Below are 52,955 nucleotides of genomic sequence, written 5' to 3' on the forward strand. Positions count from 1 at the left end.
CGCTGGCGCTCGTTCTACCCATGACCTCACCGAGCTTTGCACAGGGGCCGGGCGGCGGTGGCCGTGGCGGCGGTGGTGGCGGCCACGTCGGCGGTGGTGGTGGTGGTGCTCACATCGGCGGTGGCGGTGGCGGCGGCGCTCACTTCGGTGGTGGCGGCGGCGCGCGCATGGGCGGCGGCGGCTTCGGTGGCGGAGCACGAATTGGCGGCGGCCCCGCGTTGCAGGGAGGTGGCGGCAACTTCGCGGCCGGCCCAGCGGTACGTCCGAGCGGCGGCACGTCCTTCACCGGTGGCGTCAGCCGCAACTTTGCAGCCGCCAACGGCGGCACCTGGCAAGGCCGCGGCGGCAACTGGAGCGGCGGAGGCTGGCATCATCATCATCGTCGCGGCGGCTTCTGGCCGGGCTTCGCGGCCGGTGCGGCGATCGGTGGCCTCGGCTCGTATGCCTATTACGGCGGCGGCTATTACGATGACCCCTACTACTATGGCGACAGCTACTATGATGAGCCGTCCGTGGCGGTGGTCCCGGATAGCGGCGGCGACCCGGCCTATTGCGCGCAGCGCTACAAATCATACGACCCGGCTTCGGGCACCTATCTCGGTTATGACGGCCAGCGGCATCCCTGCCCGTAAGACGGCCTGAACAATCGATACAACAAACCCATGGGCGGCACCGGTGATGGCCGGCGCCGCCCTTGTCTGTTCTGCGAGCCGGTGCAGTTTCGCCAGTCACTCCCGGGACGCCCTGCCGAGGGATGAAGCGGCCATGGCCCGTCGCGGGCGCGCCGTTGTCTTGACCGGTGTCCGATTGTTGTCTTGCCGATCGCGTTCGGCCTCGCGATCCCCTCGACTTTGCTTCAACCTTTCATCGAAGCTGCTCGCACTTCGCGCGCCGCGTGCGCCTTCGCGCGAACCATGACGCGTAGATGACGCGGGCCCGAAATAAGAGAGGGAACACGCGCCGCAACCCTATGCACCGCACCGTGCATATCTACCCCAATCCAATCCAAAATTGACCCGAGGCACGATTCGCGGATATCACCAATCACAGTGGGGACTTCGATTACTGGGAAGTGTCATGCCGCGTATTCTCGTGGTTGATGACGATCCGATGGTCGGCGCGACCATCGAGGTCCTCCTCCAACGTCAGGGCTTCGACGTCACGCTGGCCGACGGCGGCGAAACAGGACTGGCTGCGCTGGAAGCGCAGGCCTTTGAGGTGATGCTCGTTGATATCTTCATGCCGCATATGCGCGGCTTCGAGTCCATCCGCATCTTTCACGAGCGCGCGCCAGCTACTCCGCTGATCGCGATGTCCGGCTATGCCTTCGCCTCATCCGCCTCGCCCTCTCCCGATTTCCTCCGCATGGCGCTGGAGCTCGGCGCAACGCGCTGCCTGCGCAAGCCGTTCACGCCGGACGCGCTGCTGACCACGATCCGGGAATGTCTCGCCGGTCCGGGCGAGAGCGCACAGCCGAAGGACAAGAAAGAAGCCCCTTGATTCCAACGCAGCGCGTCATTCTCGGTGCTGGACTTGCCATCCTCCTGATCATCACCGCGGCCTCGATCGCCCTCGACGTCAAGTCGCGGTCCGACGCGACGTGGGTCAATCACACCGTCCAGGTGCAGAAGAAGATCTCCGATCTGCGCGTGCTGCTGCGCCGCGCCGAGAGTGCCGCCCGCGGCTATGAACTCTATCGCAGCCAGACGCTCGCCGACGAGTTTCAGAGCGTGCGGGTCCAGATCGCACCGGCGCTGGCCGAGCTGAAGCGCGGCGTGCGCGACAATCCCGATCAGGTCGCGCTGCTGGAGGGCACCGAGCCGCTGGCGCTGCGCCGGGTCGAGATCGCCGCCGAAGCGATGCGCCTGCGCGCGGCGAACGACCAGGCCGGCATTACCGCGCTCAACAGCAAGGCCGAGGGCCGCGGTCTGATGGACACGGTGATGGGCAATCTCGACCATCTGAGCGCGGATGAAGAACGCCTGCTCACCGCGCGCTCCCAGGATTCACGCCGTACCGGCATCGTGCTGCTCGGCATCGACGTCGCCGGCGCCGTGCTGATCCTGCTGCTGGTGGCGCTGGTGATGCGCGAGAGCCAGCGCGCCACGGTGCAGCTGCAGAGCACGCTGACCGAGACCACGGCCGCCAAGGATGCGCTCGCGGCGGCGGTCGCCGAGCGCACCGAGCATCTGGTGACCGCGCATGACGAGCTGCGCCTGTCGATCAACGTGCTGCAAAGCACGTTTCACAGCATGGCGGAGGCGGTGCTGGTCATCGACGGCGAAGGCAACGTCCTGCTGTCCAATCCGGCCGCGGAGCGCATGCTGCTGCATCGCGCCGGCATGAACCTGCGCAATCTGCGCGCGATGTCGGATGTGTTTCACGGCGATGGCGTCACGCCGATGAAGGCCAGCGAGCTGCCCTCGGTGCGCGTGCTGCGCGGCGAGCAGTTCGAGGATCTGGAGATGATCGTCCGCCCGCACAGCGGCAATCCTCCCCGCCATCTCATGATCAGCGGCCGGCCGATGCTGGACGGCCAAGGCGACATCTCCGGCGCGGTGCTGGTCTATCACGACGCGACCATGTCGCGCGAGACCGAGCGGCAGCTGTACCAGTCGCAGAAGCTGGACGCGATCGGCAAGTTGACCGGAGGCGTCGCTCACGACTTCAACAACATGCTGACCGTGATCTCCGGCAACACCGAGACGCTGGTGGCGAGCCTGAAACAGCAGCCCGAGCTTCAGCGCGCGGCGCAGCTGATCGACGATGCCGCCGAGCGCTGCGCCGAGCTGATCCAGCATCTGCTCGCGTTCGCGCGCAGGCAGCCGCTGCAGCCGCGCAACGTCGAGATCAACGCCGCGATCGCCGACATCGCGAAACTCCTGCGTCCCACCCTCGGCGAGCAGATCCAGATCGAGACCGTGCTGGAACAGGGGCCGATGACCGCGCATATCGATCCGTCCCGGCTCACCAACGCCGTGCTCAACATGGCGATCAACGCGCGCGACGCCATGCCGAACGGCGGCAAGCTGCTGCTGGAGACCCACCGCGTCGTGCTGGATGAGGCCTATGCGCAGGCCCATGCGGACGTGGCGGCCGGCCCCTACGTCATGCTCGCCGTCAGCGACACCGGCACCGGCATGTCGCCCGATATCCAGCTGAAGGCGTTCGAGCCCTTCTTCACCACCAAGGAGGTCGGCAAGGGATCGGGCCTCGGCCTCTCCATGGTCTACGGTTTCGTCAAGCAGTCCGGCGGACACATCAAGATCTACAGCGAGGAAAACCACGGCACCACGATCAAGCTTTATCTGCCGCCGGGCGAAGGCACGGCGGAGGTGGCCGCGGCCGTCGCGCCGCAGGTCGAGGGCGGCGCCGAGACCATCTTCGTCGTCGAGGACGACAACCTCGTGCGCAACTTCGTCACCGCGCAGCTCGAGAGCCTCGGCTACAAGACGATTGCCGCGCCCGACGGCAAATCCGCGCTGGAATTGATCGAGGCCGGCCAGCCGTTCGATCTCCTCTTCACCGACGTCGTCATCCCCGGCGGCATGAGCGGGCGCGACCTCGCCGACGAGGTGGCCAAGCTGCGGCCGGGTGTGAAGGTGCTCTACACCTCGGGCTACACCGACAACGCCATCGTCCATCACGGCAAGCTCGATGACGGCGTGATGCTGCTGACAAAGCCCTATCGCCGCAACCAGCTCGCCGAGATGATCAGGAAGGCGCTGAATGGCGGGACGATGACGGCGAGCTAACGCGTGAACTACCGAAGGCGCGTTGCCAGTCACACCATATAACGGGGCGAGGGCACTGGATCAGGATGTGAGTTCCGGTTGTCCTCTTGAGACGCCGTGGCTTGCCCGGATCCGCGCCCGAGGTGTTTAGACACCGCGCCATGAACGAGTAAGGCTGATTTGATCTCGATCGGGCCGGTCTCAAGCAAAAATCAAGCGCATCTCAAGGACAAATCGTCTCACCAGCCCAATCTCTGAGCATGCTCTCGGCGACAAATGTTGGAGCCGGTGTCGCGACAGTCCGCTCGCGGAGCGCGATACCGAGCGCAGTCACCGGATGCACAGCTAGGATCTTGGTCTGCGGCCGGAATTGACGGCGCAGCTTCGACAGGTGCTCGCATGAAAAGACGAGAGTTCATCTTGTTGATTGGTGGAGGACTGGCCTGGCCTGCGATCGCACGGGCGCAGGGCGGAGCCAAGCTGCATCGTATCTTCTGGGTCTCGACTCAGTCCGAACCGGATCCCTTCCTGGACGGCTTTCGCGAGGGAATGCGCGCGCTGGGATACGTCGAGGGCAAGACCGTAACCTTCGAGACGCATTATGCCCCCGGAGATCCGCAGGCACTGCGCAAGATCGTCTCCGAGTTGCAGCGAGGGGATATCGACCTTGTGGTCTCGGGCGGTCCGGCGACACGCGTCATGACTGCGGTCACCGACATCCCCGTACTGTTTGCACTGAGCGGTGACCCCGTCGCTTTGGGTGTGGTGAAGAGCCTTGCTCACCCCGGCACCAATTTCACCGGCAGCACATTCCTGTCGCTCGAGCTGGCAGGAAAGCGCGTTGAGCTGCTCAAGGACATTTATCCAAAGCTGCGAAAACTGGCGGTCTTCTCGAACACGGATCATCCGGGAGAGCCATTGGAATGGCGTGCGACTTTGGAGTCGTGCCGGAAACTCGGCATCGAGGCAGCCTACGTTCCGTTCTGTGGCGCTCGCGAAATCGAGAATGGGTTGATGGCTGCCGGCAAGGTGGACGCGGATGCTCTCCTCGTGTTTCCCGATGCTGTGACGCTGGTGCATCGTGCGAAGATCGCGGAGTTTGCAATCGCGCACCGGCTGCCTTCGATGTTTGGCTGGTCAGAATATTGTGACGCTGGAGGTCTCTTGAGTTACGGCGCAAACCAGCGCACGACCTATTTTCGGCTTGCCACTTATGCCGATCGCATCCTGCGCGGTGAAAATCCGTCAGATCTTCCGGTGATGCGCCCCGAGAAGTTTGAACTGGCAGTCAATCTGAAGACAGCAAGGCATCTGGGTACGGACCTGGATGTGTCGTCGATCCTGTTTCGCGCCAGCAAGGTGATCTCCTGAGAGTAGTTATGTCGGACGGTGCTGCGCAGCCCTCTTCGTGTACGATGCCCCCGCGTCGCTCGCTGTTCTGCAAGTACTTCGCGACGTTGTTTGTCGCTGCGGTCGTGCCTCTGATACTCGGCGCGGCCGTCGAGGCTTCTTTCGGTTACCGAGACCAGCGCCGCCAGATCAGCGCGGTGCTGCAGGCCGATGCTCGCGCGGCGTCCGACAGGATCGAGGCGTTCACCGATGGCATCCGAGATCAGCTGGGTTGGATGGTGCAGCTTCCCTGGTCTGCCGGAGACGATGCGCAACATAAGATCGATGCCTTGCGCCTCCTCCAGCAGGTGCCCGCAATCGTTTCGGTTTCGCTTCTGGATGAGACCGGTACCGAACGGATCTTTGTTTCCAGGCTGCATCTGAACAGGACCGGGCGCGGCATTGATATGTCTACGGATCCCGCTGTTCTCGGCGCACGCGCCAACAAGGTTTGGTACGGACCGGTTCAGTACCAGCGAGATTCAGAGCCCTACATGAGGATCGCGGTTGCTGGGAGCCTGCCGGCCGCGGGGGTTGCGATCGCCGAGGTCAATCTGAAGCTGATCTGGGATGTCATCGCAGCCATTAGAATTGGCGAGACCGGCTACGCCATTGTTGTCGATGATTCCGGTCATCTGATCGCACATCCCGATATCAGTCTGGTCCTGCGCGGCCGCGCCAGCTCGGGCAGTTTCGGCCGGATCAAGCATCTCGCCGGCGCGGCGAGCGAAGCGGCGGTGATAACCGGGGACCAAGGCAACCCGGTGCTGGCGCTATCCGTTCAGGCCGCCGATGTGGGATGGACGGTGATCGCGATGCAGCCGGCCTCGGAAGCCTTTGCATCAATTCGCGCGGCGTTGTGGCGCTCGTCAATTCTCATTGCCTTTGGTGTTCTCATCGCGCTGGCGCTCGCCTATTGGCGCGCGCACAGAATGTCCGGCCCGATCAAGCAACTGGAAGAGGGCGTGGAGCGGATCAGAACCGGACAATTCGAGCATCGCATCAAAATCTTCAGCGGTGACGAGTTGCAGCAACTGGCGTTGCGCTTCAATGAAATGGCTTCTGAACTGGCGATCTCGCAGCAAAAATCTGTGCGGATCGAACGGCTGAAGCAGTTCCTGCCATCACAGGTCGCCGAATTGGTCGAGCATTCTCATGAACTGCTCGAAGGGCAGCGACGCGAAGTAGCTGTCATTTTTGGCGACTTACGCGGCTTCACGGCGTTCTCCACGCGCAATGAACCCGATGTCATCATGGCCGTCATGCGAGAGTACTACGAGGCCGTCGGCGCCGTGACGACTCGTCACGAGGCAACGCTCATCGGCTTTGATGGCGACGGAGTCATGCTCCTGGTCAATGCCCCGGTCGCATGCGAACAGCCGGCAACTCAAGCGGTCCGACTCGCGATTGACCTGCAAATGACGGTGCAGTCCCTTGCCGGCAAATGGTGCGACGCCGGCCACGCGATCGGCTTTGGTGTGGGCGTTGCCATGGGACCGGCAACGGTAGGAACGGTTGGTTACAACGGTCGGCTGGACTACACGGCGATGGGAGCCGTGGTGAATTTGGCGTCGCGGCTCTGCAATCTCGCGAAGGACGCGCAGATCCTGGCTGATCCCACTATCGCTGGAAGGGTAAGGGATAGCGTTCCGTTGGCATCGCTCGGACAGCGGACCATCAAAGGCTACGACCAGGCCCTCGAAGTCTTTGCTGTCGCACCTGCTGACCTGCGGTTGAAACCGCCGGGCTCGGGACAACGCCGGCGAGAGAAAGAGCCTCAGGACCACTGATACCCCGGCGTCCGGACGGCTAGCGCGTCGCCAGCACCACGGCCGCCAGCGTGAAGACCAGCGCCGCGATCTGCCCTGCCCCCAGCGGCTCGCCAAGCGCGAGCGCGGAGGCGACGACGCCGATGACAGGCACCGCCATGGTGCCGATCGCGGCCACCGAGGCCGGCAGGCGGGCGAGTGCTGCGAACCAGCTGACATAAGCGATGCAGAACTGCACCACGGTCGAATAGACCAGCAGCCACCAGCCGACCGGCGTCACCTGGGAGAGATGCGTGGTCTCGACCAGGAGGCCGATGATCGAGATCGGCAGGCATCCGATGCCGATCTGCCAGGCCGCGGCCGTGATCGGCGGCAGATGGATCGGGTACTTCTTCGAGAACACCGTGCCGACGGCAAAGCCCAGCGCGCCGGCGAGCGCCATGATGATGCCCGGCAGCTTCTCGACGCTCGCGGCAATGCCGTTGCCGCCCATGATCGAGGCAAGCCCGACAAAGGCCATCACCAGCCCCAGCGTGCGCAGCACGGTCGGCCGCTCCCCCAGCACCGGCCAGGCGATGATCGAGGCCCAGACCGGCATCGTGTAGGCGATCAGCGCCGCCTCGCTCGCGGGCAGCCAGAGCAGCGCCAGGCCCATCAGCACCATCCAGCCGGTGACGTTGAGCACGGCGGCGGTCAGGAGGCGCGGCCAGATCGCAGGGTCCACCTTGAGGCTCTGCCGGCGGATGATCGCCAGCGCCGCCAGCAGCACCGCCCCGAGCACGCCGGTCACCCCGCGCAGCGTCAACGGCGGCAGCTCGGAGAGCAGGAATTTGGTCACCGGCCAATTGAAGCCCCAGCCGATCGAGGTGATGGCAAGGAACATCAGGCCGGCCGGGGCGATGCGCGGCCGCGCATCCCGGCGAGTCGAATCAAGCATGTGGGTGGTCCGGCAAAATCGACCCTCAGCTTGGCCCGGATTCGCCCCTCTCGCCACCGCCTCGGCGGGCATGCCTGCCCTCACCTTCCGTAGGGCTACGTGAGTCCCGCTGACGCAATCCCATTGCTCAAAAATATACCTGCCCTGTGAACAGCGGGATGAAGCATCCGCAGCACCACGGGATGCAAATTTTTTCGGTTGGGAATCTCTGAGGACTCACTGATACTTGCCTCCACAACAGGCGCGGGCTTGCCCCCTGTTATCCCCCGCAATCCACCATATTTAGTATTTGATTCAGGAACTCGTACTAGTTCTTGACGGGCGCAACGGAGAGTCCTAGCTTTCGGTCCGTTCGGCGCGAGTGAGTTTGCGTCCCGCCGGCACTCCCCCAAAGGGTCTCGCAAATCTCAACTCCGCCAAGCCAGCCAAAGGCAGCGGATGAGGGCTTGTCTGCCCGCGAAAGCGGACTTTTCGGGCGCCAGAACGGGCCGGCAACAGGCTCGGATGGCATCGATAGAAGTTGTGATGGTGTGGGGCGTTGAACGCATGTCGCGCGCATCCCGTTGGGGCGGATGGGCGTGGACATGCCGGCGGATGATCGATGCAGGCATCGAAGAGTCGCGTCGGGAGAACAAGGGCCGGGTCCACCGGCTGAACTGCGATGCCCCAGGGCCGAACGGCCGCAAGGCATCGCGAAACGAAATGTCGACCCGGCACGCCCTCAACGAGGGGCGGATCCGGTCAAAGAATAGGACGGGGCAAGACGATGCGGATTGAGCGGCGCCACACCACCCAGGGACAGTCACCTTACGCGGGAATCGATTTCCGCCAGACCACGTCGGAGATCAGGAATCCCGATGGCTCGGTCGTGTTTAAACTAGATGGCGTCGAGGTCCCGACCGAGTGGTCGCAGGTCGCCTCCGACGTGCTCGCCCAGAAGTATTTCCGCAAGGCCGGCGTTGCCGCGCGCCTGAAGAAGGTCGAGGAGGAATCCGTCCCCTCCTTCTTGTGGCGCTCCGTGCCCGATACTGACGCGCTCGCTGCGCTGCCTGAGAAAGAGCGCTATGTCAGCGAGCTCAGCGCAAAGCAGGTGTTCGACCGCCTCGCCGGCTGCTGGACCTATTGGGGCTGGAAGGGCAAGTATTTCTCGACCGACGAGGACGCGCAGGCCTTCTACGACGAGCTCCGCTACATGCTCGCCATGCAGATGGTGGCGCCGAACTCGCCGCAATGGTTCAACACCGGTCTGCACTGGGCCTATGGCATCGACGGCCCCGGCCAGGGCCACTATTACGTCGACCCCTTCACCGGCAAGCTGACCCGCTCGAAATCGTCCTACGAGCATCCGCAGCCGCACGCCTGCTTCATCCAGGGCGTGGGTGACGACCTCGTCAACGAAGGCGGCATCATGGACCTCTGGGTCCGCGAAGCGCGCCTGTTCAAATACGGCTCCGGCACCGGCTCGAATTTCTCGCGCCTGCGCGGTGAAGGCGAAAAGCTCTCCGGCGGCGGCCGGTCATCCGGCCTGATGAGCTTCCTCAAGATCGGCGACCGCGCCGCGGGCGCGATCAAGTCGGGCGGCACCACGCGCCGCGCCGCCAAGATGGTCGTCGTCGACGTCGATCACCCCGACATCGAGACCTATATCGACTGGAAGGTGAAGGAGGAGCAGAAGGTTGCAGCTCTCGTCACGGGCTCCAAGATCAACCAGAAGCACCTCAAGCTGGTGCTGAAGGCCTGCGTCAACTGCGAAGGCTCGGGCGACGACTGCTTCGATCCCGAGAAGAACCCTGCCCTCCGCCGCGAGATCAAGCTGGCGCGCCGCAGCCTCGTGCCTGACAATTACATCAAGCGCGTCATCCAGTTTGCCAAGCAGGGCTACAAGGACATCCAGTTCGACACCTACGACACCGACTGGGACAGCGAAGCCTATCTCACGGTCTCCGGCCAGAACTCCAACAACTCGGTCTCGCTGAAGGACGATTTCCTCCGCGCCGTGGAAACGGATGGCGACTGGAACCTGAACGCCCGCACCTCCAAGAAGGTGACGAAGACGCTGAAGGCGCGCGACCTCTGGGAAAAGATCGGCTACGCCGCTTGGGCGTCGGCCGACCCGGGCCTGCACTTCAACACCACCATGAACGACTGGCACACCTGCAAGGCGTCCGGCGACATCCGCGCGTCCAATCCGTGCTCGGAATACATGTTCCTGGACGACACCGCGTGCAACCTGGCGTCCGCGAACCTGCTGACCTTCTACAACACCGAGACCAAGCGCTTCGACGTCGAGGGCTATGAGCACCTCTGCCAGCTCTGGACCATCGTGCTCGAAATCTCGGTGATGATGGCGCAGTTCCCGTCCAAGGCGATCGCCGAGCTCTCCTACGAGTTCCGCACGCTCGGCCTCGGCTACGCCAATATCGGCGGTCTCCTGATGACCATGGGTCTCTCGTATGACAGCAAGGAAGGCCGCGCGCTCTGCGCAGCCCTCACCGCGGTCATGACCGGCATCACCTACAAGACCTCGGCGGAGATGGCCGCTGAACTGGGCACCTTCCCCGGCTACAAGAAGAACGCCGCGCACATGCTGCGCGTGATCCGCAACCACCGCCGCGCCGCGCACGGTGAGTCCTCCGGCTACGAGGCGCTCAGCGTCAATCCCGTGCCGATGGACCTCGTGTCCTGCCCGCAGGCTGACCTCGTCAGCCACGCGCAGGCGGCCTGGGATGCGGCGCTCGCGCTCGGCGAGCAGCACGGCTATCGCAACGCCCAGACCACGGTGATCGCGCCGACCGGCACGATCGGCCTCGTGATGGATTGCGACACCACCGGCATCGAGCCCGACTTCGCGCTGGTGAAGTTCAAGAAGCTCGCCGGCGGCGGCTACTTCAAGATCATCAACCGCGCGGTCCCCGCGGCGCTGCGCGCGCTCGGCTATCGCGAAGCTGATATCGCGGAGATCGAAGCCTACGCCGTCGGCCACGGTTCGCTCTCCAACGCCCCCGGCATCAACGCCTCGACCCTCAAGGCCAAGGGCTTCACCGATGAAGCCATCGCCAAGGTCGAAAAGGCCCTGCCGACCGCCTTCGACATCAAGTTCGCCTTCAACAAGTGGACCTTTGGCGAGGATTTTATTCGCGACCAACTGGGAATCGGCGCGGAAGCCATTGCGGCTCCGGGCTTCGACCTGCTCCAGGCCGTGGGCTTCACCAAGCGCGAGATCGAGGCCGCCAACGTCCACATCTGCGGCGCGATGACTGTCGAAGGGGCCCCGCATCTGAAGGCGGAACATTACTCCGTGTTCGATTGCGCCAACCCCTGCGGCAAAATTGGAAAACGCTATCTGTCGGTCGAGAGCCACATCCGCATGATGGCGGCAGCCCAGCCCTTCATCTCGGGTGCGATCTCAAAGACCATCAACATGCCGAACGACGCCACGGTGGAGGACTGCAAGTCCGCCTACATGCTGTCGTGGAAGCTCGCGCTGAAGGCCAACGCGCTCTATCGCGACGGCTCCAAGCTCAGCCAGCCGCTCAACTCGCAGCTCATCAGCGACGATGAGGACGAGGATGATGCGGTCGAGAGCCTCTACGAGAAGCCGATGGCGGCGCGTGCCGCCCAGGTCTCGGAGAAGATCGTCGAGAAGCTGGTCGAGCGCATCATCGTGATGCGCGAGCGCGAGAAGATGCCGGACCGCCGCAAGGGCTACACCCAGAAGGCGGTCGTCGGCGGCCACAAGGTCTACCTGCGCACCGGCGAATACGATGACGGCCGTCTCGGCGAGATCTTCATCGACATGCACAAGGAAGGCGCGGCGCTGCGCTCCTTCATCAACAACTTCGCCATCGCGGTGTCGCTGGGCCTGCAATACGGCGTGCCGCTGGACGAATATGTCGACGCCTTCACCTTCACCCGCTTCGAGCCGGCGGGCCCCGTGCAGGGCAACGACAGCATCAAGTACGCGACCTCGATCCTCGACTACGTCTTCCGCGAGCTCGCGGTGAGCTACATGTCGCGCTTCGACCTCGCCCATGTCGATCCCAACGAGACCGGCTTCGACGCGCTCGGCAAGGGCGTCGAGGAAGGCAAGGAGCCGGACGAGAACGGCGGTCATCACGCGACCCGGCTGGTCTCGCGCGGCCTCACCCGCTCGCGCACCGACAACCTCGTGGTGATGCGCGGCGGCTCGGCGGCCGTCTCGCAAGGCAACGACGGCGCCCCCACCGGCGGCAGCAAGGTCACGGCCCTGGCCGCGCACGGCACAAGCGCCCGCGTCGGCGACGCCCTCGAAGGCGCCGTCGCCCTGAAGCAGGAAGCTCAGCACGACCTCTCTCCGACGGAAAAGCTCGAAGCCCTGCAGTGGAGCAAGGCCGGCAGCACCGCCCAGACCCTCGTCCCCACCAAGGCCGAGCGCCGCGCGGAAGCCAAGGCCAAGGGCTACGAAGGCGAGATGTGCTCGGAGTGCGGCAACTTCACGCTGGTGCGGAATGGGACGTGCATGAAGTGCGATACTTGCGGATCGACGACGGGGTGTTCGTGAGGCGACAGGCCCTCAGAACCGGACTGCCAGGTTCTGGGGGCCTATACCTTGGTCTCTCATGAAGAAGCCACATCCAGCAGAATGTGTGTGCGCCACTTGCGCCAGCGAGAAAGATTTCGATTTTCCCGAGCATCTTCTCGACAAAATCACGAGTGGCGATGTTGTCGTCTTCGCAGGAGCAGGCATCAGCACCGAAAACAGAGCGCACTGCAAATCTACTCTATACGAGCAGATAAAATCGGAGCTAAGCGCAGCATCGCAAAACAATGGCCTCTCTTTTCGAATATTTCGTGAAGGATTTTTCCCGCGACCTCTCCATTGAGAAAAAGTGGAAACTTCACAACACCCTTACCGGTTCTGAAATCGAGGTGAATGCCCGCGTCTATCTCAACTTTGACGCGAACGCAAAATACGTGGCGTTCTACGTGCCTGAGCTTAGCGGCGCAACTTTTCCCGAAGCCATCTTAATGAACAACATTGAAGAGATTCTTGCCCTCCCAAATACAGATGTCGGGGTAAGCTCGGGCTTCGGCGTTCTGCCAAACGACTGGATAGAAGGAAAGGATCTCAATTTCACCGGGCGCGTCTTCTTCTATTGCGAACGCGACCCTCCAGATGACGCCAAGACGCAGCTCATCAGTGAGGCTGCTACAGGCGGCGTCCGCGTGATATTTCGCAGCAACGCCTATCTGAAAAGGCGCAATGAAATGGAAAAACCTAAAGCTTTCATCTCCCACGACTCTCGGGACAAGTCTTCGATTGCTGGGCCTCTCGCAATACAGATGCAAAGATTCATGTGCCCGGTCTGGTATGATGAGTTCTCGCTCAAAGTCGGCGATAGCCTGCGCGAGGGGATAGAGACCGGCCTAAAGGAATGCTCAAAGTGCATTCTCATTCTCACACCTAACTTTTTGACCAACAATGGTTGGAGCAAGCGGGAGTACGACTCAATCTTCACGCGCGAGTTAGTCGAAAGGCAGCAAGTTATTCTACCAGTTTGGTCTGACGTGGATGCGGCCGGTGTTTACGAGTACTCGCCGATCTTAGCTGACCGCGTCGCCGTTAATTGGTCCCTCGGTGTCGAAGAGGTTGCTCGACGTCTGGTGAGAGCCCTCGATACGTAGGCATAGCTCGAATTAAGGTGACAGCGCAGGAAATTCGTTCGCTATTACCGAATCGGCCACTTCGGCTAATTTTCGCCATGCGACTCTGATAAGTGCACGCCGCATTCCTCCGAATTGCCTTTGCGGTCGACCCCTTCACCCCTAAACTCCCAACCTCACCGGCATGGGTTCCGACGAGCCCGGTAGACGCGGAGTAGAAGTCATGCCCACACCGGAAAGCTTCCCGATCGAGAAGATCTTCGTTCCCACGAAGCAGAAGAAGGCCATCAAGCCCGAGACCGTCGCGGAGGTCGCGGAAAGTATTATGGAGATCGGACAACAGGAGCCCATTTCCATCAGGCTCGACGGAGACCGCCTCGTTCTGGTCGAGGGACTGCATCGGTTAGAGGCCTGCAAGGCGCTCGGCGAGACGACCATTCTCGGTGTCCTGGTCCCGGCCGAGCTTGCCCAGCACAAGCCGCAGCTAGCCGAGCGCCCCGAAGTCGAGGCAGAGCGCATCAAGATGGCGCGATTGAAGCAGTTGCGCCTCGAGAAGGAAGCCGCAGAGGCATCGACTGCTGCCTTGAAGGGCGCGGGCGCAACGCAAGCGCCGCGCGCCCGTCCGACGAAAGGCGCCCGCGACAATCCGAAGGCATCACCGGGCCGGACTGCGAAATCGAAACCGAGAACATTGTCGGACTGGATCACGCAGCAAAAGGGCAGCGGCGGCCGCTATTGATTGCCGGCTCCAGAATTTCTGGAATTGCGGTGACAGTGCACGCACTCAACTCTCGTCTCATCCTTGGAGACTGAATTCCAAATTCACGCCTCCCCCAACCCGAGAATGAAGCTCTCAAAATCCTGCGCGAGTTCGTTCGTATTCGGGAACTCAGCGAACACTTCCCCACCATCCGGCGGCTCACGCTCGTGCTCCCAGTAGAACACCTGGCCATAGCTGTCCTGCTCCAGACTGAGCAGGAACAGGTCGCCGCCGGGATCTGGCGCGAAGGGGCAGCTCAGGCGGGGGATTCGATACATGCTCCGATACATGTCGTAATTGTCGATGACGCCGTAGCTGTCGGTCGGATGGGTCGTGAACAGAACGTCCAGGACGGTGCGGTCGTTGCGCCAGGGCAGCTCGACGCCGCAGGGCTCGAAGCCGCCGCCGTCGGATTGCGCCAGCAGCGCCTTGTAGGGCGCGGGCAGCGGCGCGCCGATATGTTGCTCCAGCGCACGGATGGCGTCGGCGGACGCCGGTGGGCGTCGGTTGTCCATGAGATCGAGATAGTTCATGGGGCTAGCGTCCTGTCCCGTGTCATGAAGTCGCCGCTCCTGTGGGCGAGCTCTCTGTCTATGCTACGTGGTACCAGCTGCATGGTCTTCATGTCTTGATGGTGGCGCCATGTATCATTGTCTCCGCGATTTACGCCCACAGCGCCCATGCCAAGGAAAAGCAAGCTCCTCCTCCGCCTTCGCAGAGTCCGGCGGAGCGTCCAGTGGGCGCGAAAGAAATTCGCGCGCGCGCCGCGGACGGTCCGGATCACGGGCGGCGTCTTGATCCTGCTGGCAACGCTCGCGCTCCTCAACATCGCCTATCAAATCATCCGCAAGCCGACCGAACTCTTCGCCGTCGTCGGCCACGCCCTCGACAAGGAGCTGGTCGAGACCTGGGCGAGCTACGGCCCCCTCTTCCGCACCTATTCCACCGCTGCGATCACGCCCGAATTGCTGGCCGCGCTGGCGCAGGTGGAGAGTTCGGGCAATCCGGTGGCGCGCACCTATTGGCGCTGGCGATGGAGCTTCAATCCGCTAGCGATCTACAAGCCCGCCTCCAGCGCGGTCGGGCTCTTCCAGATGACCGATCCGGCCTACACGGAAGCCGCGCGGTTCTGTGTTCGCGGCAACACGGTCACGCAGACCGGCTGCGGGTTGACCTACCTCTACATCCGCGCGATCCCGAGCCATGCCATCGAGCTGGCCTCGGTGTATCTCGACCGCCAGGTGGCGCTGGTTCTCACGCTCGCCGGCGATCCGAAGCCGAGCGCACAGCAGAAGCAGGATCTGGCCGCCTTCATCCATCTCTGCGGCGCAGGTCCCGCGGCGGCCTATGCGCGGCGCAAGTTTGTGATGATCGCCGGGACACGCTGCGGCGATCACCTCGTCGCGGGCTATGTTTCCAGAGTCAACGCGATGAAGCGGCAGTTTGTGCGGCTGGCGGCGGACCACGAGAATTGAAGAGCACAGCCCCGCTCCCGTCCCGCCATAATTTTACCTCTGCGCATGCGTTGTGTTGGACAGCGGCGAGACCTATCCTTCCCTTTGATCGGACTGCCTCCCATTGACGCCCGACCGGATGGAGAGCGCATCGGTGCCTGAAACGAACGACCCCAAACCTGATACCGGCAAGCCTGATACCGCCAAACCTGACTCCGGCAAGCCGGACGAGGCGCGCGCCGACGGTGGGCTGGCGCGGGCCCTTGACCGGATCAGGAGCACACAGGCAGACCTTGCAAGGCTGGACCAGCTGGTTTCCGGAATGGAACACGATGGCGAAGGCAAGCCAGCCTCGCGCGCAAGCGCCGGTGCGGCGGCAGCCGCCACTCCCGGAAACAAGGCGCCGACGCCGGATGCCAAGCCCTCGAGTGCAAAGCCTCTGAACACCAAGCTTCGCGATCAAGGCTTGAAAGGAGATCGGACCATGATGCGCGCTTTGGTTGGCCTCGTGCTGGCGATCGGCCTTCTCGGCGCCGCCTTCGCTTCGCAATATCGCGATGAGGCCAGCTCAATCAGCAAGTCGATCATGGCACGATGGGCTCCGTCGGCCGCGAGCAGCCCCCCGCAAGCATCCGCGGTGGAAGGCCTCGTGCAGCCGCCGGCCGTGCTACTGGCGGCTGCGGGTGATCCGAGCCCGGGGCCCGCGCCGCCGCTATCCAAGGAAACGGAAAGCGCCCCAAAGCCTGACGCTCCAAGGACTGACGCTCCAAGGACTGACGCTCCAAGGCCTGCTGCCACAGCGCCCGACCCGTCATCGTCCGATCTCGCGCAATCGCTCAAGTCGATCACGACCGAGCTTGCGAGCATCAACGGCAAGCTCGAGCAACTGAAAAGCCGCAACGAGCAGACCCTGCGCGAGCAGGCCGGCACCATTCAACAGCTCAAGACAGCGCAAGAGAAGGATGCGGCGGACAATGCGCGCCTCGCTGCGCAGGTCCAGGCGCTGCAAACGCAACTGACCGCGTCACCCGCGCCTGCAGCTGCGAAGCCCGTCGTGCGCAGTGTGAACAACGATGCGTCGACGCGTGCCCGGCCGCACATCCCGGCGGCCGAACCCCGGCGGCCCCGACCGCCGCCGCGCGGCCCCTGGATGCCGCCGTATATGGACCCTTATTACGGCGATCCGGATTGGTGAGCGAGCTGCCGTAGGGTGGGCAAAGCGACTTGTCCGCCGTAGCTCGAAGAGCGAAGGCGGAAGCGTGCCCACGTCTTGGCTGATCGAGGAGAAGACGTGGGCACGGCGCAAGTGCGCCTTTGCCCACCCTACGAAGCTATTACGCTCTACGTTCGCCTCACCGTATCTCGTTCATCGTCACCTGGGCCGCGATCCCCGTCAGTTCGGAATCTTGCGCCGCAAGCTCCTCATCGGAAGACGGGCCAATCGAGACTTCAGTCATTCTGCGTTTGACCTGTTCGCAGGTCTTGCGCACGTCTTCGGTGAACAGCGCGCATTCTTCGATGCGCTTGAAGATCTTCCGTCCCTCTTCACGATACCCCGCTGCCGTTTCTCGCATGAAGGCGATCGCATCATGAACCTGGGCCGTCAGCGCCTCGCATTTTTGCGCCGCGTCGATCAACTCGGTGCCCATGGCCTCGATCTCTTTTGCAGCGGACTCATAGTCGCGAACGACCGCCTCTGCACTGAGCGCACCGACGCGCGACACGCCCGCGGTGTGCTCGACGTAATCAGGCAGATTAATTGAAGTAATGGAGCTTCCCGAGCGGATCGACGTGATGTCGGCTTCGAGTTGGACCAAGTTCACTCCGTCCCGCCTGTGCAATTGTTCGACACTTGCCATGACCAATCCTCCCAATACGCGCGCCCAGCACCCCAAACAGTATGGGGTTTATTACGGGGATAAGTGTCGTTCTACCTCGATGTACTCTTGACAGTCTCCACTTTGCCATTTTCTCCCAATCGTCACCTCTGCACGCAGAGATGACGAACCATCAAACTTCAACTTGCCGGCGTACCAGATGGAGGAGATGTCGTTTTCTCAAGCACCCGCCCTGTCAAAGACAAATGAACCCCGTCCGAATTGCTGAACGAGCCTGGGCCCCGATCGAGCGTGGCGGAATCGAGGGCTGCCGCACGCGCACAACCTGTCATCGGCGGCGTCTCACGCCAACAGCGAGTATTCAGCTCTGCGTCCGCGCTGCCCGATCACATGCTCAGAATGTGATCGGGCCTCACCACCAATACGGCCAGCGCCATCCTTCATAGCGAACATAGGAAGGCACCAGCGGCGGGCCGTAGGGATCGACGCGGTCGTCCTCGGGGCGATAGCGATAGCGCGGAACGACATTGTAATCCCACGGCGTTGGCCTGAGCACCGGCGCCGTGACGATGAGCCGCTCTTGCGGTGCGCGAACGACGACGGCTTTCCGCGTTCGGGCCTCAGCACCTGAAGTTGCAAGGCTGCTCAGCACCAGGGCGGTCCCGAGCGCGCAGGCGGCGGTCATTTTTGTCATGCGGTGGTCTCCTTCGCGGCAAGAGTGCAAAAGGACTCGGGGCAAGGCAAGCAAATTTCGCGCGACTTTTTCTGCGGCCATCCTTCGAGACGCCCGCTTTGAGCGGGCTCCTCAGGATGAGGGTGGAGTACGCGGCGACAGCTTCAGCAGGCCACGATCCCCCTTAGCCTCACCCTGAGGAAACCGCCACCGGGTCCGCGCAAAGCGCGGCCCGATGACAGGCTCCGTGATCGTCTCGAAAGACGAGGCGCGCGCTCGGGCGTTTCAGCGGGCTACGAAGCCCTACACCGCGTCGACCTCCTCAGGCACCGGTCCGGCCACGAGCCCGTCGAGACTGACCATCAGCAAATCGGCGATGTGCATCAGCTGGTACAGCGGAATGTCCGCTTCGCCCTGCTCGGCCAGTTGCACGAAAGCCGGCGTGACGCTGAGGCGCTCGGCGAGCTGGCCTTGCGTGTAGCCGCGCATCTCGCGCGCGGCCTTGACGCGCGCGCCGATGCCGAGCCGGTGCCGGGCCTGCTCGTCCACGGTCATCATCGCGGCCTGCTCGTCCGCGCTCGCATAACCGTCCGCGAACGCACCCCCGATCAGCCTCTCCTTGCGCCAGGCGAGCCGGCAGCCCTTGCGCAGACCGCTCGAGAAAACCAGCGAAAACTGCTCCGGCACCCATGCCGAACTGTTGAGAGCCACGCGCGCGCCGGTGAAGGAGACATCGCGGATCGTGCAGGGCACGCTGACGATGCTGCCGGTGCCGTTGTCGAACTCGACCATGCCGGTGCGCAACGTGTGATGCCTGACTGCGGCACGATGATCGCTCATGACAGCTCCCGAAAACTTGCGGCGGCGTTTCCAGCGCGGCCGAAATCGGGGCGAAGATAGCGCAGAACTTTCCTGCAACTCCTAACCGGCAGCCGCCTCAGCCGGGACTGGATGGCATGGTAAAGGAATTGCTCTCGCGATCTCTTGGATCGTAGCAAGGCCCTACTCTCGCGCGCGGCGCAGGGCCTGTTCAAGCTTCGCCCGCTGCTTGTCCCAGCGCGCCTCCTCCGCCGCGGCGCGCTCATCCAGCGCGGCCCGGTCGGCGTCGATCTCCTGCGCCTTCGCATCATGCTCCCGTCTCGCTTTGTCCAGCGCCGCCTCGGCGAGGGCGACCGCCTTGTCGCGACGCGCGCGCTCTTTGGCGCGGACGGCCTCCTCCTTGCGGCGCTCGGCCTCGCGCCGCCGCTCCTCCTTCTCGAATGCCGCGGCGGCCTTGCGGGCGGCCTGATCGTCGATCTTGCCGGATGATTTGTTGGCGGCCTTGGAGGGAGGCTTCGTCGATCGCGTCTTGCCCTTGGCCTTGCGCCTGGGCCTGGCGTCGTCATCGACGAGATCGGTGGGCAGCTCGGCGCTTTCGGTGAACCGCCCGTCCGATCCCACGGGGCGCCTGAGCACGACGCCTGGCTTTGCCATGGTCGCCGCGACGATATCGGGATCGTCGGTCTCCTTCGCCGCGCCCTGATGGAACAGGTTGGAGCTCGCGCCCCAGGCCTCCAGCGCCGCCTTCATCGAAGGTGCCGCGATGGCCTGATCGTAGAAGCCGAGCGAGGTCTGGTAAGTCTTCAGCTTTCGTTTCGGTCTTGCCGGCATGTCGTCCCGATTGTGGTTTCGCTAATCCGGGCTACGAACTTCCAACCAACGCATCATACCCCTTCTCGCTGAACGTCAGCAGACAGAACCCGTGCCCGAACGGATCGGCCAGCATTGCGATCCGCCCATAGGGCGCATCGCACGCCGGCGCTTCCAGGATCGCGCCGGCACCGAGCGCACGCGCGACGGCAGCGTCGACATCATCGACGACGACGTCGATATGCACGGGCGTCCAGTGCCGCTCGTAGCGGCGGCGGTCTGCGCCGGCACCTAACGTGCCGGCCTGCTTGGTCAGGAGATAGACTGGCGCCGGCCAGCCAAGCAGCTCGACGAAGTCGGTGCCGAAGCGGCGGCCGACGGTGAGGCCGAAGGCGGCGGTGTAAAAGCTCGTGGCCTGCACGATGTCGGGGACGTCGATGTTGAGGAGAAAGGTCATGCCGGACTCGTTGCGCGGTTGCGCCGCGAGCGTAGCCCGAATGGAGCGCCAGCGTCATCCGGGATGTTGCCGCTCGCTCGGCCCCGGATTCGCGGAGCCTGTCATCGGGCCGCGCCTCGCGCCGACCCGTTGGCTCCGTCCGGGCTACGCCCTCCGCACAAAGCTCCTCGCGGACGGCACCATGGCATGATGCCACTGTTTTGCCCGACGCGGCAAAAGAGAATTCGTAATAACCGAAAACACAAGCCTTATCAAGGCCGTATCTACTGTGCATGGGGTTGTTTTCGCAAAATCGCTTCCGGCGGCCTCACTTGCCTCTCAGGCTGAGGATATAGGCCGAAAGCGCATCCGCCTGCTCCGGCGCGATCACGAGGTTCGGCATGTTCTGGTGGCTGGTCCGCCAAAACACCTTGAGCGACAGCGCGGTGGTGCCGCTCCTGTCGGCGATGGCCTGGAAGCTCGGGGCCTCGTCGAAGAAGCCGGCCATGTGCGGCTCGACGGCGTGACAGCTCTGGCACCACGCCTCTGCCAGACGATGCCCTTCGTCGACCGCGCGCGGGCCGGACCTCGGCGCCCCCGCAGCGGTGTGGACGACGCTGAACAGAAACAGCACCGACAACGCGATCAGGACGGCGAGGCCGATGTAGATTCGAGCGCTGTGCGACATGACTATCCCTCGCGATGTCCCGCCAGTTGAGCCAGCTTGACGCCTGGCCGGCACACCGGGTTGATCTGCGTCAACGGATTGCGCCTTCGCATCGCAGCCCCGCGCGCAACTTCAGCACGTCACGAGCTCGGTGTGGCCTCGTGGATCAAGCCGGTCGCAGGGATCGCGGCAACCGCGTAGGCTCGCGCCCGTCAACGACTCACGGAGGCACCACCATGAACGGCAATCGCTATTACGGCGTCCGTGTCGAGGGCGCGAAATACGGCGTCGGCTTCGGCTCCGCGCTCGCCATCGCGATCTCCTACACCAACAACCATTCTATACTGTGGGCGATCGTCCACGGCATCCTGGGCTGGTTCTACGTGATCTTCGTCGCGCTGTTTCGGTGATATCGCACCGGCGGGCGATGGCGGTTGCAGGCCGGCGGCAGCTTTCCCTTGCTTTCCTCGACCCTGCCCCTAGGGTCGCGCCGCGAACGAAGCGATCTACGAGAGTTCAACGAGACTTGCCATGACCGACACGATGAAATGCCCCGCCTGCAGCTCCGAGCACGTCTATCAGGACCGCGATCTCTGGGTCTGCCCGGAATGCGGCCATGAGTGGAGCGGTGCGGCGGAGGCGGCGGCGGACACCGCGCAGGACGCCGGCGTGCGCGATGCCAATGGCAATGTGCTCGCTGACGGCGACAGCGTCATCGTGATCAAGGATCTCAAGATCAAGGGCTCCTCCTCGGTGGTCAAGGGCGGCACCAAGGTGCGCAACATCCGCCTGCAGGACGCCAGCGACGGCCACAACATCGCCTGCAAGATCGACGGCATCGGCGCGATGAACCTGAAGTCGGAGTTCGTGAAGAAGGCGTAGCTCGCGCCTACCTTTGCCGCTGCGCCAGATAGAAGCCGCACAGCACCGTCACCAGCCCCGCGGCCTGCAGCATCGTCGGCGGCTCGCCGAGCAGCAGCCAGCCGGTGAGCAGCGTCAGCGCCGGCACGCAGGCCGGAAACACCGCGGCGCGGGCAACGCCGAGGCGCTGGACCGAGACGGCGTAGAGATAGAGCGCGGCGGGGCCGGCGAGCACGCCCTGCGCCAGCGCCTGGATCGCATTCTCGCTCACACCGATCGCCGCAACATGGGCGAGCCCGACGGTTGCGATGTAGACCGGCAGCAGCAGCAGCGACAGCACGTTGATGACCAGCGCTGCCGACACGGCCGAGACGCGCCAGTGGCGCAGAGCTGCGCCGAAGCCTGCGAACATCAATCCGGTGAGCACGAAGATCAAATCGCCTAGCACGCCGTCGGCCCCGATATGACCGATCGATTCCGCGCCGATCACGCCGAGGCCGCCGACGATGACGACGGCGCCGGCAAGGCGCGAGACGGAGATGTACTCCTTCAGCACGACCGCCGCGAGCAGCAGGCCGCCGAGCGTCGCGCAGGAGGGCTGGATCACGCTGCCATGGCCGAGCGGCACGAACAGGAAACCGGTGTAGGAGATCAGCGACATCACGGGGCCGCCGAGCACCATCAGCACAAGGCCCCTGCTCCAGCCGATGCCGCAGAGATCGGAGATGCCGGCGCGGAACACCAGCGGCAGGAACGCGATCCCCGACCAGACATAGCGATGCACCAGGAGATCGACCGGCGTGAAGCCGAGCTTGAGGCCATGCCGCGTGGCGGCAAAGCCCAGCGCCCAGAACAGCGCCGCGGCAAGGCCGCAAGTTACGCCGACCAGTGCCGGCGCCGCATCCTTGTTCTGAGAGAGAGCGTCTGCGCCGCTCGTCCGCTGATCCATGGACCAAGCCTTATGTCAGCGCATATACCGCCTCAACCCACGCGGCTGCAGGGCTGGCACGCGGCGGTGATTGTGGGCTCATGCATCACGCCTCCTGCTCGAAGACCATCCGCCATCCCTTGCGCGTATCCATGTATTCCCGCACCTGCCTGATCCGGTCGCCCGACACCGTGAACACGAAGCAATAGTCGTTCTCGTACGGCTTGCCGCCGCCCAGTGTGGCGCGCATCCGCTCCTCCACGATCACGACATCGCCGTCGGCGTAGACGCCGCGGAACGCGATATCGATGTTCGAGAACATCTTGTGCATCTCCTGCGCGATGAAGCGCGCGATCTGGTGCGGTCCGGCCATGTGGTCGGTGTGATCGAGCGCGACGGCGGTGGCATTGCCCTTCGGCGCGATCCATTCGGCGTCTTCGGTGAACAATGCGGCGATGCGCTCGGCATCGCGCGACGAAAATATCTTCCACGCGTTCAGGACGATATCTTTTGGGCTGGACATGATGCGCTCCCTCGCTTTCGTTGAGGGGCGCCTTCTAGGGCGCGATGCGCCTTGCAGCTCGCCACAATCGGACTCGGTCATCCCGCAGCCCTTCCGCCGCTACCGGCATGCGCTATGATCCGGCCATGCTGAGCTTCGATGTCTGCAACGCCGCGCGCCTGCGCCGCGATCCCCGGTATGACGGCCGCTTCTTCACGGCGGTGAAGACCACGGGGATCTATTGCCGCCCGGTCTGTCCGGCCAAGCAGCCGCTGACGCGCAATGTCGCCTATTATCCGACGGCGGCGGCGGCCGAAGCCGCCGGCTTCCGGCCCTGCCTGCGCTGCCGACCCGAGACTGCGCCATTCTGCCCGGCCTGGAACGGCACGCGCTCCACGGTGGCGCGGGCCATGAAACTCATCGATGGCGGCGCGCTCGACGAAGGCTCTGTGGTCGATCTGGCGATGCGGCTCGGCATCTCCTCGCGTCATCTGGCGCGCCTGTTCGAGCGCCACGTCGGCGCGACGCCTCAGCAGCTCGCCGGGACGCTGCGGGTCCAGCGCGCCAAGCGCCTGCTCGATGCCAGCAACCACACCATGACCGATATCGCATTCCAGGCCGGCTTCGGCAGCCTGCGCAGATTCAACGCCGCCTTCGCCGAACTCTACGGCCGCTCACCGTCAAGCCTGCGCGCGCGGAGAGCTTAGCGCGCCGCTGGAAGTCGCTCAGAAAAATCCGGGGCTGAGATCGAGGCCGTAGGTCAGGCTCAGCACGAACACGAACAAAGCGGCGGCGGCGAACAAGGCTGTCTGCTTGAGAATGAACGCACGCGGCGAAGTGGTGGCGGCAACGACTTTCTGCGCAACGGGCATAATGGCCTCCATTATGACTTCAAAATTGGCCGCAACAATGCGGCGGCCGCATCAAGCAACGCGACGTGCAAAGCAACTGTTAAAAGGATCAAGCCCGTTATGAACTGGCATACATCACCGGCACCTTCACGCGAACTTGTTCGCGGCCGGATTCTCAATCAGCGCATCGGTGTCAATTCATCGTGCCGAGACATTTGCACGATGCGCGAGCAGCGTCGATTTCGATCACGTGATGCAGATGGGTCCCGCCTCTCCGCGGAACCCATCTGCCGTTCACGATGTCAGCTTAGTGGGCCACGCCAACGGTCGCGGTCTTCACCTTGCGAGGGCTGAGCACCTTCGCCTGGTGGACCGAGGCCAGCGTGGTCGACGCAGCGGTCTGCTGCTCGACATGCCCGGCGCCGAGGACGCGAACCTGCAAGGGCGAGACCGGAAATCCATTGGTCTCGTAAGTCGGCAGTTCGGCGGCGAAAGCCGCGGTGCTGCCCGCGATCGTCAGGATGGCGGCGGCGATCGACAGAGTCTTCTTGTTCATTGGTAATGCTCCTGAGTGGAAGAGTCGGAGCATATTTAGGCGCGTTTTGCTGCGTTGCGACATGCTTTGTTGCATTGCAACAGCGCGTGCTGTGCATGGCGATATGTTTAATGCGTACAAGGCGTTGGCCGAATCACCGCCGGCCGCGACATGACGGTTTTATGGACGGTGCTCAGCCACCGAGCACATTGCCCCAGCCATCGAAGAGATAGGCCTTCCAGGCCACGGTTCCGTCCTCGCCCGGGCGGCTGGCCTGGCGATAATCGTCGGCCTGGTCAGCGGTCCAGGTGATGATCGTGTCCGTGAGGCGATCGTGCAGGATGGCGGGCTCGGTGGGATCGAAGGCGTCCATGGGACGAAGCGAGGAATGCGTCATGGCCGACCAAACGCGCCAGCCGCAACAAAGTTGCCGCAACGCATCGGCAAGAGTGTTGCCCACCCCACACTCCAGCATTGATGCAGTTGCGCGAGGCGCCCCTATTTCAACGCCGTCGCCAGCGCCTGCAGCTTTGCGACGAGATTGGTGCCGAGCGCATAGATGATCTCGATGATTGCGAGCGCGATGCCGGCTGCGATCAGGCCGTATTCGATCGCGGTGGCGCCGGATTCATCGGCGACGAATTCAGCCCATTTGCATTTCAACTTCACAATCGTGTCCTTCCCAACTCTGCCGGAACGGCCGGCAGGCGAGAAATGCACGATTACAATCCAAGATTGAATGAATTCGATCGCTTCAAGTTACGACAATGAACGCCGCATTTGCTGGCGATTCCGTTGAAAACCGCAGTGGGAACTCGCGTTGCAGCTTGGCAACACCTCCGCGAAAAGCCCGATTTCGCCGAATTACGCCATTGCGTCGCCACACGGTCCCCCGAACAATCGACGCGCTGCGTGCCTTTCCGTGCAAGACTGTTTTTGCATCATGACTGTTCCGACAAAGCGTGTCCGAACAGAACCGTTTGGAGGCAGGGATCATGAACGATCGGCGGTCTCTTCTGGTGGCGGTCGCGTGCCCCTCGGCCGTTCTCGCCGGCTGGCTGGCACTTTCCCTCTCCGCCTATGCCCCTGCCCTCATCGAGAACAGCGGCGCCAATGCCGCTGCCGTGTCGCGCGCGAAAGATCTCAGCCGGCTCGACCTCGCGGACGTGCCGCACGCTGCGACGATCGAGGACGGCATCGCCTTGACCGCCGACATCGCGGCTGCGGTCGCTGCGGCACCAACCCCGACGATCACTGAAGCGGTGCCCGAGCCTCCCGCCATCAAGCTCGCCTCGGCAGATCCCGCGCTGATCCTTCCGACGGAGACGCCGCCCGCGCCGCAGATATCGCCTGAACCAGAACCCGTTGTCAGCGAGGCTGCCCCAGTTGCAGCGCCGGCGCCCGTCAAGCTCGCATCTGCCGATCCCACCGAGATCGTGACGACCGACGCGCTGTCCCCCGCGGCGATCGCGAGCGGCCCCGTCACGCCGGCGAGCAAGGCATCGCCGCCGGCCGACACCGTCGCCGTGCTCGACGAATGCTTCGTCATGGATGCCTGCATCGACCGCTACCTCTGGGCGCTCTATCAGCGCACCGCAAAAGAGGACTCGATCAAGGTCCAGGAGCGCCGCGCCGTCACCATCAAGCGCAAGGGCAAGACGGTCACGGTGATGCGCAGCTTCACCAAGCTGGTCGACCAGGATTTCACCTGGAAGGATCCGAAGGCCGCCGAGCACGCCGGCATGTCGATGATGGACTACGTCATCGGCGGCATGGACAAGAGCTTCAAGCGGAAGCTGTTCCGCACGCTGCTCGCCGCGGAAGCCGCTGGACTCTCGCCCGGCATCACCAGCGCGTTCCGTGACGATTATCGCCAGTCGATCGCGAGCGGTCTGAAGGCCGCCTCCGACCGCTCCTATCACGGCGGCAGCACGCGCGGCGGCTACGGCCATGGCATGGCGGCGGATATTGTCAGCACCCAGGGCAATAACCGCGCGCAGCGCTGGGTCTCGACGGAAATTCTGTGGAAGTGGGTCGACGCCAACGGCAAGGCCTACGGCATCGGCCGGCCCTATCTCGGCCGCGATCCGCCGCATGTCGGCCCGGTCGACGGCGCTGAATACATCTCAAAGCGTGGCACGAGCGAGCGCAAGGAAGTCGCCAGCGCCAAATCGAAGAAGACGAGGACTGTTGCGAGCGCCAAGCCGTCAAAGGCCCAAAAGGCACAAGCCGCGCGTGAGCAGAAGAGCCCGGCCAAGCCGCAGAAATCGGCGCAATCGACCGGCAAGCGCGCGACCTGAGACCATTACGGCGCGCGCCCCGGCGTCGGCAGCGGCACGAGCCGCATCTCGGCCGTGCCGGCGTCCTGCGTGCGCACCAGCACCGCAAAGATGGTCTCGACCGCCAGCCGCACTGCGACCTCCGTCGCCTCGCCCTTGGCCAGATGCGCGGCGATCAGGCCCGTGAGGAGATCACCGGTGCCGTAGGGGCGGATCGGCAGGCGCAGCGTCGCGAAGCGCGACAATAGCCCGTCGGCGCACAGGATAGTCTCCAGCTGTCCTTCGGGCGTATCGGCGAGCGTGCAGCCGGTGGCGACGATTTCGATGCGGCCGATCCCCGCCAGCGCCGCACACGCGACGCGCAGTCCCTCCGCATCCGCGGTTCTGAGGCCTGTGAGCAGCTCGAGCTCGAACTGGTTCGGCGTGGTGAGGTTTGCTGCCGGCAGCAGCCGGTGCCGGACCACGTCCAGGATGCCGTCGGCGACATAAACGCGGCCATCGTCGCCGATCACGGGATCGCAGAGATAGACGAGCTTCGAATTCCGCGCGAGCGCCCGCTCGACGAAATCGGCGATGACGGCGGCGTTGCCCGGCGAGCCGAGATAGCCCGTCACCAGCACGGCCGCTTCGTCAACAAGCCCGCGCTCCTCGACGCCGGTCAGAAGATCGGCAACGAGCTCGGTCTCCAGCACCCGCCCGTGCAGGCTCGGATAGCGCGGATGGTTGGACAGCAGCGTCGTCGGCACCGCCGCAACGTTCACGCCCTCCGCCTGGATGGCATAGGCGGCGGCGCTGTTGCCGACATGGCCGTGGACCACCTGGCTTTGAATGGAGATGACGAGCATGAAAGAGGTCCGTAGGGACAAACGACGGGCGATGCAAGTGTAGCCCGTCTCCGCCCCGCGAGCACGCGGCGCCCGCACTTCAGCGTCGCGCGAGTTCGCCGAGGTAAGCGCAGAACATGTCGGCCAACCCGTCGGCATGGCGCGCGATCTCGGCCTCGCTGCGCGGCGTCTCCGAAAACCGCTTGCCGACCTCGCTCAGCGTCGTCTTGATGAGCTCGCCGGCAAGCGCGCGGGTCGCCTCGGAGGCTTTGGGCAGCGCCTCCCGCATGAACGCCGCGATGATCCCCTCACCGGCGGCCCGCGCGTCCTGCGCCTCGGGCGCGTCGCGATAGAGCGGTGCAGCGTCGCTGAGCGCGCCGCGGATCGCGGCCTCCTCGCACTCGGACAGAATGAAGGCGTGGACCAGCGCGCGCAGCCGCACCGGCGGTGGCTTCGTCCGGTCCGCGAGGATGCCGCGCAAGAGGTCGCTCGTGCGCCGCCACTCATCGCTCTGGAGACGGAACAGGATCGCGGCCTTGTTCGGAAAATATTGATAGAGCGAACCGACGCTCACCCCGGCCCGCTCCGCCACTCGCGCCGTGGTGAAACGCTGCGCGCCCTCCTTCGTCAGGACCTGAACAGCGGCATCGAGAATGGCCGCGACAAGCACGCTGGAGCGGGCCTGTTGCGGCTGTTTTCGTGAAGAAATTGAACGGCTTCGACGCTCGGCCATGGCTCACTCGGGCAATGCGAATAGGAAATGCGACGAATTAGTCGTATTTCACTCGGCACGCAAGCACGCGTTTCTTCGCCAAACCTGGAGACCTCCAATGACCACCCCGACCATCACAACGCTTGCGCCGCTGCTGGACCGCCTGTTCGACGAGGCCGATGCAGCAAACGGCGCAACGCGCGCCGCCGTCGCGGATTTGTCCGACGCAGAGCGGGCGCGCTTGATGCGCAGCAAGACCGACTATCGCGACCTCTACGGACGCCTGAAGGACGCACCGCTCGCGGTCTCCCGCGAGACAGGCCACCTGCTCTACATGCTGGCACGCAGTTCAAGCGCCAGGGTGATCGTTGAGTTCGGCACGTCGTTCGGCATCTCGACGCTGCACCTTGCCGCAGGCCTGCGCGACAATGGCGGCGGCCGTCTCGTCACCAGCGAGTTCGAGCCGTCCAAGGCGGCGCGGGCGCGGGAGAATCTCGTCGCCGGCGGCTTGATCGACCTCGTCGAAATCCGTGAAGGCGACGCGCTGAAGACGCTCAGTACCGATCTGCCTGCTACGATCGACCTCGTGCTGCTCGACGGCGCCAAGGCGCTCTATCCGGAGATCCTTGATCTGCTGGAAGGCCATCTCGGACCGGGTGCGATCATCGTCGCCGACAATGCCGACGACAGCCCGGACTATCTGGCGCGCATGCGCGCGCCCGGCAGCGGCTACATGTCCACGCCCTTCGCCGAAGACGTCGAACTCTCCGTGCGGATCAGCTGACACCAGTCGAAACGCCACGAAATTTTGGAGCCGCCGCGCTATTCACCAGGCGGCGGCTTCATGCTGCGTTCCCTGGTGTCGCAGCCTCGTCACTCACACGTGATACCTCGTTCTGGCCAAAGCCTGGCCCGGCGTGCTAAACATACCTACCGCGCGGTATCTTTCCGTCCGCCCCGCGCCGGAGTTGATCATGACCTCCGCCTTCAATGTCTACGCAGCGCTCGCCCTCGCCATCGTTCTCGAGGTCACGGCGTCCGCCTTCCTGCAGCAATCCGCCCAGTTCACCCGACCGTGGCCGACGCTGGCGTTGGTGCTGTTCTATGTCGCCTCGTTCTATGCGCTGTCGGTGGCGATCCGCGTCATTCCCTTGAGCATCGCCTATGCGATCTGGGGCGGGGTCGGCATCATCCTGACGGCGACCGTCTCCTTCGTGCTGTTCCGCCAGATGCTGGACGCCGCGGCCTTCGTCGGCATAGCGTTGATCGTATCCGGGGTCCTGGTTATCAACCTGTTCTCGCAGGCCAGTGTGCATTGATGGCGGAAAGCCGCTACACCCGCGCCAAGCAGCCGGAGCAGGTCCGGCGCGCCCTGCTCGACTGTGCCGCGGCAATCGCCATGGACCATGGCGTCGCCGGAGTTACCGTGCAGGCGGTGGCAGTCGCGGCCGGCGTCACCAAGGGCGGACTGTTTCACCACTTTGGCAGCAAGCAGGCGCTGATCGAGGGCCTGTTTGCCGACCTGCTCGCGCGCGTCGATGCCGAGATCGACGCCGCGATTGAAGCCGATCCGAAACCGCGCGGCCGCTTCACGCGGGCCTATGTGAATGCCGTGTTCACCGGCCAGGCCTTCGGCTTCGCGACCCCATGGGCGGCGTTGAGCATGGTCGTCGTCACCGATCCGCCGCTGCGCCGGCTCTGGAACGACTGGATCAAGGCGCGCCTGAAGCGTCATCGCACGACCGACGACGCGCCCGATCTGCAAATCGTACGTCTCGCTGCCGACGGCGCATGGCTCTCCTATGTCACGACGGGACAGACGCGGATGAGCGCCGAGCTACGCGCCGTGCACGCACGGCTGCTCGCGCAGACCTATCGGCGCAGATAGCGGCCCCGCACGTCCTACTGGCTCTGCACCGGCTTTGGCGGACGCGATGCGGATCGCGCGGGCTTCTTGGCGGGCTTGGTAGCAGCGCGCGGCGGCGGAGTATCGACTGACTCAAGATACGCCGCGAGCGCCTTGGCCGAGTCCGAGCTGGTCGCGTAATGATCCCTGAGAAACCAGGACAGCGTCAGGCTGAAGCGACCCTTGGCAAGGCCACGCGGACTGCGATGGCAGGTCGCACAGCCCTCAGCGAAGAGCTTTGCGGGCGGCTTGCCGGCGTCGAGATTTTGCGCGGCGGCGGCCGTCACCGTCAGAACAGCGGCGGCTGCAACGGTCAGCACGGGCACGATCCGGTCGCGCCCCGATCGAAACAGCGATCTCAAATGCCGTCCCCTCGCCCGCCCTTCGGTCACGCCGCCGACAGCTGATCGAACTCCGGCGGTGCGTAGGCCTTGCCGTCCTGGTCGGTGATGACGACCCGCCACCCCTCGCTCGCCCACACCTTCGCCTTCGCCACGATGAGCAGCCGGCTCTCTCGGGCGAAACTGTACTTCTCGTTGTCGCGTTCTGCGATCATCTTGTAGGCCAATTCGCATCCCCTTGCGTCGCCCTGCACCCGCCTCCTCGTGGCAGCGGGCTTTGGCGGCAATTCGCCGGGAGCGTGGCAATTTGGTGCCATCCGCAGGCATGGCGCAGATGATCGGCCGGCGACCGGCGTCGAGCCGTGCCCCGCAAGAATGCGATTCCAACCCGTCGCAGGTCTCCCCCTGCGACGACGGAGCCGTCTACAAGTCGTGCTGGGCCATGTCGTGCCGGATCGGCCGCCGGGGGCGGCCCGTCACGGCAGCAACGGAACCGATCGTCCCATGGCCGAGCCCCCGCTAGTGCACGCGGATGATGTGGGGTCGGCCGAGATCAATCAGCCCTTGCACCGCAGAGAGGCGGTCGTCGAGGGCTGCGATGGTGAGCAGCAGGTTGTTGCGGCGCTCGTCGAGCATGCCCATCTCGGCGCCGGTGAGCTTGGCGCTCGTCCGTTCCTTGTGGATTCCTTCGAGGGATTCGCGCAGTCCGGCAATCAAGCCGGTCAGCTGCTTGGCCTCCTTCGTCATCGAACGCTTCGCGACATTCTGGCGGCGCGTCTCCGCCTGGCTCTGTCTCATGTCATCCTCCCGTGCCCCGCTGCCCCGAGTGGATGCTTACAGCTTTGGGTAGACATGTTACGATCGATGAAATCTGCCCGCGAAGATCTGTCTTAAATTGTAAAGGCCTCGACACAGCGAAGAAAAAGCCCGGCACCAGGGCCGGGCTTTTGCTTGGCAATGCTAGTGCTTCTGATGTCCGCCAGCGGGGCCGCCCGCCGGGGCGCCGCCGCCACGCGGGGCGGCATTGATGTGCGGAGCACCGCCCCCGCCGCCGTGCGGCATTGCGGGCGCGGCCGCGCGCGGCGCCGGCATCTGCGCACGGGCATTCATCGGCGAACCATGGCTCACGCTTGGCTGGGCGACATGCGGCGTCGCGGGACGCGCTGAAGGCGCGGCCACACGCGGCGCTTCGTGCGCGCGGGCCATCGGCTGCGAGCGCACCGTAGCGCGGGTCGCGGCGTGCTCGCGCATCATGCGGGCTTGTGCATCACGCGGATTGCGGGTCTGCACATTGGTCCGCTCATGCGCGATGCGCTCACTTCGTCCAACGCGGGCCCGGTCGGGCGTAACCGCAGCGCCGCGCTTGGCGATCGCAGCGTCGCGCTTGGCGATCGCAGCGTCGCGCTGTGTGGTCGCGGCGTCACGCGTTGAGATCGCGGCGGCCCCCTTGCCGCGCACACCGCTGCGTTCGAGTGCGATCGCGGCGTCGCGCGTTGCCGCGCGGCCGATGCGGGCAGCACGCGGATCGATCGTCATCCGCGTCGCGACGCTCTGATGCGAGGTCCAGTAATTATTCCAATAGGCATGGCGTCGATACCAGGGACGTCCCCCATAGTAACTCGACCAATACGAGGTCAGCACGAAGGGAACGACGGGCACATCGATCTCGTCGACATAGTCGGGGAGATAGACGTAGTGATTGCGATAGAGATATTCGAGATATTGCGACGACACCCAGCCGCGATCATCAGAGAAGCTGACGTCGCACCAGGCATTGCCGCGCAGGCAGCCATGGATGTTGACGCGGGCGCCCCCGGGGACGCGATCGACCAGGGGAAAGCCCGAGCCCGGTCCGGCGCGCAGGCCGGTCGAGACGGTAACGATGCCCGGCGCGGCCAATGCGGCTGTCGGGACCAGCAAAAATGCTGCAACTAAAGCGGTTCTGAACTTCATGGCGCATTCCTCCTTTGAGAGGCGGAACGCGCCAGCGGAACAGGCGTTCCGCGCACGAGGGTCTCATCCGTCGAAAGACTGAAACGCACGCCGCGCGCGGTTCAATATTCATCCGCCGTTCATCGACCTGCGCAGACGCAGCTCGACCGTCACTTGATCCGCAACATGAACCCGTCGAAGTAGGACGCGAGCCCGGCATAGTCATCGAGCGGCAGTACGCTTGCGACATACTGGTCGGGCCGCACCACAACCGTGCAGCCCGCCTTCCGATCGATGCCGCGCATCGCAAAGACGTCGTGGCCGCTCTTGAGGTCCGGACAGAACATTTTCTCGTAATCATACAAGCCATAACGGCCCTTGCTTGGGAGCAACATGGGCGGCATTGCCTCGATCGCGAGCTCTCGATGATCCTGCTGAAACACTGCGCGCAGATCGATCACGCTGTCGATGTCGAGATTTCTGGACGTATATCGCCGGATCGGCGATTCCCGGGACTCGGCGAAAAAATTGCACAAGCGACGAATGGCCGAGTCCGAGGCAGCGGGATTCTCAGCGGGCGAGAACGCGTAGATCCGAAAACGACCGTCGGCCTGCGCGGCATGACCCAAATGCATCGGCTTTGCGTCCGCAAGTCGGATCACGGGCGCCGAGTGGAAGCGCTTGCCGATGATGAATCCCTCTGCGAGATGCTGATGCGAGGCTGCACCGGTGAGAATCGATGGCGTGTAATGTGTCGCCGTGCCCGCGGTGTAGCGGCCATGCCTGACAAAATAGTCCTGTGTCCTGGCGGCGTCGCCGCCACCCGCCTTTGCTGACGAAGCCAAAATTCCCGCCCACTCGCGATCGAAATCGATCAGCTCTTTCGCAACCGCCTGACGCTCCGCCGAATAGGAATGCATCAGGCTCGGGGCGCACTGCTTCCGGAGGACGGCGGCAAGCTTCCAGCCCAGATTGAAGGCGTCCTGCATCGAGACGTTCATGCCCTGCCCCGCCTTCGGGCTATGCGTATGGCAGGCATCGCCGGCGATGAAGACGCGCGGCAGGCGCGTTGCGATCTCGGCTTCCGGCACGTCGTCGAACTTGTCGGTGAGACGCTGGCCGATCTCGTAGACCGACCACCAGGCGATCTCCTTCACGTCGAGCGTATGGGGCTTCAGGATCCGCTGCGCTTTCGCGATCACGTCATCGGCGGTGACGTTGCGGCTGGCGACGCGCTCGCCGGCATCGAGCTTGGCGAGCTCGACATAGATGCGGACCATGTAGCCGCCTTCGCGCGGAATGATCAGCAGGCTGCCGTCCTTCGCCGATTGGATCAGCGACTTGAAGCGGATATCCGGAAAATCGGTCACCGCCAGCACGTCCATCACGCCCCAGGCGTGGTTGGCGGAATCGCCGTGCAGCTCGCGCCCGATCGACTTGCGCACGGTGCTGCGCGCGCCATCGCAGCCGACGACATAGCGCGCCTTGATCTGCTCGACCTTGCCCTCGCTTGCGGCATCGACGCGTTCGAGGCGCACGGTCACGGCATGGTCGGCTGGACCTGCAGCCGGATCGACCTCGAGGTCGAGCAGGCGGCGGCTGTAGTGAGGGGCGAGCTTGGCCGGCGATTTCCGCATCACGTCGAGAAAGCCGTCATGGATGCGCGCCTGGTTGAGGATGACATGCGGGAATTCGGACAGGCCGTCCTCGACGTCCTGCACCCGGCCGCTGCGGACGATGGTCTCGGGCTGGCCCTCGTCCGGCTTCCAGAATGTCGTCTCGTTGACCCAATAGGCCTCCTTCAGCACGCGCTCGCTGAAACCGTAGGCGTGAAACATTTCCATGGTGCGGCAGGCGATGCCGTCGGCCTGCCCGACCAGCAAGCGATCCGGCTTCTGCTCGACGATGCAGGTCTTGATCTCAGGGAATTGCGCAAGCTGGGCGGCGAGCGTGAGGCCGGCAGGTCCACAGCCGACGATGAGGACATCGACCTCGCCAGGCACGGCGCCCGCCGCGCCCGGGGCTTGAGCGCGCTGGGCGGGGTCGGCGATGTCAGGGTCGCCCGGCTGAAATCCATTCAGATGGAATTGCATGAGGCTCTCCCGTCAACCCTCTGTTTTGATATTGATCAGTATGCTGACTATCAGTATGCTTGTCAACGATCGTACGCCGTCCTGCCTCCGAGGAGAATTCGGTGAAAGACAACAACGACATGCCCGGGCATCTGGCGCGCCGGTTCCAGCAGATCGCCGTCGCGGTGTTCCTGGCCGAGGTCGAGGATGCCGGCTTCGATCTCACGCCGGTGCAATACGCCGCGCTTGCGACCATCAAGGCCAATCCGGGGCTCGACCAGGTGACGCTTGCGGGGCTGATCGCCTATGACCGCACCACCATCACCGGCGTGATCGACCGCCTCGTGCAGAAGGGACTGGCCGAGCGCCGCGCTTCCAGCCGCGATCGCCGCGCCCGCGAACTCGAGATCACCGACGAAGGCCGGCGCACGCTGCGCAAGATCACCCCGGCCGTGGAATCGGCCCAGCGCATCCTGCTGCGTGGCCTCAGCGCAAAGGAGGGCGAGGATCTGATGCGGCTGCTGCGCAAGGCGATTGCCGCCGGCAACGATCTGAGCCGCGCCCCGCTCCGCGATCTGCAGGCATGATCCGGTATTTCTGTACGTACTTGTCGCAGGCCTGCGAAACCAGGAACTAACCTTCGGCTGTTACGGTCGGCAACATTCTGCGCTTAACGCGCGATTAACTTTGCCGGTCGGGAGATCAGGATGTTCAGGTTCCTCATTGCGGCAGCGGCCGTCGCGCTCTCGACCGGTCATGCGCTCGCAAACGGCCATGGCGGCGGCGATGCCGCTCCTCCGCCCAAGCCCGAAGCGACGACCGCACCGGCGAAGGTGGTCCTGACCAAGCAGGGTCCCAAGCTCGTCGATCTCAAGGGCATGACGCTCTACTATTACGAGCGCGACACCACCGGAAAGACGTCGAACTGCAACGGCAAATGCACCGAGAGCTGGATGCCGTTGCCCGCAACGGCCGACGCCAAGGCCATTGGCGACTTCACCGTGATCAGCCGCAACGACGGCAGCAGGATGTGGGCGTACCGCTATCGCCCGCTCTACACCTCGGCCGCCGACAAGACGCCGGGCGACGTCAACGGCAATGCGACGACGCTGCAATGGCGCGTCGCCCGGCCCGGCGAATAAGCAAAGCCGCCATCAGCGTGCCCGCATGCGCACGATGATCAACTCGTCGGGATTGGGACGCTGTGCGCTCACCCGCGCCAGCGCGCGCCGGTCTCGGCCTGCGCGTTCTGTCCGGGCGGCAGCACCACGACCATCGAATTGAGCTTCACCCGGTCGTAGAGATCGATCACGTCCTCGTTGCGCATCCGGATGCAGCCGGACGAGATCGCCTGCCCGATATATTCGGGCTGGTTGGTGCCATGAATCCGGTAGAGCGTGTCCTTGTTGCCGGAATAGAGATAGATGCCCCGCGCGCCCAAGGGATTGGCGGGACCGCCGGGAACGCGCGCCGGGTACGGCCCGAGCCGCGCCTGGATATCTGCCGTCGGAACCCAGTCCGGCCATTCCGCCAGGCGACCGACCCGCGCGACGCCGGAGAACGCCATGGCTTCCTCGCCGACCGCAACGCCGTAGCGGATCGCCTTGCCCTCTGGCAGCACGTAATAGAGATAGCGTGCGTCGGTATCGACCAGGATGGTACCCGGTTGCTCCTTGCGCTGGTAGTCGACGACGTGACGGAGATATTGTTCGGGCACATTCGCTTGCGCGTAAGGCGTGTGCGCAAGCAACTGCCGGTCGCGCGGCGTCATGCTCGCGTCGGTCGACGGCGAAAGCGTTGCCTGCATGCAGCCGCCCAGCGGCAACAAGGCAACGACGAACAAGGCGATTAAAGATCTTGGCACCGCCGGCCCCCGATAGCGGATAGCAGCGCCCCCAGCATCCCCAGATGCTGCCAAAATCGTGCTGAAAACAAGGCAACGCGGAACACGTGCGCGTGTTCAACAAAAAGGGTTCCATCACCACAAACGGCGGAAGACCGTCGCATCATCTCCATCCCCTCGCCTTGCTTTGGTCAAACCCGGCTGGACTCGTGCGTCATCGTGCGAGGCTCATCCGGTTGGGATGGACTCACCCCAACAGATCGGCTCGCGCCAATGCGGACGACCAGTATTTCAAGCGCCCGGCCTTCAAACACCGGGCTTCAAAGGAGCTGCGATGCTCGCGACGCTGAACCCCAAGCAAATCGTCGATGAGATCGTGAAGGACACGGTCAAGGACAACGATCCGCACGACGCGATTCAGATTTCGCCCGACATTGTGCTGGCCTCGCGCCCCGTCAGCGTTGCGCCCGCGCTGGCGCCTGACATTGCGACGCGTCCGGAGCCGAAATTCGCGCCGGAGCCCAAAGCCTTGCTCGAGCGCAAGATCTCTATTGAGCCCAAGTTCAGTCCCGTCTCGGAGCCGCAGGCGGCGCCCCCGCCCTCTGTCGACACGGCCGTCCGTGTCGCGGCGAGCGATGGTCTCGGTCCGCGGAAGCGATCCGCCGCGGGCAAGTGGCTGCGCGGCGCTTTCGTCACGTTTCTGTTTGCAGGCGGTAGTGCGGCCGCCACCATCGCCTGGGAGAAACACGGCGACACCGCCAAACAGATGTTCGCCGAATGGACACCGGCATTGACGTCGCTGCTGCCATCGACATCGCAGACCGCGCCGGTCGCTGCCGCGCAGGCCGCACCGCCCGTGGAGCAGGCCGCCCCGCCCGCACCGCAAGCGGCAACCGATCAAACGGCCGATCAATCGGCGACACCGCCCGCAGTCCAGGTCGCGGCCGCTACGCCCGCAGCGACGCAGCCCGATGCAGCGCAGTCGGTGCAAGCGATGACGCGCGACCTCACCGCGATGGCGCAGCAGATCGAAACGCTCAAGGCCAACATCGCCGAGTTGAAGGCCGGACAGGAGCAGATGGCGCGCGAGATGGCAAAACCGCCTGCGCCGAAGCCGGTAGCTGAGGTCAAGCCTGTTGATCCGCGCACACGTGCTGCTGCGGTCCCACCGCGAGCTCCGTCACCGCCGCCGGTTCGCAAACCGAAACCGGTCGTGTCACACACCTACATGCCAGCCTATTCGCCCGCGCCGCTCGCAGCTTCGCCGCCGCCTTCGCAGGCTGCCGCGATGCCGCCGCCGGCCGCCGCACCTGTTACCACGACTCAAGCCGTCGCCGATGACGATGGACCGGTCGTGCGTCCGCCGATGCCGTTGCGCTAGACCGAGACCGCGCAAGCAGCACGGCGCGCTGCGACAACGTCGCGTAGGCTGTCCGAGTCGATGTGATGCGTTGAGTCCGGACAATTACGGAAAGCGATTTTTCTCGCTCAAGAGAAAAGGCCGTCGGGATCTATGCCGGCGGCCTTCTCTTGCAGCTGCCGGTTCCCGGAGCCCGGTTCTGCTGCAATTCCATGTCTTATGATCACGCCAACATATTTAATTAAATGTTAAGGCCGTCAGACGTTGCACATCATTTCTGCGCCATAAGCACAGAGATTGCGCGGTCCGTTCATCGGTAGATGTCGACTCAGTGGTACCATCCGACATGTGTTGAGACTTCCACTGAAGCTCATCTCGTCACACCGGGGAATTCGGATGCCGTACTACTCTTTCGATCTTGTGGTTGGTGGAGAGTTCAGGAACCAGGGCGGAATCATCCTCGAAGACATCGAGGTTGCCTCCGATCGCGCCGACCAGCTCGCCACCGAGCTGTCGCAGGTGAAGCCGGAGCTGCAGCAAAAGGGTTGCGCGGTGCGCGTTACCGATCGCGACGACAACGAGCTTTACCGCACGCCGCTCGATCCCGTGCCGGCCTGGCGCCGCTGACTACTCGTCAAGCGCCGGCGGCTCGAACCAGTTCGTCAGCGACAATCCGCCGTCGACGACGAAGGCTGCGCCGGTGACGTAAGCGGAGAGCTTGTTCGACAGGACGGTAAGCGCCATCGGCGCAAGGTCATTGGCCTCGCCGAGACGCCCGAGCGGAATGTGCCGCGCCAGCGCGGGATCCGCGACGAACCCGCCGGCGGCGATCGCGCCGGGCACCAGCGCATTGACGCGGATGTCGTGGCGGCCGAACGTCTTGGCCAACTCCTTCACCAGCATCGCCATCGCCGCCTTCGCCGTCGAATAATGCGGCAGGTTGCGCGGCGTGCCCGCATGCAGCGAGGTGAGAAACAGGAACGAGCCCGGCCGCTTCGCCGCGATCAGCCGCTTTGCGAGTTCGCGCGCCAAGTGAAAGCCGGCATCGAGATTGACGGCATGCATCTGCTGCCAGATCCTGCGATCGACCGCGAGCGCATGATCGGCCTCTCGCCGCGGCGGCGATGCGCTGTGGACGAAATGCGTGATCCCGCCCAACGCAGCGTCTGCGGTAGCAAGCAGCGCGTCGCACGCATCCAATTCGGCGAGATCGCCGACCCAGGGCACCGCCAGTTCTGGCCTCTTGCTCGCGCCGATCGCGGCGCTCACCCGCTCCGCGCTGATGTCGGCAAACACGGTCCGGACGCCCTCGCCAACCAAGGCCTGCGCGATGGCGCGCCCGATGCCGTTGCCCGCGCCGGTGACGAGCGCTGTGTCGCGGGCAGGATCGAATGGCGTGCTGAACAGGCTCATGTCGCTCTCCGAGGCCGGGATGCGGGCCACGATAGCGCACCGCGCCGGGGCGCGACAAATTCGCTCCGGCACCATTGCGGAGCAGCCCGCCGGACGCTAGCCTCCCAAAAAAATGGAGGAGATACCAAGGATGCGCTACGGTTTCCTGATGGCTGGCCTGTTGCTGATCGCCGCTCCGGCCAAGGCCGAGGACCATCTACGCTCGACCTATGTGACCCTGGTCCTGCAGGCCTTTGCCACCAAGGTCGAATGCCCGGGCACGGACGTCGTCTACCAGGATCTCGTACAGAAGGCGGCGCAGATGAAGCTGCCCGACGGCACCACCGAGAAGGTGCGCAAGGCAATTGCCTGGATGCATACCGGCGGCAAGATGGGCGAGAAGCAGGACGACGATCTGATGGCCGAGGTCGCGGTGGCGACCCAGGCGACCGATCTCAACCAGCGCCGCCTCGGCATGCCCAACTGGTGCGAGGCCCAGAAGACCAACCTCGCCGGCCTGATCCGGGCCAAGGGCGGCTAGCAAGCCGGCTGTCGCGGCGTTAAGCACACCGCGACGGAACCTGCGTTTCGGCCAATAATCGTCACATTCCTCGCCAGCATGCGGGCTCCTTCGCACAGGAGAAGCCCCATGCGGATGACGCATCTCATGGTCGCCGGCGTGCTCGCGATGAGCGCAGCGCTGGCCGCCCCGGCACAGGCAAAGAACTCCGACGCCCAAAAGGGCGAGGACAAATCGACCACCTCATCGTCCTCATGCAGCGCCTATCAGCAGGCGCCGGACGGATCGTGGGAGCAGCTCCCCTGCAAGGAGGCGGGCGAGCGCGGCCAGCCGCAGACGCAGCAACGATCCCCGGCACGGGGGCCGGATCGCGAGGAACGCTGAAGCGTTTCCGGTCCGGCGATCAGCTCTGGTGCGGCCCGCGGATGATCTTCATGGCGTCGGCGATGTGACGCCATTCCTTGGCCTCGTCGGCCTCGCCGCGGCCGTCGCAGGCCTGGGCCTGCTCGGCGGCCTTCGCGATCGCAGCAAATCCATGCCGCTCGAGCATCTGCCGCGCGACGGTGTGGACCTGGACCTCGGACATCATGGGCGCTCTCCCGTCATGAGGATACCGCGGCGCCCGGCTCGGCGCTCCGCGTCTCACATAACGATCTCGCCGTGATCACCGTTCCGGCGTGCCGATCACATCGGCACGCGCTGGAACTGGACCGCCCATAAAGACAAAGGCGGCCCGCTATGCCCAGCGGACCGCCCTCTCACCCACCCCAAAGCTGGGAGTCGCCGGCCGCGTCCCTACGCGACCGCCGCTTTCTTGCGCTCGAAGTCGTTGGGTACCTCGATATCGACCTCCAGGGTCGATACCTCGTCGCCGCGCTCGAGCCGGACGATGACCTTGGTCGGGTCCAGCATGACGTGCTTGGACACGACGGCGAGAATTTCCTCGCGCAGCACGCCGAGCAGATCGGGCTGGCCACGCATTCCGCGCTCATGGGCAAGCAGGATCTGCAGCCGTTCGCGTGCGACGGGTGCCGAGGCCTTCTTGCCGCGGAGAAGTCGAAGCAGACCCATGCTCATGCAGCCCTCCGTCGCAGCAGACGATCCATCAGACCTCTGCGCTCGGCGGGAACATGCATCGTCACGTTCTCGCCGCAGAGGCGCTTGGCCGCGTCCATATAGGCCCGCGCCGGCGCTCCATCCGCATTCGACAGCGTCACCGGCGTGCCGACGTTGGAGGCCTTCAACACGTCCTGGCTCTCGGGGATGATGCCGAGCAGGGGCGTTGCGAGGATCTCGAGGATGTCCTCGATGGTCAGCATCTCGCCGCGCGCGGCGCGCGAGGGGTCATAGCGGGTGATGAGGATGTGCTTCTCGACGCGCTCGCCCTTCTCGGCCCGCACGGTCTTGGAATCGAGCATGCCGATGATGCGATCGGAATCGCGCACCGAGGAGACTTCCGGGTTGGTCACGATCACGGCCTCGTCGGCAAAGCGCATGGCCATGGAGGCGCCGCGCTCGATACCGGCCGGGCTGTCGCAGATGACCCAGTCGAAGCGGGCGCGCAGATCGTCGATGACCTTGCCGACGCCCTCTTCCGTCAGTGCGTCCTTGTCGCGGGTCTGCGAGGCCGGCAGCAGCCAGAGGTTCTCCAGCCGCTTGTCCTTGATCAGTGCCTGCGGCAGTTTGGCGACGCCCTGCACCACGTTGATGAGGTCGAATACAACGCGGCGTTCGGCGCCCATCACGAGGTCGAGGTTACGCAGGCCGACGTCGAAATCGACGACGACGACCTTGTCGCCGCGTTGCGCCAGCGCAGCCCCAAGGGCGGCGGTCGTCGTGGTCTTGCCGACGCCCCCCTTGCCTGATGTCACGACCAGTACCTTTGCCATTTCTGAAATCTCCTTCTGGTCAGTTCAGCGCGGTAATTCGCATGGTGTTGCCCTGCAGCCAGGCCTGGGCCGGCTTGCCGCGCAGGGCCTCGTCGATATCGTCGGCGGTCTGATAAAACCCATCGATTGCAAGCAGTTCGGCTTCGATCTTCTGGCAATAGATGCGCGCGCTCGTGCGACCGTTCACGCCCGCCATGGCGCGGCCGCGCAGCGCGCCATAGACGTGGATGGAACCGCCGGCGACGACTTCGGCACCCGACCCGACCGAGCCGAGGATGGTGACGTCGCCTTCGGGAAAGATCACGGTCTGGCCCGAGCGCACGGGGGTCTCCAGCAGCAGTGACGTCGGCTTGGCGTCGGCCTTCGTCTCGGCCTTCTTCGGCGCGTTCGGCTCGATCACGCAGCTGCGCCCGCCCGAGAGCAGCGGCGGCATCATCGGGGTCAGCCTCGCCTCCTCCACGCCCTCGATGCCGAGCACGCGGATGTTGCGGTCCTGAAGGCTGGTGAGCAGATGGCCGATCCCGGACTGGCTGAGGTCGACCGAGGACAGGTCGATCACCACGGGCCGGCCGGCAAAGAAGCCCGGCGAACGCGCAATGGTGGCATCGATCTCGTGCAGCCAGTCCTGCACCGGAACCGTCGGCGTGAACACGAAGGCCACATAGGAGCGCCCGCGCAGGCGCACCATTTGGCGTTGAGGTTTGACTGCAGCCTCCATATCGGCCGACTCGTTCCCAGTTATTGAATGGTTAACGATGCGGCGGATATGGTTAACGGCCGGTTAATTTCTCCGCGGGGTTACGTGGGGGCAGCCGGTATTGCGCTCTCGTGTCCCGGACGCACTGCGACGCGCAAGCGTTGCTGCGCCGAGCCGGGACCCAAGCCACACGGGTTGCTCCGGCGAAATGGGCCCCGGCTCTGCAGCGCACCGCCGAAGAGGCGCTGCGCTGCGTCCGGGGCACGAGATGAGGAATGCGGCGCACAGCGTTTGCAATGACGGAGGTGCCTCCCCCTACTTCTTCACCTTGCTCGCATCCATCTTGATGCCCGGATCCAGCATCTTGGTCGTGAACGCCGTCGTCACGTCGAACGGCTTCTCCATGCCGAGATAGGTCTGGACCAGTTCATAGTCCTTCTTCATCCGCTCGCCGTCGATCCAACCGAGCGATTTCGTCGTCGTGAACTCGTCCGTCATCAGGAACTTGATGCGCTCCCACTGGCGCTCCTGGTTCGCCTGGTCGAGACCGGAGACCTGGTCGAGCAGTGCCTTCAGGCACGGCGCGACGTCGGCAACGCAGGCCGCAAAGGCCTTCTGCGTGACGCGCACGAACTCTTCGACGACCTTGGGATTCTTCTGCAAGTACGCGCCGTTGACGATCAGCGAATTGCCGTAAGGGTTGAGCCCGATGTCCTTCCAATTGACGTAGCCGAGATCGGCCCCGAACTCGATCACCTTCAGATCGTGCTCGTTGTAGAAGTCGCTGATGATGTCGACGGTGTGGCTCTTCAGCGCCGCGATCTTCGCGGTTGGCCCGACATTGACGAAGCCGACGGAATCCGGCGCGATCCCCGCAGCCTTGGCGAAGGCTGGCCACATCACGCGCGAGGCATCACCGGGCGGATTGCCGACCTTGTGGCCGGCAAAATCCTTCACGCCGTTCACGCCGTAGCTCTTCAGCCAGTAGAAGGTCTGCCCGGTATTGGCATAGACGCTCATCACCGCGACGGTATCGGCGCCCTTGCTCTTGGCCACCAGCATGGTGGCGAGATCGGCGACGCCGAAGGGCGAGCCGCCGGAGCCGACCTTGGCGGCGGAGACGCCCGAGCCCTTGCCGGTCTCGATCGTGAGGTCGATGCCTGCCTTCTCGTACCAGCCTTGCGCCTTGGCATAATAATACGGCGCGTGATCGGCCGTCGGCGTCCAGTTCAGGATCAGATTGACCGCTTCGCCCGCATGCGCGGGCGCCGCAGCTGCACCGAGCATCAGGGTCAAGACCAGGGCCGAGCCCACCGCCTGCAAACGCTTCATCGCATCTCTCCTCGTTGCCGCGACCCGGCTTGTCGCTCTCCCCTTGTGAGGATACCAATGCAACAAGCCTGTCCTCCACTTGTCAACTGTTTGGTTGGAAATGCCCGCAAAACGATCTGGCGACACCGTGCCGCAGCGCCGCGACCCCGTCGCCACCCGCAACAAACTGCTGACCGCGGCGCGGCTGGAATTCGCCCGGCACGGCTTTGCGGGCGCCCGCGTCGACGAGATCGCGATGCGCGCCGGCGTCAACAAGCAGCTCGTCTACCATTATTTCGGCGACAAGGACGCGCTGTACCTCGCCGTGCTCGAATGGGTCTATGAGGATATCCGCGAGCAGGAGCGGAAGCTCAATCTCGAAGGCCTGCCGCCGGAGAAGGCGATCCGCAAGCTGATCGAGGCTTCGTTCGACCATCTGGCCGCACACCCTGATTTCATCGTGCTTTTGAACGACGAGAACCGCGGCGGCGCCCGCCATGTCCGCGGCTCGACACGGCTGGAAGCGATGCACTCCCCGCTGGTGAAGAGCGTCTCCCACATTCTCAACGAGGGGGTGCGCGCGGGCGTGTTCCGCAAGGGCATCGATCCCGTCCAGCTCTATATCTCCATTGCGGGCCTCAGCTATTTCTTCTTCTCCAACACGCCGACGCTGTCGGCGATCTTCGGCAAGGACCTGTCGAGCCGCACCGCACGGCGCGCCCGCCGCCGCCATGTCGCCGATCTGGTGCTGCAGTCGCTCCGGCCATAATCAACCAGCTGGTTGAAACTTCCTCGGAAGGCGGCTAGGCTTGCGACCTGCGGCGTCGCCGCGCCAACAGGGAGCAATCGGTGGCAGGAGACAGCGCACGCGCCTCGCGCAGCTTTGCGATCATCCTGATCGTGCACCTCGCCGTGCTCGTGCTCTGGCAGGTCGCAGTCGATGCCTTCCACGTGCCGAAATTCATCCTGCCCTCGCCGCTGGCGACGGTGCAGACGCTGGGGACCGCGAGCTACGCCTGGGGCGCCAACACGCTGGTGACGGCGATCGAGATCCTCGGCGGCTTCGCGCTCGGCGCCTTCGTCGGCGTCGCGCTGGCCGTGATCTTCAGCTGGGCGCCGCTGCTCAGCCTGGTGCTGCTGCCGCTGTTCGTGACGCTGAACATGATCCCGAAGGTCGCGCTCGGCCCGCTCTTCATCGTCTGGTTCTCCTACGGCATCATTCCGAACATCCTGATCGCCTTCAGCATCTGCTTCTTTCCGATCCTGCTCACCACCGCGCGAGGCCTGCGCGAGGTCGAGCCGGATTTGCTCGATCTCGTCAAATCCCTCCGCGGCTCGCGCTGGACGCTATTCCGCAAGATCCAGCTGCCGGGATCGCTGCCTTACGTGTTCTCCGGCATGAAGGTCGGCGCCATCCTGGCGGTCGCCGGCGCCATCGTCGGCGAGTTCATCGCCTCCGAGCGCGGGCTCGGCTACCTCATGATCCAGGTGCAGTCATCGCTCGACACGCCCGCGATGGTGATGGCCGTCGTGCTGCTGACGCTGCTCGGGGTCGCTCTCTACGGCCTCGTCCTGGTCCTCGAACGCATGTTCGTGGTCGGCGACGCAAGACAGACCTGACAACGGCAGAACCAAGGGACAAATCCATGCTGCTCACCCGCCAGACGCTGCCGAAGACCATTCCCGATATCGCAGCCCTCGACGAGCTGCTGTGCCGTCCGACGCAAGCGCTGATCGACGACCTCGCCAAGGTCGAGGGCGACATCATGATCCTCGGCGTCGGCGGCAAGATGGGCCCGACGCTGGCCGGGCTGGCCAAAGCGGCCGCGCCCGATCGCCGGATCATCGGCGTGGCCCGCTTCAGCGACGCCGGCGTGAAGGACTGGCTGCACGCGCGCGGCGTCGAAACCATCAATTGCGACCTGATGGACGAGAAGGCAATTGCGGCGCTGCCGAAGGCGCCGAACATCATCTTCATGGCCGGCCGCAAATTCGGCGCCGAGGGCGATCTGTCGCTGACCTGGGCGATGAACGCACACGTGCCCGCCCTGGTCGCCCAGGCCTTCCCGTCCTCGCGCATCGTGGCGTTCTCGACCGGCTGCATCTATCCCTTCGTCGCTGTGGACGGCAAAGGCTCGACCGAGGACATGGCGCCGAACCCGCCCGGCGAATACGCCCAGTCCTGCGTCGGCCGCGAGCGCATGTTCGAGTATTTCTCGCACAAATTCGCAACGCCGGGCCGGCTATTCCGTCTCAACTACGCGATCGACATGCGCTATGGCGTGTTGCACGACATCGCGACGAATGTGCTTGGCGGCACGCCGATCGACGTCAGCCTCGGTCATGTCAACTTCATCTGGCAGGGCGATGCCTCCGCGCAGGCGCTGCGCTGCCTTGCGCACTGCACCGCGCCCACATCGCCGATCAATGTCAGCGGCCACGAGATTTTGGCGGTGCGCGATCTTGCCCAGAGATTCGGCGCAAGGTTCGGCCGCGCGCCGGTGCTGACAGGCAAGGAAGAGCCGACGGCATGGCTGACCGACACGTCGAAGGCGGTCGAGCTGTTCGGCCTTCCGGTCGTCGACACCGAACAGTTGATCGCCTGGACCGCCGATTGGGTCTCGCGCGCCATGCCGAGCCTCGGCAAGCCCACCAAATACGAGGTGCGCGATGGCCGTTACTGACGTCCCGCACATCGTCCAGCTCGGTGTTGACGACGCGATCGCGGGGCTGGCGTTGTCGACGGAAGCGCACTGGAACCAGACCGACGAGGACTGGCGCATCTTCCTGCGCGACGGCGTCGTGTTCGGCATTCGCGACGGCATGCGGCTGGTCGCAACCGCAGCACTGCTGCCCTATTCCGGCAACAACGCCTGGATCAGCATGGTGCTGGTATCAGGCACGCATCGCCGCCGTGGCCTTGCCACCCGTCTCGTCGATGCCTGCCTGGAGACGGCGCGTCAGAACGGCCTGACCAGCTGGCTCGACGCCACGCCCGACGGCGCTGCCGTCTACGGACCGCTGGGGTTCACGCCGACCCTGCAATTGCGTCGCCTGAAGCTGTTGAAGCCTGCGCGGGCCGAAGCGCCGCCATCGTCATCCGCGACCATCGAAGCGCTTTGCGTGCGGGACCTGCGGGCCACCGGTTTCGACCGGACTGCGCTCCTCTCCGCCCTCGCACAACGTTCCGGCTCGCGCATCGTCGGCGCCAACGGCGCCATCGCGCTGGTTCGCGACGGCCGGACCGCCCGCCATATCGGCCCGTTGTTGGGCAACAATGCCGCGGCAGCTCTGGCTTTGGTTGACGCGATCGTGCGCTCCGAGACCAGCCCGCTCCTGCTCGACGTCGTCGCGTCGCAAGACGCGTTCCTGGAAGGATTGACCGCCTCCAGCTGGACCATCGAGCGCCCGTTCCAGCGCATGCGGTTCGGTCCCGCCACCGTCACGGGCGAGGAAATGCCATTCGCCGTCGCCGGCCCTGAATTCGGATAGGACATCATGCATCACAGCCAGATCAACAGCGACATCCGCAACCTGATCACTGAGGGCACCGTGATACCGGCGCATCCGCTCGCACTCACTGCTGCGCGCCAGCTCGACAAGACGCACCAGCGTGCGCTGACGCGCTATTACATCGACGCCGGCTCAGGCGGCCTAGCGGTCGGCGTGCACACCACGCAGTTCGCGATCCGAGACGTCGGTCTCTACCGTCCGGTGCTCGAGCTCGCCGCCGAGACCGCGGCGAGCTGGACCAAGCGACCGCTGGCGATGGTCGCAGGCCTCGCGGGTCCGACAAGACAGGCGGTTACCGAAGCCCGCACCGCGCGCGACATCGGCTATCATGCCGGCCTCCTCAGCCTCGCCGCGATGAAGAGCGCCTCCGAGGACGAGATCATCGCGCACTGCACGACGGTCGCCGCCGAGATCCCGCTGGTCGGCTTCTATCTTCAGCCGGCCGTCGGCGGCGTCATCCTCTCCGCCCGGTTCTGGCAGCGCTTCGCCTCGATCGACAACGTCATCGCGATCAAGATCGCGCCGTTCAACCGCTATCGCACCCTCGACGTCCTGCGCGGCGTCGCGGCCGCGGGCGCGCTCGACCGCGTCGCGCTCTACACCGGTAATGACGACCACATCCTGCTCGACCTGATGCTTCCGTTCGATCTGCGCGACAACGGCGTCACCACGCGCACCTACTTCAAGGGCGGTCTGCTCGGCCATTGGTCGGTGTGGACGGCGAGCGCGATCAAGCAGTTCGAACGCTGCAAGGCGGCGCGGCACAAGGATAGCGTGCCGGCCGACCTGCTGGCGCTCGATGCCCGCGTCACCGACTGCAACAGCGCCTTCTTCGACGTCGCCAACAATTTCCACGGCTGCATCGCCGGCTGCCATGAAGTGCTGCGGCGCCAGGGCCTGATGCAAGGCCTGTGGTGCCTCGATCCGGACGAGGGCCTCAGCCCGGGTCAGAAAGAGGAGATCGACCGCGTCTATCGCGCGCACGCCGACCTCAGCGACGATGCCTTCGTCGCCGCGAATCGGGACAAGTGGCTGGCATGAGCCCAGCCCCCTTCATCAGCCTGCAGGGCGTCCGCAAGGTCTATCGCAGCGGCGGCGCCGAGTTTCTGGCCGTGTCGGACGTCACCATGGACGTGCAGGAAGGCGAGCTGGTCTCGCTGGTCGGCCCGTCGGGCTGCGGCAAGACCACGGTGATGAAGATCCTGGCTGGCCTGCACGGCGCCGACGGCGGCACGGTGAAGATCGGGAACGCCAAGAGCCCGTTCGATCCGAGCCGCGACATCGGCATGGTGTTCCAGCAGGCCTTGCTGCTGAAATGGCGGACGATCCTGGACAACGTGCTGTTGCCGGCCGAGATCGTCGGCCTGCCGATGAAGGCTGCGCGCGAGCGGGCGCGCGGCCTGCTCAACCTGGTCGGGCTCACCGGCTTTGAGCAGAAATATCCGCAGCAGCTGTCCGGGGGCATGCAGCAGCGCACCGCGATCGCGCGCGCCTTCATTCACGACCCAAAGCTGATCCTGATGGACGAGCCGTTCGGCGCGCTGGACGCGCTGACGCGCGAGCAGATGAATCTGGAGATGCTGCGGATCTGGCGGGAGAGCGGCAAGACCATCGTCTTCGTCACGCATTCGATCCAGGAGGCGGTGTTCCTGTCGTCGCATTGCGCGGTGCTGACGGCGGGACCGGCGAAGATGGCCGACTATTTCCCGATCGACCTGCCCTTCCCGCGCGACCTTCCGCTCAAGACGACCGATGCGTTCGGCGCCTATGCAAGGCGCATCTATGCGAAGCTGGGTCTGGGCGCGGTGTGAGGCGCCACACGACAGGTGCCGTAGGGTGGGCAAAGCGGAGCGTGCCCACCAATTCTATGAAACGCGGGGCAGTCGTGGGCACGGCGCAAGCGCGCCTTTGCCCACCCTACGAGAGCCGGGCGCGGCGTTGTCACCGCGCCCTCCTCACAATCAGCTCTTGTTGCGCATCTTGCTGAGCAGATAGTTGTCGTAGAAGTTCTCCGCGATCTGCGTATAGAACAGCAGCTCCTTCATATACGCGTCGTGGCTCTCCTTGGTCCGCTTGAACAGGTCGCTCTTGGCAGCGAGCTCGTTCAGATGGTCCTGGGTCGCGTTGTAGCAGGCCTCCAGCACCGGTTGCGGGAACGCCTTCAGCTCCGCGCCGTTGGCGATCAGCCGCTTCAGCGCCGCCGGATTCACGCTGTCGTATTTCTCGAGCATCCAGGCGCCGGCCGCCGAGGCGGCCTGGTTGACGATGGCCTGATACTGCTTCGGCAGCGATGCCCATTTCTCATCATTGACGATCATGTGCAGCATCGCGCCGCCCTCCCACCAGCCGGGGAAGTAGTAGTACTTGGCGACCTTCTGAAAGCCGAGCTTCTCGTCGTCATAGGGGCCGACGAATTCGGCGGCGTCGATCGAGCCCTTCTCCAGTGCCGAATAGACGTCGCCGCCCGCGAGCTGCTGCGGCACGATGCCGAGCCGTGCCAGCACATGGCCGCCCATCCCGGCGATGCGGAATTTGAGGCCCTTGAGATCGTCGACGGTCTTGATCTCCTTGCGGAACCAGCCGCCCATCTGGGTGCCGGAATTGCCGCAGAGGATGGCGTGCGCCTTGAACGGTTTCAACGCCTCGTTGGTGAGGTCGGCGCCGCCACCGAAGTGCCACCACGATTCCTGATGGCGATGGTTCATGCCGAACGGCGCGCCGGTGGCATAGGCCAGCGCCGGCTCCTTGCCGATGTAGAAATAGAGCGGCGTCTGCGCCATCTCGACGGACGCGACGCTGACGGCATCGAGCGCCTGCAGACCGGGAACGAGCTCGCCTGCCGCGAAGGTCTGGATCTGAAATTTGTTGTCGGTGGCCTCGGCGACGTATTTCGCGAAGGTCTGCGCCGTGCCGTAGATGGTGTCGAGCGACTTCGGGAAGCTCGACGTCAGGCGCCATTTGATCTCCGGCGCGCCCTGCGCGATCGCAGGTGCGCCAACCAGCGTCGTCGCGCCGGCAACCGCGCCGCCCTGGAGGAATGTACGGCGTTTCATGATGGGTCTCTCCCTGAACTAAATTTCAAACATATGGGCTTGCGGCGACGATCTTCGCGGACCGTTTGCCCGTTCCCAAAGCAGAGTTCAAGATGCGCGAGGACAAGATGCGCGAGGACATGGGTCCCGGATGACGCTGCGCTCCCGCCGGGCAACGAGACTGTGAGCTGAAAGGCTTCAGAGCAGCTTGGCGCTGACGAACAGCGCGCGCACGGCGTTGGTCGCCTGCACCGCCAGCATCGCGTTACCGGCTGCGCCTTCCAGAGCCTCGACGGCGTCCTCGTGCAGGGAGCGGAATTCCATCCATTCGACCGACTTGAAGTTGGTGAGGAATTGATAGGCCTGACCGACGGTCGCGATCGCCAACGTGTCGCCGTTCAGCTTGATCTTGAACGTCGTACGCAGCGGGGTCTCGGAACTTGATGGATCACTCATGGGCTGCTTCTGGACGATGACGGCTTAACGAAGGGGAAACGGCAGCCCCGCCGCAGCAGGCGAATATCAGGAGTCGGTGCTGGCGCGCTGCGAGGCAGTCGCAGATCCGCTCAGGCTCGGCACCACGACCAGGCGGTTGAACTCGCCATTGTCGTAAGCCTTGAGGAAGCGATCATAGTCCTTGATCGAGACGCAGCCGTTGGAATCGCCGCGCGGCCCGAGCATGTAATTGTGGGTGAGAAGGCCGACGCGGCCGAGCGCGCTTGTGCCATCGGTGGGCGTCAGGCGCAGCGCGCGGACACCGTGGAACAGCTTTTCGCGCGGCTTCAGGTCGTAGGTTGCGGGTGGAGTCGCGCCGACCATGCGCTGGTCGACATGATTGGGGTCGTCCATCAGCGCGCCCATGCCGGAATGGGCTTCCAGCGCGACGCCGCTCGGCAGGTAAAGCGCCTTGGCCTTGATGTCATAGACCGCCGTCCGCGAATCGTAGCCGAGGGCGGCCAGATCCGGCGCCTTGCCGAACAGGCCGTCGCCGGGCGTCAGCGAGGCCAGCCTGATCTTGTCGGTGAATTTTTCGAAGAAGTTGCGATTGTCGACCCTTGGGTTGGTCTCGGCATAGGCTTGGCTGGACGCGATCTGGGCGGAGAAGTCCGCCTGCGTCGGGCGCGAGCGCGGCATCGGGATGGCGTCGGCACGCTGCGACGGCCGCGTCTCGTCAACCACGTGCCGGTCATCATCGGTCAGGGTCGAGCGCCAATCGTCGCCCTGGAGCTTCTGGGCGAGCATCGCCTTGGCATCGCGGAGCTTGAGCTGGACCGCACTCAGGGCGGAACGCTCCATCGTCCGCAGGCCAAGCTCGCGGGCGGGCGGATTGCCGGACGCCGACGCGAAACGGTCCTCGAAAGACGGGCTATTGGCCGGCGGCAGTGCAGCGGTGACCAGCGGGGTCGTGTCGCCGGTATCGACAACCCAGGCAGCAGCCCCCAGCGCCAGCGCGACGGCGGCCAGAGACAGCAGAACTCTTTCGGCTCGCCCGACACGGCGGCGCGACAACAGCCTCTCGGCATGTGCTGCGTCGGAAACCATCAGATCCCCAAATCGACCCCCGGGGGGCCCAACCCCCGCCCGGAGACTCTATACCAGCTACCACATTGGGAGCCAAAAGTTAGGCATAATCGCGGCCGGCAAGGCCCTCCAAGGTATCCAATGACCGATCCTTTCGATCTAGAGCGCTTCGTAACGGCCCAGAACACGGTTTTTCGCGACGTCCAGGGGGAGCTGGCCCGGGGCCGGAAGCAGACTCACTGGATGTGGTTCGTCTTCCCACAAATCGCGGGCCTCGGCTTCAGCGCCATGTCGCAGCGCTACGCCATCGGCTCGCGGGCGGAGGCGAAGGCCTATCTCGCGCACCCCGTCCTCGGTCCGCGCCTGGTCGAATGCACCCGCCTCGTGCTCGCCGTCGACGGGCGAACCATCAACGCCATCCTCGGTGCGCCTGACGATGCCAAATTCCGCTCGTCGATGACGCTGTTCGGCGCGGTCTCCGATGAGCCGGTTTTCGGCGAGGCACTCGCCCGCTATTTCGCCGGCGAGCGCGACGCCGCAACGCTGGAGATCCTGTCGAAGCTGGATCGGCAAGCTCCGCGTTGATCAACGTCCCTGGAAGATGGCGGCACGACGCTCGATGAAGGACTGAATGCCTTCCTTCGCGTCCGCGCTGCCGAGCACGCGGGCACGGATCTCCGGAATGTAGGCGATCGCCGCCGCCTCGCCGCCTTCGACGTACTTGGCCGCCGCTTCCTTGGTGACCTGGATGCCGAGCGGCGCATTGCGCGCGATGATGGCGGCAAGCGCCATCGCACGCTCGACCTGCTCGCCTGCCGGCACGACCTCCTGGACGAGACCGATCGCGTGGGCCCGCTCGGCCGAAAATTCGTCGCACAGGAACAGATGGTACATCGCGTCGCCCCAGCCGGCGCGCGACAGGAAGCGGAAATGCGCTCCGCCAAGCGGCGCGATGCCGCGCTTGGATTCCATCTGGCAGAAGCGCGCATCCGCGGCGGTCACCACGATGTCGCCGGCGAGCATCAGCTCGATGCCGATGGTGAACACGATGCCCTGCACGGCGGTGATAACAGGCTTGCGGCAGCGCTTGGCAAGGCCAAACGGATCGACATTGCCTTCCCGGATGTTGCGCTTCTCCGCGGTGGGCCCGAAGAATTTCGGCATGTCGAGACCTGCGGTGAAGTCCCTGCCCTCGGCGCAGATCA

General features: G+C 64.5%; 63 protein-coding genes (2 of these 63 only partly in view). 30 read left to right on the forward strand and 33 right to left on the reverse strand.

Annotation, left to right across the window (positions count from 1 at the left end; translation table 11 throughout):
* From GDN70_RS21900 to GDN70_RS21920, 5 genes are all read left to right on the forward strand, one after another.
* Positions 1–632, forward strand: the 3' portion of a protein-coding gene (locus GDN70_RS21900) for a BA14K family protein (RefSeq protein ID WP_152103026.1). 34 nt of this gene lie to the left of the window's left edge; only the last 632 of its 666 coding nucleotides appear in the window; its start codon lies beyond the left edge, outside the window; the stop codon is at positions 630–632.
* A gap of 445 nt (positions 633–1,077) precedes the next feature.
* Positions 1,078–1,500: a response regulator gene (locus tag GDN70_RS21905; protein WP_028144865.1), complete on the forward strand. Its 423-nt coding sequence runs from the start codon at positions 1,078–1,080 to the stop codon at positions 1,498–1,500.
* Positions 1,497–3,755 (forward strand): CHASE3 domain-containing protein, encoded by a 2,259-nt coding sequence (locus GDN70_RS21910; protein ID WP_152103027.1) that lies wholly within the window; start codon positions 1,497–1,499, stop codon positions 3,753–3,755. Before GDN70_RS21905 ends, GDN70_RS21910 begins: the two co-directional genes overlap by 4 nt.
* Before the next feature lie 378 nt (positions 3,756–4,133).
* A complete protein-coding gene (locus GDN70_RS21915) occupies positions 4,134–5,105 on the forward strand; it encodes an ABC transporter substrate-binding protein (RefSeq protein WP_152103028.1) in 972 nt (323 codons plus the stop codon).
* An 8-nt stretch (positions 5,106–5,113) separates the two neighbouring features.
* Positions 5,114–6,913: a cache domain-containing protein gene (locus GDN70_RS21920; protein WP_152103029.1), complete on the forward strand. Its 1,800-nt coding sequence runs from the start codon at positions 5,114–5,116 to the stop codon at positions 6,911–6,913.
* 19 nt (positions 6,914–6,932) lie between these two features.
* On the opposite strand, the gene GDN70_RS21925 is transcribed toward GDN70_RS21920, so the two are convergent.
* On the reverse strand, positions 6,933–7,829 hold the full coding sequence (locus tag GDN70_RS21925; RefSeq protein WP_038946631.1) for a DMT family transporter: 897 nt from the start codon (positions 7,827–7,829) through the stop codon (positions 6,933–6,935).
* 766 nt (positions 7,830–8,595) lie between these two features.
* On the opposite strand from GDN70_RS21925, the gene GDN70_RS21935 reads away from it, so the two are divergent.
* The 3 genes from GDN70_RS21935 (at position 8,596) to GDN70_RS21945 (ending at position 14,211) form a co-directional block, all read left to right on the forward strand.
* The gene (locus GDN70_RS21935) at positions 8,596–12,369 is read left to right on the forward strand and encodes a vitamin B12-dependent ribonucleotide reductase (RefSeq protein ID WP_152103030.1); all 3,774 of its coding nucleotides are present in this window, start codon (positions 8,596–8,598) and stop codon (positions 12,367–12,369) included.
* Positions 12,370–12,659: 290 nt separating this feature from the next.
* Positions 12,660–13,493, forward strand: a complete 834-nt coding sequence (locus tag GDN70_RS21940) for a toll/interleukin-1 receptor domain-containing protein (protein WP_173015850.1) — start codon at positions 12,660–12,662, stop codon at positions 13,491–13,493.
* 202 nt (positions 13,494–13,695) lie between these two features.
* The gene (locus tag GDN70_RS21945) at positions 13,696–14,211 is read left to right on the forward strand and encodes a ParB N-terminal domain-containing protein (RefSeq protein ID WP_152103032.1); all 516 of its coding nucleotides are present in this window, start codon (positions 13,696–13,698) and stop codon (positions 14,209–14,211) included.
* An 83-nt stretch (positions 14,212–14,294) separates the two neighbouring features.
* On the opposite strand, the gene GDN70_RS21950 is transcribed toward GDN70_RS21945, so the two are convergent.
* Both GDN70_RS21950 and GDN70_RS35805 read right to left on the reverse strand, forming a co-directional pair.
* The gene (locus GDN70_RS21950; protein ID WP_095424255.1) at positions 14,295–14,765 is read right to left on the reverse strand and encodes an SMI1/KNR4 family protein; all 471 of its coding nucleotides are present in this window, start codon (positions 14,763–14,765) and stop codon (positions 14,295–14,297) included.
* Positions 14,762–14,914: an HNH endonuclease gene (locus GDN70_RS35805; protein ID WP_095424256.1), complete on the reverse strand. Its 153-nt coding sequence runs from the start codon at positions 14,912–14,914 to the stop codon at positions 14,762–14,764. Before GDN70_RS35805 ends, GDN70_RS21950 begins: the two co-directional genes overlap by 4 nt.
* On the opposite strand from GDN70_RS35805, the gene GDN70_RS21960 reads away from it, so the two are divergent.
* Entirely contained in the window at positions 14,913–15,707 is a 795-nt protein-coding gene (locus GDN70_RS21960) for a transglycosylase SLT domain-containing protein (protein WP_152103033.1), read from the forward strand. The genes GDN70_RS35805 and GDN70_RS21960 overlap by 2 nt on opposite strands.
* Positions 15,708–15,825: 118 nt before the next feature.
* Positions 15,826–16,881: a hypothetical protein gene (locus GDN70_RS21965; protein ID WP_152103724.1), complete on the forward strand. Its 1,056-nt coding sequence runs from the start codon at positions 15,826–15,828 to the stop codon at positions 16,879–16,881.
* Positions 16,882–17,038: 157 nt separating this feature from the next.
* On the opposite strand, the gene GDN70_RS21970 is transcribed toward GDN70_RS21965, so the two are convergent.
* From GDN70_RS21970 to GDN70_RS21995, 6 genes are all read right to left on the reverse strand, one after another.
* The gene (locus GDN70_RS21970) at positions 17,039–17,545 is read right to left on the reverse strand and encodes a hypothetical protein (RefSeq protein WP_152103034.1); all 507 of its coding nucleotides are present in this window, start codon (positions 17,543–17,545) and stop codon (positions 17,039–17,041) included.
* A 391-nt stretch (positions 17,546–17,936) separates the two neighbouring features.
* Complete coding sequence (locus GDN70_RS21975) at positions 17,937–18,218, reverse strand: hypothetical protein (RefSeq protein WP_028144876.1); 282 nt, start codon at positions 18,216–18,218, stop codon at positions 17,937–17,939.
* Between the two features lie 282 nt (positions 18,219–18,500).
* A complete protein-coding gene (locus tag GDN70_RS21980; RefSeq protein WP_028144877.1) occupies positions 18,501–19,037 on the reverse strand; it encodes a helix-turn-helix domain-containing protein in 537 nt (178 codons plus the stop codon).
* Positions 19,038–19,199: 162 nt separating this feature from the next.
* Positions 19,200–19,847: a cell envelope biogenesis protein TolA gene (locus GDN70_RS21985; protein WP_152103035.1), complete on the reverse strand. Its 648-nt coding sequence runs from the start codon at positions 19,845–19,847 to the stop codon at positions 19,200–19,202.
* 31 nt (positions 19,848–19,878) lie between these two features.
* The gene (locus GDN70_RS21990; protein WP_152103036.1) at positions 19,879–20,283 is read right to left on the reverse strand and encodes a VOC family protein; all 405 of its coding nucleotides are present in this window, start codon (positions 20,281–20,283) and stop codon (positions 19,879–19,881) included.
* A gap of 307 nt (positions 20,284–20,590) precedes the next feature.
* A complete protein-coding gene (locus GDN70_RS21995) occupies positions 20,591–20,950 on the reverse strand; it encodes a c-type cytochrome (RefSeq protein WP_173015851.1) in 360 nt (119 codons plus the stop codon).
* A 215-nt stretch (positions 20,951–21,165) separates the two neighbouring features.
* On the opposite strand from GDN70_RS21995, the gene GDN70_RS35105 reads away from it, so the two are divergent.
* Both GDN70_RS35105 and GDN70_RS22000 read left to right on the forward strand, forming a co-directional pair.
* On the forward strand, positions 21,166–21,339 hold the full coding sequence (locus GDN70_RS35105; RefSeq protein ID WP_162832229.1) for a hypothetical protein: 174 nt from the start codon (positions 21,166–21,168) through the stop codon (positions 21,337–21,339).
* 121 nt (positions 21,340–21,460) lie between these two features.
* A complete protein-coding gene (locus GDN70_RS22000; RefSeq protein ID WP_028144881.1) occupies positions 21,461–21,811 on the forward strand; it encodes a zinc ribbon domain-containing protein YjdM in 351 nt (116 codons plus the stop codon).
* Positions 21,812–21,818: 7 nt separating this feature from the next.
* Here the strand turns inward: GDN70_RS22000 and GDN70_RS22005 are convergent, their stop codons facing one another.
* The gene (locus GDN70_RS22005; RefSeq protein WP_152103038.1) at positions 21,819–22,739 is read right to left on the reverse strand and encodes a DMT family transporter; all 921 of its coding nucleotides are present in this window, start codon (positions 22,737–22,739) and stop codon (positions 21,819–21,821) included.
* A gap of 85 nt (positions 22,740–22,824) precedes the next feature.
* Positions 22,825–23,241 (reverse strand): nuclear transport factor 2 family protein, encoded by a 417-nt coding sequence (locus GDN70_RS22010; protein ID WP_152103039.1) that lies wholly within the window; start codon positions 23,239–23,241, stop codon positions 22,825–22,827.
* A 125-nt stretch (positions 23,242–23,366) separates the two neighbouring features.
* On the opposite strand from GDN70_RS22010, the gene GDN70_RS22015 reads away from it, so the two are divergent.
* The gene (locus tag GDN70_RS22015) at positions 23,367–23,927 is read left to right on the forward strand and encodes a bifunctional transcriptional activator/DNA repair enzyme AdaA (protein ID WP_152103040.1); all 561 of its coding nucleotides are present in this window, start codon (positions 23,367–23,369) and stop codon (positions 23,925–23,927) included.
* 18 nt (positions 23,928–23,945) lie between these two features.
* On the opposite strand, the gene GDN70_RS35110 is transcribed toward GDN70_RS22015, so the two are convergent.
* From GDN70_RS35110 to GDN70_RS22030, 4 genes are all read right to left on the reverse strand, one after another.
* Positions 23,946–24,092: a hypothetical protein gene (locus GDN70_RS35110; protein WP_162832230.1), complete on the reverse strand. Its 147-nt coding sequence runs from the start codon at positions 24,090–24,092 to the stop codon at positions 23,946–23,948.
* 286 nt (positions 24,093–24,378) lie between these two features.
* Complete coding sequence (locus tag GDN70_RS22020) at positions 24,379–24,627, reverse strand: hypothetical protein (RefSeq protein WP_028144885.1); 249 nt, start codon at positions 24,625–24,627, stop codon at positions 24,379–24,381.
* A gap of 172 nt (positions 24,628–24,799) precedes the next feature.
* Complete coding sequence (locus tag GDN70_RS22025) at positions 24,800–25,066, reverse strand: hypothetical protein (protein ID WP_240536257.1); 267 nt, start codon at positions 25,064–25,066, stop codon at positions 24,800–24,802.
* A gap of 38 nt (positions 25,067–25,104) precedes the next feature.
* A complete protein-coding gene (locus tag GDN70_RS22030) occupies positions 25,105–25,269 on the reverse strand; it encodes a Flp family type IVb pilin (RefSeq protein ID WP_028144887.1) in 165 nt (54 codons plus the stop codon).
* Positions 25,270–25,601: 332 nt separating this feature from the next.
* On the opposite strand from GDN70_RS22030, the gene GDN70_RS22035 reads away from it, so the two are divergent.
* The gene (locus GDN70_RS22035) at positions 25,602–26,906 is read left to right on the forward strand and encodes a hypothetical protein (RefSeq protein WP_152103041.1); all 1,305 of its coding nucleotides are present in this window, start codon (positions 25,602–25,604) and stop codon (positions 26,904–26,906) included.
* Positions 26,907–26,911: 5 nt separating this feature from the next.
* Here GDN70_RS22035 and pdxY read toward each other — a convergent pair whose 3' ends face one another.
* On the reverse strand, positions 26,912–27,730 hold the full coding sequence (pdxY, locus tag GDN70_RS22040) for a pyridoxal kinase (protein ID WP_038970165.1): 819 nt from the start codon (positions 27,728–27,730) through the stop codon (positions 26,912–26,914).
* Positions 27,731–27,809: 79 nt separating this feature from the next.
* Positions 27,810–28,442: a TetR family transcriptional regulator gene (locus GDN70_RS22045; protein ID WP_038970164.1), complete on the reverse strand. Its 633-nt coding sequence runs from the start codon at positions 28,440–28,442 to the stop codon at positions 27,810–27,812.
* Between the two features lie 97 nt (positions 28,443–28,539).
* On the opposite strand from GDN70_RS22045, the gene GDN70_RS22050 reads away from it, so the two are divergent.
* The 3 genes from GDN70_RS22050 to GDN70_RS22060 all read left to right on the forward strand — a co-directional run bounded on the left by GDN70_RS22050 (position 28,540) and on the right by GDN70_RS22060 (position 30,309).
* Complete coding sequence (locus GDN70_RS22050; RefSeq protein WP_038970163.1) at positions 28,540–29,205, forward strand: O-methyltransferase; 666 nt, start codon at positions 28,540–28,542, stop codon at positions 29,203–29,205.
* 190 nt (positions 29,206–29,395) lie between these two features.
* A complete protein-coding gene (locus tag GDN70_RS22055; RefSeq protein WP_152103042.1) occupies positions 29,396–29,740 on the forward strand; it encodes a multidrug efflux SMR transporter in 345 nt (114 codons plus the stop codon).
* Entirely contained in the window at positions 29,740–30,309 is a 570-nt protein-coding gene (locus tag GDN70_RS22060; protein ID WP_038970161.1) for a TetR family transcriptional regulator, read from the forward strand. The genes GDN70_RS22055 and GDN70_RS22060 overlap by 1 nt, the downstream gene beginning before the upstream one ends.
* 14 nt (positions 30,310–30,323) lie before the next feature.
* Here the strand turns inward: GDN70_RS22060 and GDN70_RS22065 are convergent, their stop codons facing one another.
* The 5 genes from GDN70_RS22065 to GDN70_RS22085 all read right to left on the reverse strand — a co-directional run bounded on the left by GDN70_RS22065 (position 30,324) and on the right by GDN70_RS22085 (position 34,693).
* Positions 30,324–30,689 (reverse strand): hypothetical protein, encoded by a 366-nt coding sequence (locus tag GDN70_RS22065; RefSeq protein WP_244625808.1) that lies wholly within the window; start codon positions 30,687–30,689, stop codon positions 30,324–30,326.
* A 26-nt stretch (positions 30,690–30,715) separates the two neighbouring features.
* On the reverse strand, positions 30,716–30,922 hold the full coding sequence (locus tag GDN70_RS22070; RefSeq protein ID WP_028144895.1) for a hypothetical protein: 207 nt from the start codon (positions 30,920–30,922) through the stop codon (positions 30,716–30,718).
* A 265-nt stretch (positions 30,923–31,187) separates the two neighbouring features.
* On the reverse strand, positions 31,188–31,466 hold the full coding sequence (locus GDN70_RS22075; RefSeq protein ID WP_038946607.1) for a hypothetical protein: 279 nt from the start codon (positions 31,464–31,466) through the stop codon (positions 31,188–31,190).
* 162 nt (positions 31,467–31,628) lie between these two features.
* Complete coding sequence (locus tag GDN70_RS22080; RefSeq protein WP_038970160.1) at positions 31,629–32,621, reverse strand: SH3 domain-containing protein; 993 nt, start codon at positions 32,619–32,621, stop codon at positions 31,629–31,631.
* 149 nt (positions 32,622–32,770) lie between these two features.
* Positions 32,771–34,693 (reverse strand): FAD-binding monooxygenase, encoded by a 1,923-nt coding sequence (locus GDN70_RS22085; protein ID WP_152103043.1) that lies wholly within the window; start codon positions 34,691–34,693, stop codon positions 32,771–32,773.
* A gap of 101 nt (positions 34,694–34,794) precedes the next feature.
* Here GDN70_RS22085 and GDN70_RS22090 point away from each other — a divergent pair, with 101 nt between their 5' ends.
* Together GDN70_RS22090 and GDN70_RS22095 are read left to right on the forward strand one after the other, a co-directional pair.
* On the forward strand, positions 34,795–35,259 hold the full coding sequence (locus GDN70_RS22090) for a MarR family winged helix-turn-helix transcriptional regulator (protein WP_028144898.1): 465 nt from the start codon (positions 34,795–34,797) through the stop codon (positions 35,257–35,259).
* A gap of 120 nt (positions 35,260–35,379) precedes the next feature.
* Positions 35,380–35,814 carry a hypothetical protein gene (locus GDN70_RS22095; protein ID WP_028144899.1) on the forward strand — a complete coding sequence of 145 codons (435 nt, stop codon included), beginning with the start codon at positions 35,380–35,382 and terminating at the stop codon, positions 35,812–35,814.
* Positions 35,815–35,882: 68 nt separating this feature from the next.
* On the opposite strand, the gene GDN70_RS22100 is transcribed toward GDN70_RS22095, so the two are convergent.
* Positions 35,883–36,479: a L,D-transpeptidase gene (locus GDN70_RS22100; protein ID WP_162832231.1), complete on the reverse strand. Its 597-nt coding sequence runs from the start codon at positions 36,477–36,479 to the stop codon at positions 35,883–35,885.
* Between the two features lie 370 nt (positions 36,480–36,849).
* Here GDN70_RS22100 and GDN70_RS22105 point away from each other — a divergent pair, with 370 nt between their 5' ends.
* Together GDN70_RS22105 and GDN70_RS22110 are read left to right on the forward strand one after the other, a co-directional pair.
* Positions 36,850–37,896, forward strand: a complete 1,047-nt coding sequence (locus tag GDN70_RS22105) for a hypothetical protein (protein WP_152103725.1) — start codon at positions 36,850–36,852, stop codon at positions 37,894–37,896.
* Between the two features lie 375 nt (positions 37,897–38,271).
* Positions 38,272–38,502: a hypothetical protein gene (locus tag GDN70_RS22110; RefSeq protein ID WP_018322949.1), complete on the forward strand. Its 231-nt coding sequence runs from the start codon at positions 38,272–38,274 to the stop codon at positions 38,500–38,502.
* Here GDN70_RS22110 and GDN70_RS22115 read toward each other — a convergent pair whose 3' ends face one another.
* Positions 38,503–39,288, reverse strand: a complete 786-nt coding sequence (locus GDN70_RS22115) for an SDR family NAD(P)-dependent oxidoreductase (RefSeq protein ID WP_028144902.1) — start codon at positions 39,286–39,288, stop codon at positions 38,503–38,505.
* 130 nt (positions 39,289–39,418) lie between these two features.
* Here GDN70_RS22115 and GDN70_RS22120 point away from each other — a divergent pair, with 130 nt between their 5' ends.
* Both GDN70_RS22120 and GDN70_RS22125 read left to right on the forward strand, forming a co-directional pair.
* Positions 39,419–39,808, forward strand: coding sequence for a hypothetical protein (locus GDN70_RS22120; RefSeq protein WP_028144903.1), 390 nt, complete (start codon positions 39,419–39,421; stop codon positions 39,806–39,808).
* A gap of 108 nt (positions 39,809–39,916) precedes the next feature.
* Positions 39,917–40,171, forward strand: coding sequence for a hypothetical protein (locus tag GDN70_RS22125; RefSeq protein WP_028144904.1), 255 nt, complete (start codon positions 39,917–39,919; stop codon positions 40,169–40,171).
* A 19-nt stretch (positions 40,172–40,190) separates the two neighbouring features.
* On the opposite strand, the gene GDN70_RS22130 is transcribed toward GDN70_RS22125, so the two are convergent.
* The 5 genes from GDN70_RS22130 to GDN70_RS22155 form a co-directional block, all read right to left on the reverse strand.
* Positions 40,191–40,376, reverse strand: a complete 186-nt coding sequence (locus tag GDN70_RS22130) for a hypothetical protein (RefSeq protein ID WP_028144905.1) — start codon at positions 40,374–40,376, stop codon at positions 40,191–40,193.
* A 206-nt stretch (positions 40,377–40,582) separates the two neighbouring features.
* Positions 40,583–40,864, reverse strand: a complete 282-nt coding sequence (gene minE, locus GDN70_RS22135; RefSeq protein WP_028144906.1) for a cell division topological specificity factor MinE — start codon at positions 40,862–40,864, stop codon at positions 40,583–40,585.
* Positions 40,861–41,676, reverse strand: a complete 816-nt coding sequence (gene minD, locus GDN70_RS22140) for a septum site-determining protein MinD (protein ID WP_028144907.1) — start codon at positions 41,674–41,676, stop codon at positions 40,861–40,863. The genes minE and minD overlap by 4 nt, the downstream gene beginning before the upstream one ends.
* A gap of 19 nt (positions 41,677–41,695) precedes the next feature.
* Positions 41,696–42,394 carry a septum site-determining protein MinC gene (minC, locus tag GDN70_RS22145; protein ID WP_028144908.1) on the reverse strand — a complete coding sequence of 233 codons (699 nt, stop codon included), beginning with the start codon at positions 42,392–42,394 and terminating at the stop codon, positions 41,696–41,698.
* A gap of 294 nt (positions 42,395–42,688) precedes the next feature.
* A complete protein-coding gene (locus tag GDN70_RS22155) occupies positions 42,689–43,705 on the reverse strand; it encodes an ABC transporter substrate-binding protein (protein ID WP_097668202.1) in 1,017 nt (338 codons plus the stop codon).
* Between the two features lie 100 nt (positions 43,706–43,805).
* Here GDN70_RS22155 and GDN70_RS22160 point away from each other — a divergent pair, with 100 nt between their 5' ends.
* The 6 genes from GDN70_RS22160 to GDN70_RS22185 all read left to right on the forward strand — a co-directional run bounded on the left by GDN70_RS22160 (position 43,806) and on the right by GDN70_RS22185 (position 49,008).
* Positions 43,806–44,453, forward strand: coding sequence for a TetR/AcrR family transcriptional regulator (locus tag GDN70_RS22160; RefSeq protein WP_028144910.1), 648 nt, complete (start codon positions 43,806–43,808; stop codon positions 44,451–44,453).
* 80 nt (positions 44,454–44,533) lie between these two features.
* Positions 44,534–45,304 carry an ABC transporter permease gene (locus tag GDN70_RS22165; protein WP_038946599.1) on the forward strand — a complete coding sequence of 257 codons (771 nt, stop codon included), beginning with the start codon at positions 44,534–44,536 and terminating at the stop codon, positions 45,302–45,304.
* Positions 45,305–45,330: 26 nt separating this feature from the next.
* Positions 45,331–46,368, forward strand: a complete 1,038-nt coding sequence (locus GDN70_RS22170; protein ID WP_028144912.1) for an NAD(P)-dependent oxidoreductase — start codon at positions 45,331–45,333, stop codon at positions 46,366–46,368.
* Positions 46,355–47,176: a GNAT family N-acetyltransferase gene (locus tag GDN70_RS22175; protein ID WP_095424268.1), complete on the forward strand. Its 822-nt coding sequence runs from the start codon at positions 46,355–46,357 to the stop codon at positions 47,174–47,176. The genes GDN70_RS22170 and GDN70_RS22175 overlap by 14 nt, the downstream gene beginning before the upstream one ends.
* 6 nt (positions 47,177–47,182) lie before the next feature.
* Positions 47,183–48,238 carry a dihydrodipicolinate synthase family protein gene (locus tag GDN70_RS22180; RefSeq protein WP_095424269.1) on the forward strand — a complete coding sequence of 352 codons (1,056 nt, stop codon included), beginning with the start codon at positions 47,183–47,185 and terminating at the stop codon, positions 48,236–48,238.
* Positions 48,235–49,008, forward strand: a complete 774-nt coding sequence (locus GDN70_RS22185; RefSeq protein WP_173015852.1) for an ABC transporter ATP-binding protein — start codon at positions 48,235–48,237, stop codon at positions 49,006–49,008. Before GDN70_RS22180 ends, GDN70_RS22185 begins: the two co-directional genes overlap by 4 nt.
* A 150-nt stretch (positions 49,009–49,158) precedes the next feature.
* Here GDN70_RS22185 and GDN70_RS22190 read toward each other — a convergent pair whose 3' ends face one another.
* From GDN70_RS22190 to GDN70_RS22200, 3 genes are all read right to left on the reverse strand, one after another.
* Positions 49,159–50,250, reverse strand: a complete 1,092-nt coding sequence (locus GDN70_RS22190) for a TRAP transporter substrate-binding protein (protein ID WP_152103044.1) — start codon at positions 50,248–50,250, stop codon at positions 49,159–49,161.
* 177 nt (positions 50,251–50,427) lie between these two features.
* Positions 50,428–50,685, reverse strand: a complete 258-nt coding sequence (locus GDN70_RS22195) for a hypothetical protein (protein WP_018322933.1) — start codon at positions 50,683–50,685, stop codon at positions 50,428–50,430.
* Positions 50,686–50,751: 66 nt separating this feature from the next.
* Positions 50,752–51,702, reverse strand: a complete 951-nt coding sequence (locus GDN70_RS22200; protein ID WP_038970167.1) for a DUF2778 domain-containing protein — start codon at positions 51,700–51,702, stop codon at positions 50,752–50,754.
* Positions 51,703–51,891: 189 nt separating this feature from the next.
* On the opposite strand from GDN70_RS22200, the gene GDN70_RS22205 reads away from it, so the two are divergent.
* Positions 51,892–52,335 (forward strand): DUF1810 domain-containing protein, encoded by a 444-nt coding sequence (locus tag GDN70_RS22205; protein WP_038946590.1) that lies wholly within the window; start codon positions 51,892–51,894, stop codon positions 52,333–52,335.
* Here GDN70_RS22205 and GDN70_RS22210 read toward each other — a convergent pair whose 3' ends face one another.
* Positions 52,336–52,955: the 3' portion of a crotonase/enoyl-CoA hydratase family protein gene (locus GDN70_RS22210; RefSeq protein WP_038946588.1), read on the reverse strand. The gene runs 157 nt beyond the window's last position; only the last 620 of its 777 coding nucleotides appear in the window; the start codon falls outside the window, past its right edge; its stop codon occupies positions 52,336–52,338.

The organism is Bradyrhizobium sp. TM102, assembly GCF_009176685.1.
GTDB lineage: Bacteria > Pseudomonadota > Alphaproteobacteria > Rhizobiales > Xanthobacteraceae > Bradyrhizobium > Bradyrhizobium ottawaense.

Coding starts and splice junctions, on each gene's coding strand:
- GDN70_RS21950 (WP_095424255.1), bottom strand. CDS start 14,765: ATGAACTATCTCGATCTCATGGACAACCGACGCCCACCGGCGTCCGCC.
- GDN70_RS22060 (WP_038970161.1), top strand. CDS start 29,740: ATGGCGGAAAGCCGCTACACCCGCGCCAAGCAGCCGGAGCAGGTCCGG.
- GDN70_RS21970 (WP_152103034.1), bottom strand. CDS start 17,545: ATGGCAAGTGTCGAACAATTGCACAGGCGGGACGGAGTGAACTTGGTC.
- GDN70_RS22130 (WP_028144905.1), bottom strand. CDS start 40,376: ATGATGTCCGAGGTCCAGGTCCACACCGTCGCGCGGCAGATGCTCGAG.
- GDN70_RS21960 (WP_152103033.1), top strand. CDS start 14,913: ATGCCAAGGAAAAGCAAGCTCCTCCTCCGCCTTCGCAGAGTCCGGCGG.
- GDN70_RS22035 (WP_152103041.1), top strand. CDS start 25,602: ATGAACGATCGGCGGTCTCTTCTGGTGGCGGTCGCGTGCCCCTCGGCC.
- GDN70_RS22190 (WP_152103044.1), bottom strand. CDS start 50,250: ATGAAACGCCGTACATTCCTCCAGGGCGGCGCGGTTGCCGGCGCGACG.
- minE (WP_028144906.1), bottom strand. CDS start 40,864: ATGAGCATGGGTCTGCTTCGACTTCTCCGCGGCAAGAAGGCCTCGGCA.
- GDN70_RS22115 (WP_028144902.1), bottom strand. CDS start 39,288: ATGAGCCTGTTCAGCACGCCATTCGATCCTGCCCGCGACACAGCGCTC.
- GDN70_RS21935 (WP_152103030.1), top strand. CDS start 8,596: ATGCGGATTGAGCGGCGCCACACCACCCAGGGACAGTCACCTTACGCG.
- GDN70_RS22080 (WP_038970160.1), bottom strand. CDS start 32,621: ATGAAGTTCAGAACCGCTTTAGTTGCAGCATTTTTGCTGGTCCCGACA.
- GDN70_RS21995 (WP_173015851.1), bottom strand. CDS start 20,950: ATGTCGCACAGCGCTCGAATCTACATCGGCCTCGCCGTCCTGATCGCG.
- GDN70_RS22095 (WP_028144899.1), top strand. CDS start 35,380: ATGTTCAGGTTCCTCATTGCGGCAGCGGCCGTCGCGCTCTCGACCGGT.
- GDN70_RS22120 (WP_028144903.1), top strand. CDS start 39,419: ATGCGCTACGGTTTCCTGATGGCTGGCCTGTTGCTGATCGCCGCTCCG.
- GDN70_RS22055 (WP_152103042.1), top strand. CDS start 29,396: ATGACCTCCGCCTTCAATGTCTACGCAGCGCTCGCCCTCGCCATCGTT.
- GDN70_RS22075 (WP_038946607.1), bottom strand. CDS start 31,466: ATGAGACAGAGCCAGGCGGAGACGCGCCGCCAGAATGTCGCGAAGCGT.
- GDN70_RS22205 (WP_038946590.1), top strand. CDS start 51,892: ATGACCGATCCTTTCGATCTAGAGCGCTTCGTAACGGCCCAGAACACG.
- minC (WP_028144908.1), bottom strand. CDS start 42,394: ATGGAGGCTGCAGTCAAACCTCAACGCCAAATGGTGCGCCTGCGCGGG.
- GDN70_RS22185 (WP_173015852.1), top strand. CDS start 48,235: ATGAGCCCAGCCCCCTTCATCAGCCTGCAGGGCGTCCGCAAGGTCTAT.
- GDN70_RS35805 (WP_095424256.1), bottom strand. CDS start 14,914: ATGGGCGCTGTGGGCGTAAATCGCGGAGACAATGATACATGGCGCCAC.
- GDN70_RS22175 (WP_095424268.1), top strand. CDS start 46,355: ATGGCCGTTACTGACGTCCCGCACATCGTCCAGCTCGGTGTTGACGAC.
- pdxY (WP_038970165.1), bottom strand. CDS start 27,730: ATGCTCGTCATCTCCATTCAAAGCCAGGTGGTCCACGGCCATGTCGGC.
- GDN70_RS21990 (WP_152103036.1), bottom strand. CDS start 20,283: ATGACCTTTCTCCTCAACATCGACGTCCCCGACATCGTGCAGGCCACG.
- GDN70_RS35110 (WP_162832230.1), bottom strand. CDS start 24,092: ATGCCCGTTGCGCAGAAAGTCGTTGCCGCCACCACTTCGCCGCGTGCG.
- GDN70_RS22110 (WP_018322949.1), top strand. CDS start 38,272: ATGCCGTACTACTCTTTCGATCTTGTGGTTGGTGGAGAGTTCAGGAAC.
- GDN70_RS22000 (WP_028144881.1), top strand. CDS start 21,461: ATGACCGACACGATGAAATGCCCCGCCTGCAGCTCCGAGCACGTCTAT.
- GDN70_RS21925 (WP_038946631.1), bottom strand. CDS start 7,829: ATGCTTGATTCGACTCGCCGGGATGCGCGGCCGCGCATCGCCCCGGCC.
- GDN70_RS22005 (WP_152103038.1), bottom strand. CDS start 22,739: ATGGATCAGCGGACGAGCGGCGCAGACGCTCTCTCTCAGAACAAGGAT.
- GDN70_RS35105 (WP_162832229.1), top strand. CDS start 21,166: ATGAACGGCAATCGCTATTACGGCGTCCGTGTCGAGGGCGCGAAATAC.
- GDN70_RS22015 (WP_152103040.1), top strand. CDS start 23,367: ATGCTGAGCTTCGATGTCTGCAACGCCGCGCGCCTGCGCCGCGATCCC.
- GDN70_RS22155 (WP_097668202.1), bottom strand. CDS start 43,705: ATGAAGCGTTTGCAGGCGGTGGGCTCGGCCCTGGTCTTGACCCTGATG.
- GDN70_RS21945 (WP_152103032.1), top strand. CDS start 13,696: ATGCCCACACCGGAAAGCTTCCCGATCGAGAAGATCTTCGTTCCCACG.
- GDN70_RS22170 (WP_028144912.1), top strand. CDS start 45,331: ATGCTGCTCACCCGCCAGACGCTGCCGAAGACCATTCCCGATATCGCA.
- GDN70_RS22105 (WP_152103725.1), top strand. CDS start 36,850: ATGCTCGCGACGCTGAACCCCAAGCAAATCGTCGATGAGATCGTGAAG.
- GDN70_RS22100 (WP_162832231.1), bottom strand. CDS start 36,479: ATGCAGGCAACGCTTTCGCCGTCGACCGACGCGAGCATGACGCCGCGC.
- minD (WP_028144907.1), bottom strand. CDS start 41,676: ATGGCAAAGGTACTGGTCGTGACATCAGGCAAGGGGGGCGTCGGCAAG.
- GDN70_RS22020 (WP_028144885.1), bottom strand. CDS start 24,627: ATGAACAAGAAGACTCTGTCGATCGCCGCCGCCATCCTGACGATCGCG.
- GDN70_RS22050 (WP_038970163.1), top strand. CDS start 28,540: ATGACCACCCCGACCATCACAACGCTTGCGCCGCTGCTGGACCGCCTG.
- GDN70_RS21905 (WP_028144865.1), top strand. CDS start 1,078: ATGCCGCGTATTCTCGTGGTTGATGACGATCCGATGGTCGGCGCGACC.
- GDN70_RS21975 (WP_028144876.1), bottom strand. CDS start 18,218: ATGACAAAAATGACCGCCGCCTGCGCGCTCGGGACCGCCCTGGTGCTG.
- GDN70_RS22045 (WP_038970164.1), bottom strand. CDS start 28,442: ATGGCCGAGCGTCGAAGCCGTTCAATTTCTTCACGAAAACAGCCGCAA.
- GDN70_RS22085 (WP_152103043.1), bottom strand. CDS start 34,693: ATGCAATTCCATCTGAATGGATTTCAGCCGGGCGACCCTGACATCGCC.
- GDN70_RS21980 (WP_028144877.1), bottom strand. CDS start 19,037: ATGAGCGATCATCGTGCCGCAGTCAGGCATCACACGTTGCGCACCGGC.
- GDN70_RS21985 (WP_152103035.1), bottom strand. CDS start 19,847: ATGCCGGCAAGACCGAAACGAAAGCTGAAGACTTACCAGACCTCGCTC.
- GDN70_RS22180 (WP_095424269.1), top strand. CDS start 47,183: ATGCATCACAGCCAGATCAACAGCGACATCCGCAACCTGATCACTGAG.
- GDN70_RS22195 (WP_018322933.1), bottom strand. CDS start 50,685: ATGAGTGATCCATCAAGTTCCGAGACCCCGCTGCGTACGACGTTCAAG.
- GDN70_RS22010 (WP_152103039.1), bottom strand. CDS start 23,241: ATGTCCAGCCCAAAAGATATCGTCCTGAACGCGTGGAAGATATTTTCG.
- GDN70_RS21920 (WP_152103029.1), top strand. CDS start 5,114: ATGTCGGACGGTGCTGCGCAGCCCTCTTCGTGTACGATGCCCCCGCGT.
- GDN70_RS22125 (WP_028144904.1), top strand. CDS start 39,917: ATGCGGATGACGCATCTCATGGTCGCCGGCGTGCTCGCGATGAGCGCA.
- GDN70_RS22160 (WP_028144910.1), top strand. CDS start 43,806: ATGCCCGCAAAACGATCTGGCGACACCGTGCCGCAGCGCCGCGACCCC.
- GDN70_RS21915 (WP_152103028.1), top strand. CDS start 4,134: ATGAAAAGACGAGAGTTCATCTTGTTGATTGGTGGAGGACTGGCCTGG.
- GDN70_RS21965 (WP_152103724.1), top strand. CDS start 15,826: ATGGAGAGCGCATCGGTGCCTGAAACGAACGACCCCAAACCTGATACC.